The organism is Catenuloplanes japonicus, from assembly GCF_000717135.1.
GTDB classification, from domain to species: domain Bacteria; phylum Actinomycetota; class Actinomycetes; order Mycobacteriales; family Micromonosporaceae; genus Catenuloplanes; species Catenuloplanes japonicus.
Genome location: NZ_JNXY01000017.1, coordinates 57672 through 115342, shown reverse-complemented (window position 1 = coordinate 115342; position 57671 = coordinate 57672). Strand labels below are relative to the sequence as shown.

The following is a 57671-nucleotide window of genomic DNA, read 5'->3' as shown; positions in this document are numbered from 1 at the left end:
ACAACTGTCGACTCAGCCCGCCGTGCCCGGCCGCGAGCACGCTCACCCCGATCCCGCCGGAGCGGCGCAGCTCGGGCCAGGTGCGCGACGAACGCTGCACCGAGACCGCGATCAGCGGCGGCGCCAGCGACACGGACAGGAACGCGCTGACGGCCATCCCGGTCGGCTCGCCGTCCACCAGCGCGGACAGCGCGGTGACCCCGCTCGGAAAGCGCGCGAACGCCGCGCGCAGCACACCGGCGTCCATCGCGGTCAGACCGGCAGGTACTCGGCGAGGTTCGGCAGCGCGCCGGACACCTCGTACGCGCCGATGAACGCCATCTTCGCGTCCAGCGAGTCGTGCGAGGCGAACGTGCGGGCGTTGCGCCAGAACCGGTCGAACCGGTACCGGTTGGCGGTGCCGCGCGCGCCGGTCAGGTCGTGGATCCGCGCGGTCGCCCGCAGGCCCGCGGTCGTGCTCGCCACCTTCGACCGGAAGCCGCGGACGCCGGCCTCGACCGGGTCCGCGGACTGCGTCTCGATCTCGGTGGCGACGCTGGTCAGCAGCGCCCGCGCGGCGGCCAGGTCGCTGGACATCTCGCCGAGCTGCCGGTGGATCAGCGGGTCCTCCAGCACGCTGGCGAACTTCGGCATGCTGGACCGCGTGACCGTGCGCAGGTAGCCGATGGCGGCCTCGTGCGCACCCTCGCCGAGCCCTTGCAGCAGCGCGCCGTGGGTGAGCAGGACCGCGCTCATCAGGTACGGGTCGATGGCCAGCGGCGGCAGGTGCCAGCCGTCCGGCACGAACACGTCCGTGTACGTGATGGTCTGGCTGTCCGTGCCGCGCTGCCCCATGTTGTCCCAGTCGTGCGCGAGCGTCAGCCCGGGGTCGTCCAGCCGGACCAGCGCCTGGTAGGGCGCGCCGTCGAGCAGCAGCCGCACGTGCAGCAGGTCGCGCCCGCCGCCTCCGCTGTTGGAGTTGAACGCCTTGGTGCCGTTGACGACGATGCCGCCGGGCACCCGGCGCGCGGTGACCGGGCCGCGACCGCCGGCCTCGGAGGCGGAGGACACCAGCCGCCGGCTGTCGTGGATCAGCTCGTCGGCCAGCTGTTTCTTGGTGGCCTGCGGCAGGCCGGACAGGAACAGCTGGCGGGAGACCAGCGCGTTCGCGCTCCAGCACTGCCCGGTCGAGCCGTCGGCCGCGGACAGCGCGACGATGGTGTCGATGACCTCCCGGAGCCCGCCCCACGGGCCGCCGTCCCAGAGCCCGCCGAATTCCACCGGGACGTTCAGCCGGTTCAGCCCGGCCTCGCCGATCAGCCGCATGTTGTCCGCGACATCTGTGCCCTCGGTGTCGGCCCGGAGTCCGTTCTCCGACAGGTGAGGACGCAATGAGCGAAGCGTGGTCATCGAGCCTTTTTCAACGTGGTCCCGGCCCCCGCGCGCCCGTCCCGTCGACTCCGGCGAGGCGTCGACCCGCTCGTCAGGTTGAGAATTGCTCATGGTGTTCTCCAGAATCCGCAGAAAATCCGATGTGCGGCGCGCCGTGGAGAACGCTAACAGCGCAAGAACCGCCTGCTCAGGCCTCGCACGGAAGTGATGAACGAAGGCCCTGCGGTGCATCGGATCGTCAGACGAGCGGCAGCGGACCGGTCCGCGCGGAGAAGCTCTGCAGCATGTACTCGACCAGCCGCCGTGCCGCCGCCGGCGAGGTCGCGGCCACGCTGTCCCCGGCCTGGAGCAGCAGCGTCAGATCGCCCGGCTCGAAGTCGGCCCGCAGCGCGCCGGCCTCCTGCGCCCGCCGGGTCAGCTCCCGGAGGTTCCGCATCGCCGGCGAGTCCGTGTCGAAGCCCGGGATCGGCAGGTCATGGCCGCGCTGCCGCGGGTCGAAGACCCGGTCGACCATGCCGCGCAGGCCGTGCCACGGGTCCGGGTCGGCCAGCGCCTCCTCGGTCAGGCCGGTGCACAGGTCGATCTGCCGCCCGAGCGCGGCCTCGATCAGCGCCTCCCGGGTCGGGAAATGCCGGGAGAGCGTGGCAGTCCCGACCCCGGCCTGCCGGGCGACCGCGCGCAGCGTCACGTCGGTCCCCCTGGCAGCGAACAGCTTCCGGGCGGCATCGAGGATGTGGGCCCGGTTCCGGGCGGCGTCGACTCGCACGCGTCAAAACTACGCGGACGTCTTGGCCAGAGCCTTCTTGACCGCGGCGTCGACCCGGGCGTCCTCGCGGGCCCTGCGGCGCCGGCGCAGCCGCACGGCCAGCACGACCAGGCCGATCAAGACCACGATCAACAGCACGAGCAGCCACGGTACGGCCCAGGCCGTCGCCGTACCCTCGACGGCGTGGAGCATCGATCGGGATCCCGAGGGGTCGACGATCAGCGGCGTCAGCGAGACCGTGCCGGTGATCAGCACGGCGGCGGGCACGTCCGTGACCGGCACGCTCACCGCCCACGTCTCGCCCGGCAGCAGCTCCGGCGGGGCCTGGAGGTCGCCCGCGTCCGACCGCCACCAGCCGAACGGCCCGGCCACAGATGCGGCCTGCGTCGCGGACAGCGTGGTGTTGCCGGTGTTGTGGATCGTGTAGGAGACCGTGGACGCGCCGGGCGCGAACGGGTTGAGCGAGCCGTCGTAGGCCAGCCGCAGATCCTCGATCGCGAGCGACGGCGCGAGCTCGCCGCTGACGCGCAGCGTGATCCGGATGCCGAGCCGGCGCTCCACGTTGACCTGCTGCGTCTGGTCCGGCGAGGTCAGCGACGTGACGATGCCGCCCACGTAGTCGCCCGGCGTCGCGTTCGCCGGCACGGTCAGCGCGAACGGCACGTCCACACTCTTGCCCGGCTCCACGGTGACGGCCGGCGATGCGGCGGTGGTCCACGCGCCGATCCCGGTCTGTGCGACGTCACGATTGCGCAGGTCGAGCGCGCCCTCGCCGGTGGTGAAGCCGTCCGAGGCGTAGACGGTCAGCGTGACCGGCTGCGTGCCCCGGTTCGCGACCACCATGGTGTCCTCGACCGTGGCGCCCGCGTTCACGGCGTAGCTGTAGCTGGACCGGTCCGCGCCGAAGCTGTTCGAGGCGGTCCGCACCGTCCAGGTCACGTCGCCCTCCTCGGCCATGGCGGGCGTGGCCCAGAGGCCGGCCGCGGCGGCGGCCGTGAGCACGGCCAGGACGGTGTTCTTCCACTGCATCGCGAGCGTCCTTAAAGGAAGGTGGGGCAGGCACCGGGCCTGCCCCACCGGAAACGAAACGATCAGCTGCTCAGCGCGGTGATCGTCAGGGTGGTGCGGTACGAGCCCTTGTCGACCTCGCCCGGGATCTTCAGATCCAGGTCGGCGCCGACCTTCGCGGAGCCACGGTCGTGGCCCTGCTGCGCCGACGCCAGGCCGCGGGAGACGGACAGGCCGTCACCGCCGCCGGTGTAGGCGGACGGAGCCACCGGACCGGCGATCGCGCCGGCACCGGCGGTGATCACCTTCGGCGCCCAGCCGAGGTAGGAACCCGAGAACGACTTGTCGCCGTCCACGAAGTCACCCACGCTCGCCGACACCGACCACGGCGCGAGCGACCGGCGGGAGTCCGTCACGAGAATCGGGTTGATGGTGCCCGACGCCGCGAAGTACTCGCCGTTGACCTCCTGCGCCGTGCCGAGGTCCACCAGGCCGTTGTAGCCGTCGATCGTCCAGCCGAACTCGCCGGGCGCGCCGGTCGGCACGTTGACCTGGATCTGCTGGTCGTTGCCGTGGTACGGGTGCACCGTCACGGTGTCGACCAGCGAACCGACCGGAGCGTTCGCCGAGGCGCTGCTCCGCACGGTCTCGACGACCAGCTTGTCGTTGCGCACCTTCACCTTGGTGTAGTTGCGCACGTGCTCCTGGTTCTGCACGGAGTTGTACCAGTAGCTGCCCGGGTTCAGCGGGTCCGGGCCGTTGGTGCCGCCGGCGTCCGGCGTGGTGATGTCGTAGTACTTCGAGCCCGAGGCCGAGTTCGAGGTCACGTAGATGACACCGCCGGGGCCGGGGAACACCTCGGTCGCGCCGGGCTGCTCCGCCGGGTTCTCCTTGGCACCGTTCTTGATCGAGTAGCTGCGCGAGTACGCGTGGTCGTGGCCCTGGAGCACCAGGTCGACACCGAGGTTGGAGAAGGCGGTCGGGAAGTCGTTCCGCCGCACCTTGGCGTCGCCGTCCTTGGCGTGCGCCGCGGGGGAGTAGATGGCGTGGTGGTAGACCAGCACCGTCCACTTCGCCTTGGCACCCTGCTCCTTGATCACCTTGCTGACGTACGCGAGGTGGGCCTCGTCGCCACCGCCACCCTGCGAGGTGGCGTAGGAGTTGCTGTTCAGGTCGATGAACAGCGTGTCCTTGTGGAAGAACCAGTAGTCGCCACCGGAGGTGTTCGACGCCGGGTTCCCGTTCGCGTAGAGCGCGCCCGAGTAGTCCGTGTTCGGGGTGAACATGTGCTGCTCGTAGGCCTTGCTGCCGACATCGTGGTTACCGATGGTGGCCGCCCACGGGTACTGCCGCAGCTGGTCCGGCGTGAGGAACGCCGTCCACTGCGACTCGTTGCCGGCGGTCTCGACCTGGTCGCCGCCGGACACCAGAAGCTCGGCGTCCGGGTTGGCGGCCAGCGACACGTTGACCGTGTCGACCCAGCCCGCGGTGTCGTCGGCCAGGTTGCCGGACGCGCCGATCTGCGGGTCGCCGTAGAACAGGAAGTCGTAGTCGCCCTCGAAGTCCTGCGTCGTGAACGAGTACGTCGGGGACCAGCTCCCCGCCGCGCCGACCCGGTACGAGTACCCGGTCTCCTCGGCCAGGCCGGTGAGGGTCGCGTGCCGGTTGAAGCCGCCGCTGGCCGCGACGTTCGCTCCACCGATCGCCGCGATCGTCGCCGCGTCCGCCGGGAACTCGCCGTCCGTCAGCCGCGCGGTCGGCGCGAGCTGGATGGACTGCGAGGTGTCCGCGGACGAGTACCAGGTCACGATGCGCTGGGTCTCGTTCGCGCCCACCCCGAGGATGATGCCGCTCAGCGTGGCGCTGTCGGCCGCGAACGCGGGAGCCCCGAGTCCACTGCCGAACGCCGCTGCCATGCCCACGAACACCGAAAGTGACCCTGCGGCCGCCCGGCGCGTGGCATTGCTGTTTCTCATCGGCTTGTTCTTCCTCATTTCCAGATGAGATGTGCTGCGTAGAAAAGCGATGATCAACCTGGCGGTACGTGGTGAACCGTTCATGAACCGCACGGGGCGCAACGGTGGCGTACCACGGAAGAGCTAAAGGTCTGTGACGCGCTGCACGAGCCAGACCAGGCCCATCGCGGCCACGCCCGCGGAAATGACACCGGTCGACCACGCTCCGGCACGCGGGGATCGCTTGCGCAGCAGCGCGAGCACGGGGAAAAGGAGCGCGATCCCGGCCAGCTGCACCAGCTCGATACCCACGTTGAACACGAGCAGTGACCACAGCAGAGTCCAGGACCACGCCTCCTGGATGCCGAGCGCGCCCGCGAAACCCAGCCCGTGGATGAGCCCGAAGGCGAAGACGATCGCGATCCGCAGCCATCCGGCCCGGTCCAGGCCGCGCGATCCCGCCTCGAGATCGTCCGCGTGATCACGGCGCCGGGCCAGCCGCACCAGATGCCAGGCCGCGACCACCGCGATCGACGCCGCGATGATCGGCTCGACGATGCTCGCGGGCACGTGCACCAGGCCCAGCGCGGCCAGCAGGAACGTCACCGAGTGCGCCACCGTGAACGCGCTCGCGGCCAGCACGATCTCCCGGAGCCGCCGCGAACCGGCGATCAGCGCCAGCAGGAACAGGATGTGGTCCGGGCCGGACAGCAGATGCTCCGCGCCCAGCGTCAGGAACTCCCACGCCCGCTGCCACCACGCCTGCGCGGTCGAGAACTGCGGCGTCGCCGCGTCCAGCGCGGCGCTGCCGGTCCGGCCGTCCAGCGCGTACGTGACGATCGTCTTGGTGTCCCGGACGTACTCCTCGGACGCCGGGAACAGGCCGCTGCGCACCTCGTGGCTGCCCGCGTCCGGGCAATTCCAGATCAACGGCAGCAGGGTGTACGGCACGCCCTCCCGTTCGCCCATCGTCATCGGCCCGGCCACCGACGACTCGCACGGGCGGCCGTTCGCGGTCACGGCGAAGCGCTCCGTAACGTACCCCGTGATGGTCTGGATGTGGTGGTTGACCGCGGTCGCCTGGGCCGCCGTGTCCCCGGCCTGGAACGCCGCGTCCCCCTCCCGGAACAGGGGATCGTTCTTCAGGTAGTCGGCCGCGGACACGAAGAGCAGGTCGTACTCCAGCTCCAGGTTCGTGCGGACGCCGGCCCCGTCACCGGTCACGTCGACGTAGACGGTCGAGGTGAACCCGTGGGCCTGGGCCGGGGTGGCGCTCAGGACGGCGAACGCCGCGGCGAGGCCGATGGCGGCTGCGCGTTTCAACATCGTGCTCCTTAGGGTGGCCAGAGCACGCTGCACCGCGCAGATTAACAAGATCCAGATCGTGGGCGAACGCTTGACGACAACCCTTCAGTTACCTGCGCCACCGGGGTAGTAAGGAGCCCGCATCTCCGCCCCGCAGCTTTGAGGATCAACCCGTGCGCCTTCGGTTTCTCGCCCTGCTCGCCGTCCTGACGATCGCGGGCTGCGGCACCGGCGACTCCTGGGCGGCCGGACCCCACCCGTCACCGTCCGCGATCGGCGCACTCGGCCCCGGCTTCACCGACCCGTCCGCGCTCCCGACGCCCGGGGGCACGATCACGCCGGTGCCCGGTTCGTGGTCCTCGGTCCGGCCGTCGGCCGGCTACCGCGTCGTGCTGCTGACGGCCGGCTCGGACGAGGCGACCCGCGCGCTGACCGACGCCGTGAACGCGTGGGCCGACGCGGAATCCGTGGACCTGCGCCGGGTCACCGCGGACGAGCATCACGTGGACGGCATCGTCGAGGCGATCAACCTGCGACCCGACCTGATCGTCACGGCCGGGAACGCGCTGGTGGACGCGCTCGCGCTGGTCACGGCCAGCCACCTCGACCAGCAGTTCCTGGTCCTCGGCGCGGAACTCGCCGAACCCACCGGCAACGTCACCGCGGTCGACTGGACCGGGGCGTCGTTCAGGGGCACCGGCCTCGGCGCCGCCTCCCCGTTCGACCCGGCGTCGTTCACCGCGGCCCGGTGCGCCGCCGCGATCCGGGCAGGCGTCGCCGCCGTCCTCAGCGACGTGACGGGCATCGTGGTCTGGCTGGACCGCTTTTAGTTTGAATGTGTTTGACGCAATGATTGCGTCATTCTATGGTGCGAAGGTGCTCTTTCAGACCCCAACACTGACCCAGGCTGACCAGGCTGTCCTGGCCGATATCGAACGGATGCGCGACCGGCTCCGCCACCAGGTGCAGGCCCAGCCGGGCAAGTGGACTGCTGGTCTGCGTAAGTTTCTGACAGCCGACGCGGTGGCGGCTTCCAACACCATCGAAGGTTTCCACGTCAGCACCCAGGACGTGCAGGATCTGATGGACGGCGAGCACGACGTCGACGTCTCCGACGAGAACCGCGAGGAGACGCTCGCCTACCAGCAGATGATGACCTACGTGCAGTCACTGCACGATGTCGCGGATTTCGCCTACAGCAAGGGCCTGCTGAACGCGCTGCACTGGATGCTGCAAGGCCACCGCCACACGCGACGCAAGGTCGCCGGCCAGTGGCGTAGGGGACCGGTCTACGTCACCGCTCCCGGCGACCCGCAGATCGCCGCCTACACCGCCCCGGACGCCGACGAGGTCCCCGGTCTGATGGCCGAGCTGGTCGACTGGCTCAACACCGCCGACGGCACGCACCCGCTGATCCGTGCGGCCATGGCCCACCTGCATCTGGTGTCCATCCACCCCTGGCCGGACGGCAACGGCCGGATGTCCCGCTCGCTGCAGACGCTGATGATCGCTCGGGAGGGCGTGCTCGCGCCTGAGTTCTCGTCGATCGAGGCGTGGCTGGGGCGGCCGCTCAACACCTGGGAGTACTACCGGCAGCTTCAGCGCACCGGCGCCACCTACGAGCCGGAACGCGAGGTCTCCGACTGGATCAGGTTCAACCTGACCGCCTACCACGAGCAGGCGCAGGCGGTGCAGCATCGGCTGGACAGGTCCGCCGCCGTGTGGGAGCTGCTCGAGACGTTCGTCGGCGAGGCCGGGCTGGACGAGCGGGTCCTCACCGCGCTGCACGACGTCGCCGTGGCAGGCCGGGTCCGCCGCGCCCGGTACGAGCAGTCGGAGAACCTTACGCTCCAGCAGGCGCAGCGCGATCTGAAGGGCCTGGCCGCGGCCGGGCTGCTCGTCCCGGTCGGCCGCACGCGGGCCCGCTACTACACCGCGGGCCCGAGCTTTCCCGAGCCGGTGCTGGAACGGGCTCGCGTGCCGTTCACGCTGACCTCGCCGTACGACGGTGCCTAGCGCGTCAGACGCGCACGACCAGCGTCTTCGCGGCCATGTCGCCGAGACGGCGGCGGCGGTCGGAGTTGATGACGATGATGAGGGCCAGGAGGTAGCCGAAGAACGCGTCGATGATGCGCAGCACCGTGCGGATCAGCGCCTTGAGCAGGCCCGGAGCGGCACCGGTCTCCTCGGAGACGACGCGGATGCCGGTGACCATCTTGCCGATGGTGCGGCCGAGGATGCCCTCCAGAATCGTGTAGTAGAGGACCGCGACCACGAACAGCGCGAAGCTGCCGCCGGACGCGAGCGACGTCAGGTCCAGCTCCTTGCGGTCCGGCGAGAGGTTGAGGACCGAGGAGACCACGCCGCCGATGGCGCTCAGCACGAAGCTGTCGATGATGGTGGCGACGATGCGCCGGCCGGTGACCTTGACGTCGTAGTTCACGGTCGTCCTTTCCGAGGATCTTGGTGTCGCGGTGCACGATACCGACACACGGAGACGCCCGCCCGCGGTGAAGCGGGCGGGCGTTCACGACGAGGATCAGCGCAGCGGTACGCGCGCCCAGTCCGTGTCCGAGGCCAGGTAGAAGCCCGGGTAGGACGGCTGGTTGTACGTGGTCTGCTGCCGCGCCACCTCGGCCCGGTACTGCGGGTCGTGCATCAGCGTGTAGAGCTTGTGCCCGGTCACCGACGTGCTCAGACAGATCCGGATCGCGGTGCTGTCCGTGGTCCTGACCAGTAGTTCCTCGCGCCAGTCGCCGAAGATGTCCGCGATCAGGCTCGCGTTGCCCTTGGTGCCGTTGTTGGCGCGGGTGCCGTCCGCGGTGAGCAGCGTGCCACGGGTCCAGTCGTCGATCGTGGGCGTGGCGTCGCCGGCGCCGTTGAGGATCTGCGTGGTCAGGTCCGCGGACCAGCGGATGCTCTGGTTCGTGCCCGGGATCGCGCCGGGCGTGACCTGGCCGGCCGCGGTGTAGAGGCCGAGCGAGTCGGTGCCGCCGGGCAGGCTGGCCCATGCCTCCAGGCCGGGCGACGCGGGCAGCACGTCGCCGACCATGCCGCGCCCGGTGTCCCGGCCGGAGTAGACGCCGAACAGCACCTCGCCGGTCTTCGCGTCCCGCATCGCCATGCCGTAGGGCGCGGACGTGGCACCCTCGTGCACCGTGAAGATCTCCAGGCCGGGACGGTGCGGGTCGATGTCGGTGACGTGCATGGCGTCGCCGTGGCCGAGCCGTGCGACCGTGGTCCCGTCCGGCAGCGTGCCGAACGAGGAGTAGAGCAGGCTGCCGTCGTCGTCGATGGTCGCGGACCCGTAGACGATCTCCTGCCGGCCGTCGCCGTCCACGTCCGCCGCGGACAGCGAGTGGAAGCCCTGCGTGGTCAGCGTCCTGAACTCCGGATCCGTGCCGTCCCGTCCGTGCGGCGAGTCGTTGAACGGGTTCGTCATCGGCGTCCAGCCGCTGTCCACGAACCAGTCCTCGACGAGCTTCCGGCCGTCCCAGCGGTACGCCACGAGCGTGCTGCGCGTGTAGTAGCCGCGGGCGAAGACCGCGGACGGGCGCTTGCCGTCCAGGTAGGCGACGCCGGACAGGAAGCGGTCGACGCGGTTGCCCGGCTCGATCCGCGCCATCGCGTAGTCGCCCCACATGAGCCCGTCGTCGTGGCGCCCCGGCTTGTAGGGGATGGTCTGCAGCTCACGCCCGGTCGCACCCTCGAAGACGGTCAGGTATTCGGGCCCGTCCACGATGAAGCCGGCGAACGCGCGGAGGGCGTTGCGGGTGCTGCGCGCCGGTGCGTAGACGTCGATGAAGTAGTCGACGAGCGCTTCCGCGTCGGCTTGGCTCAGCGGGTACTGATACTGCGGCGCGATGCCGAACGCGGCTTCGAGGGTGGCGGGCCAGCGACCGGCGACCACCTCCGGGTGCGTGCTCCAGCCACGGAACATCGTGACCAGGTGCCGGTAGTAGTCCGCCGCGCTCATCCGGTAGTCGTCGCCGTTGGTGTATCCGGCCTTCACGTCCGCCTTGGGCAGCGTGACGTAGCGTTCCGAGACCACGCGCCCGTCCCGGCCGTACCGGGTGATCTTCGTGCCGGGCGCGGTCTTGAACATCATCTCGGAGCGGCCGTCGCCGTCGAAGTCGTAGACCAGGAACTGCGTGTAGTGCGCGCCGGCCCGGACGTTGACGCCCAGGTCGATGCGGTGCAGCAGGGTTCCGTCCAGTTCGTACGTGTCGACGTAGACGTTGCCGGTGTAGCCGACCTGCGACACGTCCTTCGAGTTCGACGGGTCCCACTTCACGACGTACTCGTACTGCCCGTCGCCGTCCACGTCGCCGACGCTCATGTCGTTCGCCGAGTAGGTGTAGGCCTCGCCCGAGGGTGTCACCCCGTCCGCCGGCTTGCGCAGCGGCAGGTCCAGGTGTCCGTCCGCCCACGCGGTCACGGCCGCGCTGCGGTCCCGCTCCCGGCCCTTGACCACGGCCGCGACCCGATATCTCGCGGTCGTGCTGCCGGTCCGGTCGACGAAGTTCGTGCTGTCGGTGACCGTGGCGATCTTCCGGTTGTCCCGGTAGACCGCGAAGTCGACGCCGGTCAGGCCGGTCGCGGAGTGGCCGGTGGCCTCGTCCTTGAGCAGTCGCCAGCTGAGGAAGACCCCGTCGCCGGTGGAGGCGGCGACCAGTCCCCGGTCGAGGTGTTCGAGTACGGGCCCCTGCCGGGATCCGGCTGAGGCGGGCACGGCGGTGAGGACGACGGCGGCCGCGCAGGCGGCGGCCAGCAGGGATCTACAGCGGGGTCTCATCAGGTCTCCTCGTCGAAGCGCGGGGGCCGGGCGGTTGATGAAACGATTTAATTGCGTGAAGGCTATGAATGGCCTATCGGCTTGTCAAGGTTTCGCCGATGTTTCGCGCCAGCAATGAGGGCAGATGGCTCCCTACCGGACGCGGATCGAGAACGCGACGATGAACGGCCAGATCGCCTGCGCCGCCGCGGCCGCCCGCTCCGCCAGCCCGAGCGCCCCGCCGCCCTGGAGTGTCACGCCGAACCAGCCGACGAGCCCGAGCAGGACGACACCGGCGACGATCGAGACCGGCGGTCGCAGCACGGCCGGCATGCCGTTCGCGTCGCCCGTCTCGGCGGTCGGCGCGACCGTCTCACCCGGCAGCCGGTGGGCATCGGCCCGGCCTGCCGACCGCGCGGACGGCGCAGGGGACCCGGCCCGTGCGGATGGCGTGCGGGATCCGGCCTGTGCGGATGGTGCGGGGGATCCGGCCTGTGCGGATGGCGTGCGGGAAGCGGCCCGTGGCCGGGCGATCAGCGGCCACGCGGCCAGCGCCAGGAACGCGATCGTGGCGACCGTGGTGTGCGCGGCGGAGCTGCCCTGCTCCGGCAGTGGGAACGCGGCCACCAGGATCGTCGCGAGCCCGCCGAGCGCGATCAGCAGCCGTCCGGGGCGGGCCGCGTCCGTGAGCCCGTAGGCGGTGACCAGGTGTGCCAGCCCGGTCCCGGCCAGCGCCACCGTCATGATCGCCCGGTCCGTCGCGCCGATCGCGGCCAGATCGCTGATCGCGTCGCGCATCGGGTCGAACGCGGCCGGCTGGCGGGACTCCGCCACCAGCCACCCGCCGATCAGCAACATCGGGGCGGCGGCGGAGGAGTACAGCGTGAAGGTGCGCATGGGGGTCCTTGCCGGGGCGGTCGCGCGCGCCGCGCGTACCCCTGGCTGATTTATCGGTTTTATGGGTTTATTGTCGTGTTTGTTGGTGGAAGGGGAGCGGGTGCGGTCACTGCTGCGGGCTGCCGGGGCGGTGGCGTTGTCGCTGTGCCTGGCCGCCAGTCAACCGGCCGCCGGCCCATCGTCTCTCCCCGCGGCGGCGCGGTGGGTCGCACCGGCGACCCGGCCCAACATCGTGTTCATCCTGGCCGATGACCTGTCGGTGGACCTGCTGCAGTTCATGCCGAATGTGCGGCGGCTGGCGGCGGACGGGACATCCTTCGCGAACTATGTCGTGACCGACACGCTGTGCTGCCCGTCGAGATCGTCCATCTTTACCGGGAAATTTCCGCACAACACGGGGGTGTTCACGAACTCGGCGCCGGACGGTGGGTGGGCGGTCTTCCGGAAGCGCGGCAACGAGAGTGACACGTTCGGCACCAGTTTGCGGCGTGCGGGGTATCGGACCGCGATGCTCGGCAAGTACATGAACGGCTACTCGCCCGCGTCGGGGCACGTGCCGCCGGGCTGGGACCAGTGGGCGGTCGGCGGCGATGCGTACCGGCAGTACGACTACACGCTCAACGAGAACGGCGTCGTCCGGAAATATGGGCAGGAATACCTCACCCACGTGCTGACCGGCAAGGCGACCGCGTTCATCGAGATGAGTGCGGGGGACCGGACACCGTTCTTCGTCGAGATCGCCACGTTCGCGCCGCACTCGCCGTTCACGCCCGCGCCGCAGGACACCGGCGCGTTCCCCGGGCTCAGGGCGCCGCGCGGCCCGGCCTTCGACCGCCTGCCGATCGACGCGCCGCCGTGGCTCGCGGACCGCCCGCCGCTCGGCCCGGACCAGCTCGCGCGGATCGACGACGCCTACCGCAGGCGCGCCCAGTCCGTGCTCTCGCTGGACCGGATGATCGGCACGTTGCGCGAGACGCTCACCCGGACCGGCACGGCGGACGACACCGTGCTCGTGTTCAGCTCCGACAACGGCTTCCACCTCGGCGAACACCGGCTGACCGTGGGCAAGCAGACCGCGTTCGAGACGGACGTGCGCGTGCCGCTGATCGTGGCAGGTCCGGGCGTGCGCGCCGGCGCCACCGTCACCGAGACGGCGGAGAACGTCGACCTGCGGCCGACCTTCGACGACCTCGTGGGTACGCCGTCGCCGCCGGATGTGGACGGCAGAAGCCTGGCGCCGCTGCTCCGCTCCGGTATGGTGGTGTCCGGAACTCCGGTGTCCGGCTGGAGGACCGCAGCCCTGGTCGAGCACCGTCGTCCGGAATTCCGGCCCGACGATCCGGACAGGCAGAAGGTGATTCCGGAGTCCTACGCGGCTCTCCGGACACCCGAGTGGACGTACGTGAGATATGCGTCCGGCGCGCTGGAGTTCTACGACCGGCGCACCGACCCGCATCAGCTCCGCAACGTCGCGCCGGCGCTGAGCCCGGCACGCAAGGCGGCGCTGGCGGCCGCGCTTGACGCTCTGGTCGCCTGCAAGGGCGCCGTGGCCTGCGAAAAGGCCGGCATCGTGCGGGCCTGAAAGCCATCGGTAAGCCGCCGGTAAGTCTCCCCTTCCTAGCTTCAGGTGAGCGTTCCACGCCCACCGAGCAACGGGGGACATCGATGAGACATCCCGCCCGACACGCCACCGCCGCCCTCGCCGCACTGCTGCTCGCGGCCGGCGGCCTCACCGTCACACCGTCACCGGCGCACGCGGCCGTGACCTCGTACCTCCGCGTCAACCAGGTCGGATATCCGGCCGCACAACAGAAGATCGCCTACCTGCTGGGTACGGCGGCGCAGGCCAGATCCACGTTCCGGATCGTGAACGCGGCCGGCACGACCGTCCACACCGGACAGGCGAGCGCGAACCGGGGGAGCTGGAACACGGCGTACACCGGCGTCGCGCAGATCGACTTCTCCGCGGTGACCACACCCGGCCGCTACACGATCCAGGTCACCGGCGTGACCACGTCGCCCGCGTTCGACATCAAGGGCCGATCGGAGCTGTACGCGCCGGTCGCGAGCACGATGACGACGTTCTTCCAGACGCAGCGTGACGGCACGAACGTCATGGCCGGCGCGCTGCACCGCCGGCCGGCCCACCTGGCCGACACGTCCGCGACCGTGTACCAGACGCCCGCGTTCGTCGACGGCGACACCATCGACGGCTACCTGACGCCGATCGCCAACACGCCGAAGGTGGACGTCTCCGGCGGCTGGTCCGACGCGGGCGACTACCTCAAGTTCACGCACACCACGGCGTACGCGGTCGGCGCGCTGCAGATCGCCGAGCGTTCCGGCAGCACCGACCCGGCCCGCGCGGCGGAGATCGACCACGCGATGGCCTGGCTGGACAAGATGTGGGACGAGGGCACCGGCGTGCTCTACGCCCAGGTCGGGCTCGGCGGCGGCAACGAGGACGAGACGTTCATCGGCGACCACGGCGACTGGCGGCTGCCGGAGGCGGACGACTCGATCCCGTCGACCCCGGTCGGGGAGGACAAGTACTACCTGCGATTCCGGCCGGTGCTGCGGGCGAACGCACCCGGCGCGCAGCTGAGCCCGAATCTGGCCGGCCGCGTGTCCGCCGCGTTCGCGCTCGCGGCCCAGCGCCACGCCACCAGCGACCCGGACCGGGCGCGGGACGAGCTGGCCACGGCCGCCGCGATCTACGGAAAGGCGAAGACCACCGGTGTCGGGGAGCTGGTCACGGCGTACCCGCACAGCTTCTACCCGGAGACGGTCTGGCAGGACGACCTGGCGTACGGCGCGACGGAACTGGCGCTGGCCGGCCGCGCGCTCGGCGACAGCCGTGCCCCGGCGTGGCTGACCCAGGCCGCGCAGTGGGCCGACACCTACCTGGGCGTGGCCGACCGCAGCACGCTCAACCTCTACGACGTGGGCGGCATCGCGCTGCCCGACCTGGCGGCCGCGATCACCGCCGCGGGCGCCACCGGGCTCGCGGTCACGCCGGCCGAGCTGCTGGCCGACCAGAAGGCGCAGCTCGACGCGGCCGTCGCCCGTGCGGACGCGGACCGGTTCCGGGCCGCCGCCGCGTACGACACCTACGACTCGACCTCGTTCACGCTCGGCCTGATCGCGCAGTCCGCCCGCTACGACGCGGTCTCCGGTACCAGCACGTTCGCGGCGTTCGCGCAGTCCCAGGCGAACTGGGCGCTGGGCGGCAACCCGTGGGGCCTGTCGCTGATCGTCGGCGTCGGCAGCACGTTCCCGAAGTGCCCGCACCACCAGGTCGCCAACATCAACGGCAGCCACAGCGGGTCCGGCGCGATCCTGACCGGTGCCGCGGTGAACGGGCCGAACGGCGTGGACGAGTTCGCCGGTCTCGAGCCCGGCGGCAACTGCCCGGGGGACGGCACCGACACGTACGCGGCGTTCACCGGCAACGGCGCCCGGTTCATGGACAACGTCGAGGCCTGGATGAGCGCGGAGCCGGCGATCGACTTCACCTCGACCGGTCTGCTCGCGTTCGCGCTGCTCGGCAAGGGGGCGAGCGTACCGCAGACGCCGGCGCAGATCGCGGCGGCGAACGGCTTCTACCCGGACCCGGACTCGAACGCGATGCAGTGGGTCGCGGCGAACCCGAACGACAACCGCACGGCCTCGATCCGGGACAACATCGCGAAGAACCCGGGCGCGCGCTGGTTCGGCGACTGGAGCGGGGACATCCAGACCGCGACGGACGCCTACGTCGACGCCGCGACCGCGGCCGGGAAGGTGCCGATCCTGGTCGCCTACAACATTCCGAAGCGTGACTGCAACGGTCAGTCGTCGGGCGGGGCGGCGAGCGCGGCCGCGTACCGCCAATGGATCACGAGCTTCGGCGCGGGCGTGGCGGGCCGGCCGGCGATCGTGATCCTGGAGCCGGACGCGGTCACCCAGCTGGACTGCCTCAGCCAGGCGCAGATCGACGAACGGTTCCTGCTGATCGAGCACGCGCTGAGCGCGTTCAGCGGCCAGGCCTGGACCTATGTCGACGCGGGCAACGCGGGCTGGGTCGCGGCGGACGTGATGGCCGAGCGGTTCAACAACATCGACCTCGGCCGGGCCCACGGCGTGTCGATCAACGTGTCCAACTTCTGGACCACGGCGGAGTCGGTGAGCTACGCGGAGGCGATGAAGACGGACATGGACGAGCCGAAGCCGTACGTGATCGACACCAGCCGCAACGGCAACGGTCACAAGGGCGACTGGTGCAACCCGGCCGGCGTCAAGCTCGGCGTGACCTCGCGGCTGCACACCTCGGGCGCGGAGATGCTGCTCTGGCTCAAGGTGCCGGGCGACTCGGACGGCGACTGCGGGCGGCTCACCGGCCTCCCGGCCGGCACGTTCGACCCGCGGCTGGCCACCTGGCTGATCAACGGGAACTGAGCAGGTAGTCCTGGCGGAGGACGCGGAGACGCGCCTCCGCCAGGTGCCGTCCCGGATCCACGCCCAGCTCGTCCGCGAGCTGCCGGGTCGTCCGGGTGATCACGTCCAGCGCCTCCGCCTGCAGCCCGCACGCGGCCAGCGTCAGCGCGTGCAGCGACTGGGCCAGCTCGTCCAGCGGCGCGGCCTCGGCCAGCCGCTCGACCAGCGGCAGCGACAGGTGCGGCGTGCCGTCGGCCAGGCAGCGCGTGGCCAGCTCCGTGGTCAGCTCGCGGCGGGTGCGGTCCAGCGTGCGGACCGCGTACCGCTGGCGGATGCCCTGCGGCGCGTCGACCGCGGCCGGCCCGCGCCACAGCTCCAGCGCCGCGACCAGCGTGTCCACGTCCGTCCGATCGGTGATCATCGCGCGGAACCGGCCCGCGTCCACGCTCTCGGCCGGCACGTCCAGCCGGTAGCCGGCCGGCGTCAGCTCCAGCCGGTGCCCGCCGTGCGCGGCCAGCCAGCGCCGCAGCCGGTGGACCGCCACGTGCACCGCGCCCGGCGCACCCCGGCCGCCGCACGCGTCCCCGGCCTGCGCGACCGGCACCGGGTCCGGCTCGGCGAGCAGCAGCGTGAGCAGCCCGCGCAGCCTGGGGGCGGTCAGCGTGGCGTCGGCGCCCGGCCGCCACAACCGCAGCGACCCCAGCACGCCGAACTCCAGCGGTGCGGTCATCCCGTGTCCCCCGATCGACGGCTGTGCACATGATATTCCGTCGATATACCCCCGGCCGCGCGGAAGACGACATCGCGCCGACCGTGAGTACCGCGCCCCGGTCTTGTTCTTTGCTCTGCGGGACCAACGGCGGAACCGGCTCCGACGCGAAGGGCAAAGCGGAGCGCCAGCGGAGTCTTTGCCCGCAGCGAGGTTTGCCCGCGGGAGCATGCGGACCGCCACCACGCTGGAAGCGGGAAGATGAATTTGATGCAGGTCGTTGGCAACCTCTCAGGTGGAGGGGGCCGTCTGTACCGGCGTGATGACATCCACATTGGATCGTGCACGGCGACATGTCGCCGCACTGACCGTGTTCACCGCGTTCGCGGCCCTGTTACCGGGCATCGCTCACGCCGAGCCCGCTCCTGAAAGGGCGACCCGGACCGTCACCCTGATCACCGGTGACCAGGTCACCCTCACCGAAGGAGGCGATGTCGCGCTGCGTCCCGGCGCGGGCCGCGACGGCGTGCTGTTCAGTGTGGACCGCGAGAACGGCCGCGTGCGCGTGGTGCCGGAGGACGCGCTGCGCCCGCTGCACGAGAACCGGATCGATCCGCGGCTGTTCGACGTGACGCTGCTGCTGGAGTTCGGCTACGTGGACCGGCTGCCGCTGATCGTGGACGGCCCGGCGGCGAACGCACGCGCCGCGACGCCGCTCCCGGACGGCCTGACCTCGATCGACGCGGATCCGCACGGCGGCACCTGGACCGCGCTGGCGGGCGCCGCCCACGCGCGGTCCGGCCTCGGCAAGATCTGGCTGGACGGCCTGATGCGCCCGGCGCTGGACGTGAGTGTGCCGCAGATCGGCGCGCCGGCCGCGTGGGAGCGCGGGCTGACCGGCACCGGCACGACGGTCGCGGTGCTGGACACCGGCATCGACGACACGCACGCCGATCTGGCCGGTCAGGTCACCGCGAAGCAGAACTTCGTGACCGGTGAGGACGGCCGGGACCTGGTCGGGCACGGCACGCACGTGGCCTCCACGATCGCGGGCACGGGCGCGGCCTCGGACGGGCGCTACCGCGGCGTCGCGCCCGGCGCGAAGCTGCTGGACGGCAAGGTCTGCGGCGTGGAGTACTGCCCGGAGTCGTCGATCCTGCGCGGCATGCGCTGGGCCGCGCAGCAGGGCGCGGACGTGGTCAACATGAGCCTCGGCGGGTACGACTCGCCCGGCGTCGACCCGCTCGAGGCCGCCGTGCAGTCGCTGACCGCGGAGTTCGGCACGCTGTTCGTGATCGCGGCCGGCAACGACGGCCAGGAGCGCGGCGTCGGCTCGCCCGCCACGGCGGACGCGGCGCTCGCGGTCGGCGCGGTCGACCGGGAGGACAACCTCGCCGGTTTCTCCAACCGTGGCCCGCGCCCGGAGGACTCCGTGCTCAAGCCGGAGATCACCGCGCCCGGCGTCGGCATCGTGGCCGCGAGGAGCGGGGACGGCGAGATCGGCGAGCCGGCGCCGCTGCCCGGGTACACCACGCTGTCGGGTACGTCGATGGCCACCCCGCACGTGGCCGGCGCCGCCGCGATCCTTGCCCAGCAGCACCCCGACTGGACGCCGGAGCGGCTCAAGGCGGGCCTGGTCGGGTCCGCGAAGCCGCACCCGCAGCTGCCGGTCACCGCGCAGGGCGGCGGCAGGGTGGACGTGGCCCGAGTGACCGCGCAGGCCGTGACCGCGACGCCGGCGACGCTGAGCTTCGGCTTCCAGCGGTGGCCGCACCAGGACGACGACGTGCGGTCCGCGACCGTGACCTACCGCAACGACGGCGCCGCGGACGTGCTGCTGGCGCTCTCGGCGGAGCTGGTCACGCTGTCCGCGCCGACGCTGACCGTGCCCGCGGGCGGGTCGGCCTCGGTGACCGTCAGCATCGACACCTCGGTCGGCGGCCTGCCGGACGGCTTCCTCGACGGTGCGGTCACGGCCACGGCCGGGGACCTGGTGGTGCGTACGCCGTTCGGCATCGAGCTGGAGCCGGAGAGCTACGACGTCGGCCTGGACCTGATCGGCCGGGACGGTGCCGCGGCCGCGGACTTCCACGTCACGTTCGTGAACAAGGATCTGCGGACCGGCTACCTCGCCTACCCCGGCTCCGGCATGCTCCGGCTGCCGAAGGGGAACTACGCGCTGTCCGCGCGGATCCGCACCGGCCAGGACATGACGTTCGCGGCCGGCGGCCGGCTGGTGGTCGACGGCGGCCACACGTCGTTCACGGTCGACGCGCGGGCCGCGCAGCCGGTCTCGGTGACCGTGCCGAAGGCCGGCGCGGAACCGTCGTCGATCTGGCTCGGCGCGAGCGGGCCCGGGTACTCCAACGGGATCGGCGGCCAGGACTTCTCCACGCTCTACACGCTGAACCTGGCGCCGGGTACCGCGGCGGCGGACTACCACTCGCACATCAAGGTGACGTTCGGGCAGCGGAACGCGCAGGGGACGTTCGACGGCACGCCGTACCAGTACTCCGCGTTCTACCTGACGCCCGGCACCATGTTCACCGGGTTCACGCACGCGGCCGCGCAGAGCGAGTTCGCCACCGTGGTCGCGGAGCACGGCGTGCAGGCGCAGGCCGACACGATCGGCAAGGGCGTGTTCGTCATGCACGACGCGCTCGGCGGCGACTCCTCCTGGTCGTACGAGTATCCGGCCGGCTCGTCGCGCACCGAGTACTACAACGCGGGTGACGGCGTGACCTGGGAGCCGTTCCTGCAGGAGCTGGAGCCGATCGACGGTTACCTGACGCCGATCTCCTCGCAGTTCGCGGCGAAGACCGCCTACCGGCCGGGCACCACGATCACCGAGACCTGGAACCGGGCCGTGTTCGGGCCGTCGTTCCCGGACGAGGGCTACCGCCCCCAGATCGGGCGCGTCGGGAACGTCATCTACGCGCTTCCGGCGCTGTTCGGCGACGGCGGGGGCCGCGAGGGCGAGTCCACGCTGACCGGCATGACGATCAAGCTCTACCGGGAGAACGTGCTGGTCGGCGCGGTCGCGGACGTCTACGGCGAGTTCACGGTGCCGGCCGCGGACGCGACCTACCGGCTCGAGGTGACGGCCGACCGCGGGGCGCCGCACCGGCTCTCCACCCACGTGGCCGCCGCCTGGACGTTCCGGTCTTCGGAAGACGCCGCGACCCTGCCACTACTCGCGGTGGTGGCCTCACCGAACGTGAGCGGCGCCGGTGTCGCGCCGAAGGGCCGGGCGTTCACGGTGCCGCTGCGGGTGGACCGGCAGGGCGGCGTGGCCCGGAACCCGCGGCTGACCGCGGAGGTGTCGTACGACGACGGCGCCACCTGGACCGCGGTCGACGTCCGGAGGGGCGTCGCGCACCTGTCGCACCCGGACGCGGCGGGCTGGGTGTCGCTGCGGACCACCGCGACCGATGCGGGTGGTAGCAGCGTCACCCAGACGGTGATCCGCGCCTACGGGATCAGCTGACCGTCACCGGATGCCGCACCTGGGCGCCGAACAGGTAGCCCAGCGTGTTGTGCGGCACCGTGACCGGCTGGGACGCGCCGGTCACGTCCGTCGCGCGCGCGATCAGCGTGTGCGCGCCGGGCGTGGCCGGTGACCAGTCGATCTGCCACCGCTGCCAGGCCAGGCCGGGGCCGGTGGTGCGCGCCCGGCGCCAGCTGACGCCGCCGTCCGTGCTCACGTCGACGCGCCGGATCGGGCCGTTCGCGGACCAGGACCGGCCGGTCAGCGTCTGGGCCGTCAGCGGCAGCGACGCGTTCCACGCCAGCTCGAACGCGCTCTTCACCACCTGCCTGTCGATCAGCGTGCCCTCGGCCGGGTAGGACTCGCCGAACAGCCGGTAGAACTGCGTGTTCCACGGCGAGAACAGTGGCTCCGCGGCGACCTCGATCGCGCCGACCCACTTGATCGACGAGATGCCGATCCAGGACGGCACGATCACGCGCAGCGGCGCGCCGTGGTCCGGCGGGAGCGGCTCACCGTTGAGCTCCCAGGCCAGCAGCACGTCGTCCAGCGCCTTCGCGACCGGCAGCGGGCGGCGGACCGGCCCGAGGTCGACGCCGCCGCTGACGAAGTTCGCATCCAGGCCCTGCGGCTGCACGTCCACCGCGTCCGCCCGCAGCCCCGCCGCGCGCAGCACGGTGCCGAGCCGGACGCCGGTCCACCGCCCGACGCCGATCGCGCCGAGCTTCCACGCGGTGCCGGACACGGTCTGCCCCTGCTGGCTGGTGAAGAGGCTGCGCCCGTTCCCGGCGCACTCGACGGCCGCGACCGTGGTGTGGTGCGGCAGGCATTGAAGCTGGTCGAGGCTGAATTCCTTCGGTCCGCGAAGGCCGGACCCGAAGAGCTTCAGCCGGTACGCCACCGGATCGATGATCGGCGTGCTGGTGTGGTTGCGGACGAAGAACCGGTCGACCGGCACCAGATGCCCGGTGTCCTTCAGCGCCTCCCACTTCGTCTCCGCATTCGTGCCGAACACGGTGAACAGCTCCGGCGGCAGCGGCTTCACGATCGGCCCGTCCGCCGCGCTCGCCGGCGCCGCCGTCCCCAGCGCACCGCCGACCCCGAGCGCCGCCGCCAGCCTCATCAGGTCCCGCCGGCTGAACCCGCGCCCGCTCGCCTGCCCGTAGCGCCACTGCTCCAGGCGCGTCCGGTCGTACGTCGTCTCCTCCATCGAGACAGCCAACCATATCTATCGGCCAAATAGGAATACCCGACGCGCCGGTGATCATGGTGCGCAGCCTGGCCACTCGGGAACTGATCGGTACCAGATGATCCGCCTGTGCGGCATCGGCTGAGGCGGTGGTGTGGAACACCGTTATCCGGACCTTAGGGGGCGAACGGTCAATTCTCGTCGCTCGATTTCAATCCGAACCGGGCTCGTGTAAGGCTGCGGATGATCCGTCCGGGATTCATTCACGGACGGTAATCGTACGGCAGCGAAAAGGCAACACAGGCGCGAGCGGGGTAAGCGGAATGGCGAGCATTGACATCGCATTGAAGGAAGCCATGACGATCGACGGCGCCATCGGCGTCGCGCTCGTCGACTACACCAGCGGGCTGACGCTCGGCGTCATGGGCGGCGGTGGCCTGGACATGACCGTCGCGGCGGCCGGCAACACCGACGTGGTGCGCGCCAAGCTGCGCACCCTCGAAATGCTCGGCCTTCCGGACGGCATCGAGGACCTGCTGATCACGCTGGACACCCAGTACCACCTGATCCGGCTCATGCAGCCGCGGCGCGCGGGTGAGGCGCTGCTGCTCTACATGGCGCTGGACCGCAGCCGGGCGAACCTCGGCCTGGCCCGCCTCCGCCTGCGCCGCATCGAGGCCGACCTCGAGATCTGACATCTGAACGGCGGGTGCACCGGGCGTGTACCCGCCGCTCCATGATGGACAGAATTGACAATCCGGCGGCCTGCATCGACCATGTCCTCGTTCACGGCCCCGCGCCGCGGGCGTGGGAACATGCGCTGGATGACGCCGGAGGCGTTCGGTGACCGGACCGGGTGTGGATCAATCGGAGCACGAGCCGGAGAGGTCCCGGCCGCCGCTCCAGCGCGCGATCCCGCTCCGCGGCCTGCCTCCCTACGCGCAGCCGGACCACCCCGACGATCCAGAAACCTCCGCGGGTACGGGAAAGCTGCCCTTCTGGCCGTCCACGCCGGTGCGCCCGGCGGCGCGGCCCGGGGGATCGCCGGCGGAGACGCCCGGCGCGACGGCGGTGACGCCGCCCGCCGCGGTGACGGCGCCGGGACGGCCGCACCCAGGGGCTCCCGTGGTGGCTGCTCCACACACTTCTGCCGCGCCCACGTCGCCGCAGCCTGCCCCTGCTCCTGCCGGCGCGGCTGACGCATCGCCGGCCGCGCTCTCCGTCCCCGCGACGGGACCGGCTCCCGTCGGCCCGCAGGCGCCGGCCCGGTCCGCTGCCACGCCCGACCGTGCACCGCTGGGCGGCGCGGTGTCGCCGCCCGGCCTCGCCGGCACGGCCGTCCCGGTGCCGGGACCAGGGCCTACGTCCGCGCCCGGACCGGTCCTGCCCTCCGGCGTGCTGCGGGTCAAGCCCGCGACGCCGTTCGCCACGTTCGCGGAGACGCCGACGTTCGCCGAGCCGGCCGCGGAGACCACCGTGGCCGCGACCGTCGCACCGGTGCGGGAGCCGCCCCGGCCGCCCGCGTGGCGGCTCTGGCTGGTGCCGCTGGTGCTGGTCGGCGCGATCGTGGTCACCACGGCCGCGCTGGTCAACCGGTCCGCCGAGGAGACCGGCGAGTCCGTGGCCGTGCCGCCGGTGTGGACGCTCGGCCCGCCTGCGACCGGCGCGGTCACGATCGTCCCGCCGTCGCCGGACGCGGGTTCGGCCACGCCGTCCGCCCCGGTCACCGCGTCGCCCTCCGCCACGCCGTCGCCGTCCGCGTCGAAGAGCCTCGCGCCCACGCCGAGCAGGGCCGCTGCGGCGGCGCCGGTGGCGACCACGGGCGGTCCGGCGCAGAGCGGCCCGATCACCGGCGCGACCGCCTGTTCCTCCGGCGGCACCGCGATCTTCTCGGCCGCGTTCACGGTGGCGTTCGAGTGGCATCACGCGTTCATCGACGTGGACGGCAACGCCTCCACCGGCTACGCGGTGCCGGACGTGGGCACGCGGGTCGGCGCGGACTACATGGTGGAGAACGACTCGGTCTGGCGGTCGGCGGACTCGGAGTGGGCGTGGGACGAGGTCGGCCGCAGCGGCCTGCAGTTCACGCAGAACGGCAGCACGTTCCGCTGGCAGGTCCCGGCGTCCGCGATCGGCTCACCGGGCGGCAGCCTGCGCGTGGTCTTCAACGGCGCCGGCGGCAGCCCGGACGCGAACAGCGCGGTCCTCACCACCGGCTCCTGCTGACTCCGTACCCCCGCGGCTTCTGTGGTGTTGCCTTTCAGACGGCGAGGGTGAGCGCCGGCGCGATCCCGGCCACGGCGGTCAGCACGCACGGGCCGGCTTCGACGCCGATCAGACCGGGCCGAGGACCGCAGGTCGGCGCCGCGCCACAGCGTCAGCCGAGCGTGTCCGCGACCGGGCGCCGGGCCGAGGCCAGCGCCGGGACCGCGGTGAGGGCGGCGACGGTGAGCAGCATGGTCAGCCCGGCCGTGAGCAGCCAGGACGTGGGCGCGTGCCGCGCGGGCTCGCCCTCGAAGAACAGGTAGAGGTTGATGCCGAACGGGAGGCCGAGCAGCACGCCGGGTACGGCCGGCAGGATCTGCGCCACCGAGAGCCCGAGCCCGGCCTGCACCGGCGTGGCGCCGATCGCGCGTGCGACCGCGAGCGGGTGCCGGCTGTCCAGGACCGCGGCCCAGGTGCTGACGATCGCGTTGAACAGCGCGAGGACGCAGACCGCGCCGCCGATCAGGTACATGGCCTGCAGCGTGCGGGCCACGCGGACGTCCGGCAGTTCGGAGTAGCCGAGGTCGACCGGGTCGAAGTCCTGCACGCGGAACGTGAGCACCGCGCCGATCGCGGCCGCGGTGATGAACGCGTTCAGCGTGACCAGCCGGGCCCGGCGCGGGCGGCGCGCGTTGATCCGCACGCCGATCAGCAGCGGGGCCGGCAGTCGCCGGGACAGGCCGATGGTCCAGCCTCGGCGGCGCGGGGGAGCGGCGGTGTCGGCCAGCGCCTGGCCGGTGCCGGTGGTGGCCGCGTCGATGACCGGCCCGAGCGTCGCCGCGGCCGCGATCACCAGCGCGAGCACGGCGGCCGAGATCGCCATCCGCAGCGGCGGTGGCTGCGCGCCGGCGACGCCGAGCAGGCCGGACGCGGAGCCGAACAGCGCGGGCGCGGTGAACCAGCCGAGCGCCAGGCCGAGGCCGGCCGAGACGAGCGCGATCACCAGGTACTCGGCCAGGTGGACGGCGGCGATCATCGCGGGCCCGGCGCCGACGGCCTTGAGCAGCCCGACCCGGCGGCGCTGGCCGATCACCCGCCCGGCGACGATCCCGGCGACGCCCGCGATGGCGAGCCCGGTGACCAGCCAGCTGCCGACGACCAGCGTGTCCCGGGCCGGGGCGTTCAGCCGCGCGTGCCCGTCGGCCAGCTCCGCCCCGGTGCGGAAGTGCCAGCCCCGGAACTGCGGGTTCTTGTACGCGGGATCGGTGAGCCGCCGCTGGTCGACCGCGCTGATGCCCTGCTCCGGGTGTTCCAGGGCCAGCATCAGCACGTACGACGGCGGCTGGGTCCCGGCGAGCGCGGGAATGTCCTCCCGGGCGACCCAGATCAGCCCGCCGCCCTCCATCTCGATCGTGCTCGGGATGCGCCAGCCGGCGTGCGGGTAGGCGGTCCGGGCCGCCGTGACCGCGGTCCCGGACACCGGCAGCGCGCGCCCGTCGATCGTGACCGTGTCGCCGGGGCCGATGCCGAGCGCGTCCGCGAACGCGCGCTCGACGACCACGCCGCCGGGCGTGACCCACCGCCCGGCGGTGACCACCGGCCGGTCCACCGCGGACGGCGCCTCGTCCCGCCCCTCGACGACGACGCGCGCGGTGATGCCGTTCGCGGTGAGCTTCGTGAAGAGCAGCGGGAACGGTCCGCTGCGGGCCGTGATGCCGGGCAGGTCCGCCAGCGGCGTGAGCGCGGCCAGCGCCTCCGGCCCGTTGCCGCCCGGCTCGACGGTCAGGTCCGGGCCGGCGGTGGCGGCCTTGGTCTGCGCGTACTGGAACGAGACCAGCGTGTTGAGCGCGAGCCCGAGCGTCAGCGACGTGGTCGCCAGCGTGATCGCGAGCATCAGCAGCAGCGTCTCGGTCCGGCGTCGCCGCAGGTCACGGACCAGTAACCGGCCGACCAGCAGCAGACGTCCGATCATGCGCGATGTCCCTCCTCGGTGTGGCCGCTATTAGATAACGGTTAGCTATGCCGCTGTCAAATCCGTGCCCCGTAGGATCGAGCGCGTGGACGTGGACGAGATCGCCGCCCGGCTCGGCGTACCGGTCGAGGACGTGCAACGGCTGGCCGGTGACCTGCCCTCCGCGCCGATGCCCGCGAAGGCGGACGCGCCCGCGCTCCTGGACCGGCTCGGCGTGCTGCCGGACGACGCCGCCGAGATCCTGGCGGGCTGGCCCTCCGACGAGTGGCCGCCCGAGCTGCGCTGGCTGCGCGACCGGGTGACCGCGCTGGTCCGGGCGGACCTCGGCGGCCACGAGTGGCTCGTGCCCGGCCCGGAGCTGGACCGCGACCGCGGCCCCGCCTGGCGGCATCTCTACGTCTACGCCTACCTCGCGCTGGTCGACACCGTCCTGGCCTACCACCGCGACCACGGCGTGCCCGGGGACGTGTCCTGGGCGACGCTGGCGGACCTGGGCCGCAACCTCGCGATCGACCGCCGGATGCACCGTGAGGGCTGGCCGGTCATGCGGGCCTGGCTGACGCTGCACGTGCGCGGCGGGCTCTACCAGCTCGGCCGGCTCCAGCACCACCGTGGCGACGGGACCGCGATCAGCCTGCACATCCCCGAGTCCGGCCCGCTGAGCCCGGCGGCGATCACGGACTCGCTCGACCGCGCCCGCGCGTTCTTCCCGCGGCACTTTCCCGGCGAGCCGTACACCGAATTCGCCTGTGGCTCGTGGCTCCTCGACCCGCAACTGCGTGAATATCTGCCGGAGGACTCGAACATCGTCCGGTTCCAGCGCCGGTTCGCGCTGGAACCCTACGTGGAGCCGGAAGGGCTGGACGCGGACACCGAGGTGCTCCGCTTCGTGTTCCGCTCGCTGACCACGCCGCTCGACCGGCTGCCGCGCGACACCGTGCTCCAGCGCGCCGTCATCGACCACCTCCGGGCCGGCAGGCATTGGCGCTGGTGCCGGGGCCGCTTCCCGATGTAGTCCGCTCCACGTCGCGGCGAGGACAACCTGACCGTCCGGGGTCGGCGTCTATACCGTGTCGGCGAACCGGTGCCGGCACAGTTCGGAGGTCGGCAGAGTTGAGCGCATCCATCCGCATCGCGATGCTCGGGCCGGTCCGCGTGTGGCGGGACGGTGGGCTACAGCCCGCCGGCTCGCCCCAGCAGCAGGCGGTGCCGGCCGCGCTGCTGCTCCGGGACGGGCACCCGGCCTCGCTGGTGAGCGCCGCATGAGGCTCCTCCGCCGGGTGCGCGCCGGTGCCGGGCCGCTCGCGCTGCTGGCCGCGCTCTGCCTGCTCGCCACGTTCCTGATGACCGGCCTGGTCCGGACCGTCGACGACCGCACCGACGCCGGCCTCCGCCAGGACCTCGCCGCGCTCCCGCCGATCGTCCGCGACCTGCGCTTCGTCCACGAACGCGGCCCGACCGAGGGCGTCCACGTCAGCGCGGCCCGGGACCGGCTCGCCCCGATCCGCGCGTCACTGCCCGCGCCGCTGCGGGACGCGGTGGGGGAGGGCTGGTCCGGCGCACAGGCCGGCCCGGACGAGATGACCATGCCGGTCGGGAGCGGCGACTGCACCCCACCGGTGACGCTGCGCCAGCAGACCGGCACGACAAACGCGATCCGGGGGTACGAGGGGCGCGCGCCCGCCTCCGCCGGCCGCGACGTGGAGGTGGCGCTGTCCCGGGAGGCCGCCGCCGCGGTCGGTGTGCGGGTCGGGCACTCGTTCACGCTGGCCGGTGCCGTGGAGGCGCGGCTGGTCGGCATCTACGACCCGGTCGACCCGGCAGCCGCGGTCTGGGACGACTTCCGGGTGACCACCGTGCCGTGCGCGGACGCGGGCACGTTCACCCACCGGATCACGCTGCTGACCGATGTTCCCGGCATCGCCGGGGCCGCGCAGGCGACCGGCGCGTGGCGCTACGACTGGCGGTACCCGGTGAGCTCCGGGCTCGCCGGCGCGGACGTGCCCGCCGTGATCAAGGCCGTGGTGGAGGCCCGGCGGATGCCACCGGCCGGGACGCGCCTGACCACCGGGCTGGACACCGTGCTCAGCGCGTTCGCGGCCCGGCTGCGGGCGGTGTCCGCGCTGCTGGCCGTGGTGCTGGCCGGGCTCGGCGCCACACTGACCGGTCTGATCCTGCTCACCGCCGGGCTGATCGTGCGGCGTCGGCGGGACGAGTTCGCGCTGATCCGGGCACGCGGCGGATCCGGCGTGACGGTCGCGGCGCGGTGCCTGGCCGAGGCACTGCCGGTGATCCCGGTCGCGGTGGCGGCCGGGTGGTTCGCCGGGGCGCGGTTGCCGGGGCGGGCGGCCGGATGGGAGACCGCGGCCGTGGTGGCGGTCGCCGTGGCCGGGGTGCTGGTGGTGCCGGTGCTGGCCGCGCCGGTGCGGCGGATCCGAGGACGGCGGATCGTGCTGGACGTGCTGGTGGTGCTGCTGGCCGTGCTCGGGGTGCTGCTGCTGCGCCGGCGGGGGCTGGTGCAGGCGTCCGGGATCGACCCGTACCTGGTCGCGGTCCCGGTGCTGCTGGCCGCGGCCGCCGCGCTGGTGGTGGCGCGGGTGATGCCGTGGGCGCTGCGGGTGGCGGGGCGAGGCGCGGGGCGTACCCGTGGAGTGGTGGTGTTCCTCGGTCTGGGAAGGGCCGCACGGGGCCTGGCGATCGCGGGCGGGCCACTGGCCGTGCTGGTCGTGGCGGCCGCGACCGGCATCTTCACCGCCGCCGTGGCCACCTCGGTGGAACAGGCCCGGGACCGGCACACCGGCCTGCTGGTGGGCGGCGACGCGACGGTGAGCGGGCTGGCCTTCGAGGAGTCCACATCGGAGTCCCTGCGCGCGGTGCCCGGGGTGGACGCGGTCGCGGCGGCGTCCCTGGAGTCCGGAGCCCGGCTGCGCATCGACACCGGGACCGGGACGCGGGAACTGGCCCAGGCACAGCAGATGGTGCTGGACGGGGTGGCCGCCGCGGAGATCCTCCGGCAGTCCGGTGTGGACTATCGCCTGCCGGATCTCCTGACGCATCCCACGCTCGCCGGTGCTGCCGCCGTTCCGGCCGTCGTCTCACCCGCGATCGCCGAGGCCGTCGGTGAGGGTGCGCTGACCGAGATCCGCGGCCGTCGCTTCCCGTTCCGCGTCGCCGCCGTCGCGGACACGTTCCCCGGCATCGCGCCCGGCACCCGCGAGTTCATCGTGCTGCCCTGGCAGTCCGTGCCCCGGACGCCGATCCCCAACCACTACCTGATCGCCGGCCCCGCCGCGGACCCGGCCGCGCTGCGCACCGCCGGCGACAACGGCCAGATCGCCGCGCTCGCCGCCGAACTCGGCCGCACACTCACCCCCGCCGGACTCCCCGTCGCCACCCGCGTCACCGTCGCGTCCCAGGAACGCGCCGCGCTCGGCCGCGGCGGCGTCAACGGCGTGCTCACCGTCGTCCTCGCATCCGGCGCGATCGGCGGCCTCCTGCTGGTGCTGCTCGCCGTCGCGATCACCGTCACCGCCGACGCGCCCGCCCGCGGCCGGTCGCTGTCCCGCCTGCGCACCATGGGCCTGTCCACCGCCCAGAGCCGCGGCCTGCTCCTGATCGAACTCCTGCCACTGGTCGCCGCCGCCGTCCTCACCGGTACCGCCGTCGGCGTCATCCTCCCCTGGCTGATCGCCCCCGCACTCGGCCTGACCGCGTTCACCGAGGGCCTCCCTGCCCCCGTCCGCCTCGACCCCGTCCTGGCCGCCGCCCTCCCGCCGGCCACCCTCCTCATCCTCCTCACCGCCCTCCTCGCCGAGGACCGCGCCAACCGCACCCTCCACCTAGGCGCCCTCCTCCGCCTCGGCGACAACTGAAACCTGACAGGCTTTCACGCCGCGACCGTCCAACAGGTACGGTCACCCGGTGGAGAGGGCGGGATGTCGAACATTCAGTTGATCGTGGCGGCGTTGGCGGCGGGGGCGAGCGTCGGGGTCACGAACACGGCGGCGACCGTGGTGCAGGATGCGTATGCGGGGCTGAAGAGCCTGCTGCGGCCGTGGGTGCGCGGGGACGCGCGGGCGGCGCTGGAGGCCGACGAGACCGAGGCGGAGGCGTGGCAGGACCGGCTCGGTGAGGAGCTGCAGGCGTCCGGTGCGGCCGAGGACGAGCACATTCTGGAGGCGGCCCGGCAACTGCTGGCCGCGGCGGACCCGGCGAGAGCCAGCACGTTCCACATCGAGGTCGGCACGAACCACGGCGCGATCGGCGGCGAGTTCTCCGGGCCGGTGACCTTCCATCAAGGGCCACCGAACCACCCTCCGCAGCCGGCGACGGAGTAGGGTCTCCCGTCCCCGGCACCCCCGCCGACCCGATTCTGCACGCCGGCACCAACCACGGCGTGATGGCCGCCTCGATCGGCATCCTCAACATCGACGGCCGGCCGCCGGTCAGCTGGCCGCACCGCGTCGGCGTCGTGCCGGCGGTCGCGGACGGGCGGCAGCACCGTGCCGTCGACGACCTGCTGGCCGCCGCGGAGACGGCGCACGGATGCCAGGTGCTGACGGGGCTCGGCGGCGTCGGCAAGACGCAGCTCGCCGCCGGGCTCGCCCACCGCTGCTGGCAGGACCGCACGATCGACCTGCTGATCTGGGTGTCCGCGACCTCCCGGGAGAACGTCGTCTCCGTCTACGCACAGGCGGCGGCGGACGTCACCGGTACGGACGACGACGACCCGGAGCAGGCGGCCGCCCGGCTGCTGGCCTGGCTCGCGGGCACCGCGCGCCCGTGGCTGATCGTGCTCGACGACGTCGCCGACCCCGCGGACCTGCGCGGCCTCTGGCCGCCGGCCACAGCCACGGTCACCGGCCGCACGGTCGTCACCACCCGCCGCCGTGACGCCGGTCTGCTCGCCGGACGGCAGGCCGTGGACGTCGGCCTGTTCAGCCCGGAGGAGTCCGAGGCCTACCTGCACCGCAAGCTCGCCGACCGGCCCGACCTGTCGGAGGGCGCCGCCGCGCTGGCCACGGACCTCGGGCATCTGCCGATCGGGCTGGCGCAGGCTGCGGCGTACCTGCTGGATCGCGATCTGTCCTGTGAGGACTATCGGCGAAGACTGGCCGACCGCCGGCGCCGCCTCGCCGACGTGCTCCCCGACTCGGGTGGCCTGCCGGACGAGCATCAGGACACGGTCGCGGCCACGTGGTCTCTGTCGATCGGCACCGCGGACCGCCTTCCGCCGGACAGCCTGGCCCTGCCGGTGCTGCGGATCGCCGCGCTGCTCGACCCGAACGGCATCCCCGCGGATCTGTTCCGCACCGACGCCGTGCGCGCGTATCTGACCGGGCAGCGTGACGCGGCGGTGGAGGACACCGACGTGCACGACGCCCTGCACCTGCTGCACCGGTTCAGCCTCGCCACGCTGAACGCCGACCGGTTGCGCGTGCACGCGCTGGTCCAGCGCGCGGTCCGGGAACACACGCCGGACGACCGGCGTGCCGCCCTGGCCACCACCGCGGCCGACGCGCTGCTGGCCCGCTGGCCGGAGGTCGAGCGCGACCAGTCCTACGCCCAGGCCCTCCGCGCGAACACCGCCGCGCTGAGCACCCACGCCACTCCCCACGATGCGGACGGCGACGTGCACGAGGTGCTGTTCCGCGCCGGCCAGAGCCTCGGCGAGACCGGCCAGGCCGACGCCGCCGTCGCCTATTTCACGAGGCTGGGCGACGCCGCCAAGCACCACCTGGCCTTCTGGCGTGGCGAGGCCGGGGACGCGGAAGGCGCCGCCGCCGCTTTCGCCGAGCTGCTGGCCGACCACGTCCGCACGCTCGGCCCGGACCACCCGGACACGCTGTCGGCGCGCGGCAACGCCGCCTTCTGGCAGGGCCAGGCCGGAGACCCGGCCGCCGCTGCCGCCGCGTTCGCGGATCTGCTGGCCGACCACGTCCGGGTACTCGGCCCGGACGACGCCGGCACGCTGATCACCCGCGCGAACCTGGCGCACTGGCGGGGCGAGGCCGGCGACGCGGACGGCGCGGCGGCCGCCTACGCACAGCTGTTCGCCGACCACCTCCGGGTGTCCGGCCCGGACGACCCGCAGACGCTGATCGTCCGCAACAACCTCGCCCGCTGGCAGGGCCTGACCGTGGGCCCGGCCGAGGCCGCCGCCGCGCTGGAGCAGCTGGTGGCCGACCAGACGCGGGTGATCGGCGCCGACCACCCCGACACGCTGATCACCCGCGCGAACCTGGCGCACTGGCGTGGCGAGGCCGGGGACCCGGCCGGTGCGGCGGACGCGTTCGCGCAGCTGCTGACCGACCAGCTCCGGATCCTCGGCCCGGACCACCCGGAAACGCTGATCACCCGCGAGAACCTGGCCGCCTGGCGGGATTAGGCCCCGCGCCGTCCAGCGCGTTGTTGACCAGCGCGACCGCGTACGCCTCGTCGAGCGGCGCGTCCGGGATCAGCAACCGGTTGTAACAGGCGCCCCAGAGTTGATCGACCAGGATGCCGAGGTCGATGTCGTCGCGCAGCTGTCCGCGTTCCCGGGCCTTCTCGAACGCGGCCAGCGCCAGCGCGCGCCTCGGCGCCGAATAGTGCTTCGAGAACGCCGCGGACAGCTCAGGGTCGGTCTGCGCGTTGCCGATCAGCCCGGCGATCACCGCGCCCGTGCCGTCGCGGTTCAGCAGCCGCACGAACGCGCGCAGCTGTGACGTGAGGTCCGCGCGGATGTCGCCGGTGTCCGGGAACTCCAGCTGCTGCGCGCTGTGCGCGAAGAACGCCTCCGCCGCCAGCGCGCCCGCGGACGGCCACCACTTGTAGAGCGTCATCTTGCTGCTCCCGGCCGCGGTGGCGACCCGGTCGAACGTGACGGCTCGGATGCCGCTGTTCAGCAGCAGGCCGGCGGCGGCGCGCAGCACGGAGGCGCGTACCTCCGCGGCCGGCCTGCGCCCGCGTCCGCGCCGTGCCGGTGCTTCGTCGTGTGACATGTCCTCCAGATTAGTGGACAGGTTGTCTTTATCGGGCTACCTTCATATGGACACCTAGTCCATATAACCGAGGGGTACCCATGTCTGACACCCGGATCGCGATCGTCACCGGCGGCTCGGGCGGCATCGGCCGCGCCGTCGCCGAGCGGCTCGCCACGAACGGCGTCGCCGTGGTCGTGCACTACAGCGGCAACCAGGCCAGGGCGGACGAGACCGTGGCCTCGATCGTCGCGGCCGGCGGGCAGGCCACCGCGTGCGGCGGCGACGTCGCCGACCCCGACGCGATGGCAGCGCTCTTCCAGCACGCCACCGACGTGTTCGGCGGCGTCGACGTGCTGGCACACACGGCCGGCATCATGCCGCTCGCGCCGATCGCGCAGATGGACCTGGACACGTTCGACCTGATCCAGCGCACCAACGTCCGCGGCACGTTCGTCCTCAACCAGCTCGCCGCGCGCCGGCTGCGGTCCGGCGGCGCGATCATCAACTTCTCGTCGTCGCTGTCCCGCCTGCAGATGCCGACCTACGGCCCGTACGCCGCCTCCAAGGGCGCGGTCGAGGCGATGGCGCTGATCCTCGCCCGCGAACTGCGCGGTCGCGACATCACGGTCAACGTGATCGCGCCCGGCCCCACCGCCACGCCGCTCTTCTTCGAGGGCAAGTCCGAGCAGGTCATCAACCACATCGCCAGCCTCAACCCGATGGAACGCCTCGGCACCCCCGCCGACATCGCCGAGGTCGCCGCGTTCCTCGCCGGCCCCGCCCGCTGGATCAACGGCCAGGTCCTCTACACCAACGGCGGCGCCGCCTAGCAGCGGATTCGCAAGATCAAATTCAAGTTCATCGTCCCGCTTCCGGCGTGGTCCGGCAGCGTTGCTCCCGCGGGCAAACCTCGCCGTGCGCCAAGACTCCGCTGGCGCTCCGCTTGCCTCCCGGCGTCGGAGCCGGTTTCGCCGTGGCCGGGGAAGAGCACGCGAGTCCCGCCGTGCTCGCGTCGGCCGAGGCGTCGCTCGCACCGCCGCCGGTGGTCCCCGCTGCGGCATCCCCTCGGTGATCAGGGCGTCCCTCGTGCCGCTCCAGCCACTACAGGGACGCCCTGATCGCGGGAAGGGTGCCCGGAGCTGTGCGGGCGGGCGGGTTTTGGGTGAAGCCGGTGTGGCGCGGAAGTGGAAGGGAGGAGCGCCAGCGACGACCGGTGCCCGCGGGAGCGTGCGGACCGCCACCACCGCGAAGTGGGAATATCCGCTTTTAGGGTTTTTACTGCTTTTTGTCTATTAGTGACGTTGGGAAAGGTTGTGGCAATGTCTGTTGTACTTATCACCGGTTCCAGCACCGGCATCGGGCGTCTCGCGGCGCTCACGCTCGCCAGGGCCGGGCACAGCGTGTATGCCAGCATGCGCGGCATCGACGCCCGCAATGCCGCCACCACGGCCGAGTTCGAGAGGATCGCGGCGGCGGAGGGGCTCGATCTGCGGGCGGTCGAGCTGGACGTCACCTCGCAGGAATCCGCGGACCAGGCGGTCCGGAGCGTGGTGGCGCATGCGGGGCGCCTCGACGTCGTGATCAACAACGCGGGGCACCTGTACGTCGGCTATGTCGAGGCGTTCACCGACGACGATCTCACGCATCTGATCGACATCAACGCGGTCGGCGCGCACCGGGTCAACCGGGCGGCGCTGCCCTATCTGCGGGCGCAGCGCTCCGGCACGCTGCTCTACGTCGGCAGCACGATCATCGTGACCACGCCGCCGTTCCTCGGGCCGTACGTCGCGTCGAAGGCGGCGTTCGACGCGCTGGCGGTGGTCACCTCCTACGAGGCGTCGCAGTTCGGGATCGAGACCAGCATCGTCATGCCGGGCGCGATCACCCAGGGCACCTCGCACTTCCCGAACGCCAGCCGGGCGACGGACGACGCGGTCACGGCCGCCTACGCCGTGCTGGATCCGCTGGTCGCGCGCAACGAGGAGGCGACCGCGAGCCTGGTCCGGCCCGGGATCGACCCGGATCCGCAGGTGGTCGCGGACGAGATAGCCCGGATTCTGGACCTGCCGCGGGGTGAGAAGCCGTTCCGGTCGGTCGTCGACTTCACCGAGGCCGGCGTGGACCACGTGATGGCGTTCGCGGACCTCACACGTGAGGCCTTCGTCGAGCGCCTCGGCTTCGGCGAGACGCTGCGGCTGGGGGCCTGATGACCGGCATGACCGGCGTGACCCGCAGGTCTGGTCGTCGTCGACTGCCGATGGCGAGCCTGGCAGCGGCCTTCGTTCTGGCCGCCTGCAGCGCCGACCCGGCAGAAAGCCCGGCGGGGAGCCCGGCAGCACGCCCGAATCCTGCTGCCGGCGGCCCGATCGCCACGCTCGGCGAACCCGCGGAGCTGACCACCGGGCTGGCCGCGCCCTGGGGACTCACGTTCCTGCCGGACGCGTCCGCGCTGGTCTCCGAGCGGATCACCGGCGAGATCAAGCGCATCCCGGCCGAGGGCGGCGCCGCGACGACCGTGGGCGTGGTCCCGGACGTGGTGGCGAGCGCGGAGGGTGGCCTGCTCGGCATCGTCGCCTCGCCGGACTTCGCCACGGACCGGACCGTCTACGCCGCAGTCTCCGGCGCCACCGAGAACCAGATCGTGGCGCTGCGGATCGGCGCGGACTTCCGGTCGCTGACCCGCGAGCGGGTGCTGCTCGGCGGCATCACCACCGCGGATCGGCACCACGGAGGCCGGCTCGCGATCGGCCCGGACGGGCACCTGTGGATCGGCACCGGCGACGCGTTCGCGCCGGAGAACGCGGCCGACGACACCTCGCTCAACGGCAAGATCCTGCGCCTCCGTACGGACGGCACGGTCCCGGACGACAATCCGACGCCCGGCTCGCCGATCTTCTCCTCCGGGCACCGCAACGTCCAGGGGATCACGTTCGGGCCGGACGGCACCGCGTACGCCTCCGAGCTCGGCCACCGCACCTGGGACGAGGTCAACGTGCTGCGCGCCGGCCGGGACTACGGCTGGCCGGAGACCGAGGGCGTGCAGGGCGACACCGGCGAGAAGCCGATCTGGACCGTGCACCCGGACGACGCGTCACCGTCCGGCATGGCCTACGCCGCGGGTTCACTGTGGATCGGCGCGCTCGGCGGTCAGCGTCTGTGGCAGCTCCCGGTGGGCGGGGACGCGGAGGCGGTCCCGCACTACCGGGACACCTACGGCCGCATCCGCACGGTCGAGGTGGCTCCGGACGGCGCGCTGTGGCTGATCACCTCGAACACCGACCGGGCCACCTGGGGCGGCACCGGCCCGCGGCCCGGCGACGACCGGATCCTGCGGGTGGAGGTGCGCGATCAGTCCAGCACCCAGCCGAGATCGTCGCCGGCGTAGTCGCGGGAGGACGTGAGCCGGCAGCCCATCGCGGGCGCGGCGCGCTGGGCGGCCTCACGCACGGCGTCGAGATCCTCGGGCGGGAAGGCGAAGCGGATCTGGTGCCGGTAGGCGGTCTCGTACATGACCCGCCAGCGGCAGTCCGCGGTGGCGAGCTTGTCCTGCCGGGACGCCTCCGGGCCGGCCCGCATCAGCAGCCGCGCCGGGGCCAGCGCTTCCAGCAGCGCGGCCAGCCGCACGTCGTAGGGCGGCAGGTTGCTGCGGGACAGGCCCACGGTCGCGTACGCCAGCTCCCGGGCCGGGTCGAACCACTGCGCGGTCGCGGTGAACTCGGCCGGGAAGACCTCGGGGATCCGTCCGGACAGCCAGCCGTCCAGGAACTCGGCTACTCCGGTGGGGTAGAGCTGCCACTCGGCACCGCGCGGCTGCCAGACGACCACGGGCCAGGCGTCGGGTTCGCCCTCGGTCAGCCAGCACATCCGGTCACCGTTGCTGGTGGCGCCCCAGATCAGAATGCCGCCCGGCTCGGGGTGCAGCAGATAGGGGTAGTCCTCCGGGTCGTCGTCGCGGTAGTCGCGCTCCTCGTCGAGGATGTCCCGGTTCTGCGCGATGAGCACGTCCGGCGTGAGCAGGGAGACCAGATCGCAGAACTCGCCGGCACCGTACCGCCGGATCAGTTCTTTGAAGTCAGCCGGGAGCGGCGTGCCGAGCGCCGCCTCGATGGAGCCCCAATCGGCACCCACATGAATCGGTGCGGCGGGTGGCCTCACCCGCCGCACCAACTCGTCGATGATCGTCACACCTGAGGACCCTAGGGGATGGGCCCTCGGCGATCAGCTCATCGTGGCATCACGCACCGCCGTGGACATCCCGCAGTACGGCTTCAGGACCCGCGTCTTGCGGCTTTTGAGCCACGGGCCGGTAACGGCTTCCGATCGTGATCAACGGTCCGTCAATGTTCCGTGCTCGGGCACCATGAGATGACATATCCGGCATCGGCCGCCGGATCCTGGCGCAGCGGCCACCCGAGCCTCGCCGCTCAAGCGCTCGTCGCGAATGGGCCACGGAGTCGGGAGCAGCACTGCCGGACCGCGCCGGAAGCGGGAAGATCGTGGTCGGGGTTGTCTTCCGGCTGACGCGAATACCGGCGGCGAGGTGCGGAGTGGACCATCGCGTGCGCGGGCTCGGGGTCTGGGGGCGTTCCCAGGTGGGCTCAAGCGCCCGCGGGGAGCAGCTGCTGCCGGACCGCGCCGGAGGCGGATCGTGGTTTCCTGTCACGGCTCTGCCTCTTGCTGACGGGCTGAGCCGGGGTGGATTCTCTCCGTGGCGGGCGGGTTCTCCGAGAAACTTCGGGAGCCGACCCATCCGGATGGCGACGGGTTCCGAATCGGTTCTGCGCCGTCGGGGGGAGGAGTCGGGACCTTGGTCCCGGAAACTAGGGGCCATAGGCCTCTTGTTTTCTTCTCGGCGAGGTGATCCCTACGCGGATCCTGTGCGTACTCATACCCAGCGAGTGCCGATGTCGAGGAGGAACCCGTGTTGTGGTGGCGGCGTGTATGGGCCCCGTTGATCGTTTCGGCCGGCCTGGTGCTCGTGCAGTCGGCTGCGGCCCAGGCGGCCGAGCCCGGCGTTCCGGTGCCGCCCGGGGAGTTGATACCGGACACGGCGACGGGCGATCTGACCGACGCGGACATCGACCTGGTGGTCAAGGTGCGTCTGGCGGGGCTGTGGGAGATTCCGGCCGGCGAGATGGCGCAGGAGAAATCGGACAATCCGAAGATCCAGGAGATCGGCGCGGACATCGCGGCGCAGCACGAGGAGCTGGACAAACTCGCGCGCGCTGCGGCGAAGAAGCTTGACATCAAGCTGCCGAACGAGCCGAACAAGGACCAGCAGGGCTGGCTCGACGAGATGGACGCGGCCGAGGGTGAGGAGTTCGACCAGATCTACATCGACCGGCTCCGTGCGGCCCACGGCAAGATCTTCCCGGCGATCGCGACGATCCGGGCCAGCACCCGCAACGACACCGTGCGGCGGCTCGCGCAGCAGGCCAACCAGTTCGTGGCCACGCACATGACGCTGCTGGAGTCGAGTGACATCGTCGACTTCGAGGCGCTGCCGACCGCGCCGAACCCGTCGGCCGCCGCGTCGAAGGCCCCTGGCCAGTCGCAGTCGCTCAACAACGTCGCCGACACGCAGACGCTGCAGAGCAGCCGGAACCTGACGATCGCCGTGGTCGCGATCCTGCTGGCCGGCGGCGCCTTCCTGGTCTGGCGGACCATGGGCGCGCAGTCCCGCCGATCCCGGCGCCGCTCCCGCTTCTGACCCGGACGGCGGCGTAGGTCCGCCATCGACGGAGATCACGGAGTGCCGCGAAAGCCACTTTCGCGGCACTCCGTCGTTGTGGCGGGGGGAGTGCCGACGGGCGTGAGGCGTCGCACTGTCGGCTCATTTTTTACCAAACGTTTGGTAATTTTAGAGCCGTTTCGACTGTGGGGGTGGATCATCATGTCGGTCTTCCACTGGGGAGAGCTGGAGGCCCAGGCCAGGGCCGGGTTCGGTGAGCGGGCGTCGGCCGTGTCCCGGCTGGTCCGGCCGTGGCTGCCGCACGGCGCCGACGACTTCCTGTCGCACCAGAACCTGCTGGTCGTCGGCGCGCAGGACGACGACGGCCGGCTCTGGGCGTCGCTGTTCACCGGGCCTCGGGGGTTCGTCAGCGCGCCCGACGACGAGTCCGTGCACGTCCGCGCGCTGCTCGACGCCGACGATCCGGCCGCGCCGCTGACCCGCCGCGAGGGCAGGCTCGGGCTGCTGGCCATCGACCTGGAGACGCGCCTCCGTCTGCGGGTGAACGGCGCGGCCACGCCGGCGCCGGACGGTCTCCGGCTCGCCGTCGCGCAGGCCTTCCCGAACTGCCCGAAGTACATCCAGAAGCGTCACGTGGTCGAGACGGGGGATTCGGTGCCGGGCGTGAGCGTGCGGACGCCCGCGCTGACCGCAGAGATGAGCGACCTGGTCACGGACGCGGACACGTTCTTCGTCGCCTCCGCGTCCGACACCGGAGACCCCGACGTGTCGCACCGCGGCGGGAACCCCGGGTTTGTCGAGCTGCTGTCGCCGGCGAGGCTGCGCTGGGCCGACTACGCGGGCAACAGCATGCTGATGACGCTGGGCAACATCATCGAGAACCCGCGCACCGGGCTGCTCCTCGTCGATTGGGCGACCGGGACGACGCTTCAGCTGACCGGCCGCGCCCAGGTCCGCTGGCCCGAGGGTGAGACCGGCCCGCGTGCGGTCGAGTTCGAGATCGACGAGGCGGTGTATCGACCACGGTCCCTGCCGGCGCACTGGTCCGCGCCCACGCCGTCGCGGTTCAACCCGTGAGCGTCCCCGGCAGTGCGTCCAGGGCCAGCTGAAACTCCGCCGGATCGTCCAGCACCCTGGCCACGACCAGCGAACCCTCGATGTGGACCAGCGCGGCCCGCGCCCGGCGTGCGGCCTCCGGCGCGGAGGCCCCGGCACGCCGGGCGACGTCGGCCATCGCGGTCAGCCAGGTGGTCGCCAGGCGCGCGGCCCGGTCCCGGACCTCGTCCGGCGCGCCGCGCAGCGTCATCGTGTCCAGCACGCAGGCGAGCCGCCCGTCCGCGTAGAACGTGCCGACCCGGCGGGCCATCTCCGCCACCGCGACCGACGGCGCGTCCTCCGAGGTCAGCGGCGCGAGGATGGTGCCGAACGCCTGCTCCACGGACTCCAGCACGGCCATCGCCATGCCGGGCTTCCCGCTGGGGAACCGGTGGTAGAGGCTCGCCCGGTGCAGCCCCGACGCCGTGGACAATGCGGTCAGCGAGGCGCCCTCGTAGCCGAAGTGCCGGAAGACCTCGCCGAGATGCCGCAGCAGGACCTCGTCGTCGATGCTCGGTGTGCGACCCACCCCCGAAGATTACCGAACATCCGGTAAAGAACCGTCAGGCCGGCGTCAGGCGGTAGATCAGGCCGGCGGCGTCGTCGGAGACGTAGAGCGCGCCGTCCGGTCCCGGGACCGCGTCCACGCTGCGGCCCCACCGGGTGCCGTCCGCGTTCTGGAAGCCGGTGACCAGCGGCTGCGGCGTGGTGAGCGTGCGCCGGTGCTGGTCCCACGGGCTGTAGACGACGGACGGCTCACGAGGCGGCGTACGGTTCCACGACCCGTGCGACGTGATCAGCGCGCCCGGCGGCAGCACGACCCCGCCGGTGAACGCGAACCCGAGCGGCGCGCTGTGCGCGGGCAGGCCGAGCGCGGTCCGGCTGACCGTGCCGCAGTCGAGCGCCGCGCCGTCCGGGTTGTGCACCGGCTGGTTCACGTAGCCGACACCGCCGGCCCTGGTGTCCGGCAGGCAGTAGGGCCAGCCCAGCTCCGCGCCCGGCGTGATCCGGGCGACCTGGTCGACCGGGTTCTCGTTGATGTACGCCGGAACCTGCTGACCGTATTGCCCGGTGTCGTCCCGGTACGGGTACGGCTGGTTGTCCGACTGGTTCACCGCGGTCCACAGTGTGCCGTCCGGCGCGAACGCCAGGCCCGAGCCGTTGCGTACGCCGGTGGCGATCGTCCGGTTACCGGTGCCGTCCAGCCCGGCCTGGGCGATCGTGGCGCGCTCCGGCGTACCCGTGCGATCTATGGGGTCGTCGTTCGTCCGCGAACCGAGGTTGTAGAAGACCTGGTCGCCGCGCACCACCACGGTGATGCGGTCGTGCCCGCCGGACGGCAGCCCGTCGACGATCACCCGCTGACCCGACACCGCGCCGGCCGCATAGTCCCACGCGAGGATGCGCGTGCGGTCGCCCACCAGGAGGATGTGCCGGCCGCGCCGGGTGGCGACCGTGACGCCCTGCGTGTGCTGGAGGCCGCCGACCAGCGTCGTCACGGCCGGTCCCTGACCACCGGACGCGGGCGTGAGCAGCGCGATCGTGCCGGCCGCACCGGTCGAGACCAGCAGGCGGCCGTCCGGCGTCCAGGCCAGGCGGCGGGCACCGGGCACGTTGGCCCAGACCTCGGCGGACCAGCCGGCGCGCAGATTCAGCGACCGGCCGGCGGCGGCACCGGGGTCGACACCACCGGCCACCGTCAGTGCGACCGGCGACAGCGCGCCGGGACGCTCCGAGGTGAACGCGCCGAGCGTCAGGACCAGCCCGAGCGACAGCACGGCCGCGGCGCCGGACCGGAGGGGCGTGAACGAGTGCGACATCGCCGCATTATATCGACGTCTATCGACTTTTTGCGATGCGGTCGAGAATTCGGTGCGCACGGACGGCGTCGCGGAACGTCGGCGCGTTGTCCAGGTCGGCATACAGATAGGCCAGGTCGCGGACGATCTGATCACGGGGGAGACCGTCCAGTTGCCCCGGCACCGGCAATTCGCGCACAGCGTCCCGAACGGTGTTGTCGTCGCGCGGGAACGTCCGGTCGTTGGTCAGGCGCAGCACGCCGCGTGTGCCGGTGATCTCGATCTGCAGGCCGGTCGGCGCGGCCTGGCCGCCCTCGATCTGCACCTGGAACAGGCCGCCACGCTCGAGCGCGCCCATCACCATGATCTCGTCGAGGTTGCCGTTGGTCACGGTGGCGCCGGTGTCCTCGAGGTGGATGGTGCCGAACCGGTTCCGCCCGATCGCGGTGAACTCATCGGGCGGGCCGGCGAGGTGGAACAGCATGTCGAGGAAGTGGCCGCCGTAGATCGCCAGCAGGTGAGTGAAGTTGCCCGGATCGAGCGTCCACTCGGCCGCGCTGGACCGGACCGGCCCGAAATCGTCGGTGCCGACCACCATTCGCGCGCTCCGGACCGTACCCACGTGGCCTTGATCGATGAGGTCGCGGGCGTGGCGGACGCTCGGCGACATCCGCCGTTGCAGGCCGACGACGTGGCGCACGCCGCGGGCCTCGGCCAGCGCCAGCAACGCCTCGGAATCGGCCGTGGTCGTGGTCAGCGGCCACTCGGCGAACACGTCCTTGCCCGCCTCGACGGCCGCGCGCACCAGCGGCGCGTGCGCGGGCGCCCGGCTCAGCACCGCGACCAGGTCCACGTCCGGATCGTCGGTCAACCGCTCCGCCGTCTCCCGCACCCCGGCCTCGCTGCGCCCCGCGACCGCCACGATCTCGAACCCCGGCAACGCCCGCAGCGCCGGGATGTGCGCAAACCTCGTCCAGAATCCCCGCCCGATGATCCCGACACGGATCGGTTGCTCAGCCCTGCTCACGGCCGTCGGCGCCCCGGAACGCTGACCGTGCGGGCGGGCACCCCCGTGAGTGCCCGCCCGCGCGGTCGTCGTGGTCAGGAGCAGAGCGGGACCACGTCGGACGGGAGCTGGTTGTCCCACCACTCGAAGAAGATGTTGGGCATGTAGCCGCCGACCTCGGGGAGGTAGGTCCACCAGTCGTTGACCAGTCCGTCGATGTCGACCAGCTCGCCCTGGACCTGGCAGGCGACGCGGACCTCCTGCCAGCTCGGCACCGTGCCGGTCTGCGGGGACGACAGCGACGTGGTGGCGTAGACGGCCACGTCGTCGCCCCAGGTGCCGAAGAACGTGCCGGACTCGGGCTGCGGCAGCGGCGGCGCGAGGCGGGCGCCGTGGACGGGCAGGCCGCGGACCAGGTTCGTCAGGGCGTAGCCGGCCTGCGCGTAGCTGGTGCCGGGGCGGTGCGTGCTCAGCGCCACCACGATGGTGCGGTGCCCGGCGCCGACCGTGCCGGTGGTGTGCAGCGCGCCGCTGGTGTAGTCGACCTCCTGCTCGTGCGTGCCGCCCGCGGTCCGTGCCGCGGCCGCGTCCACGCAGGTGTCGCGCGGTGCGCTGCCGAACAGGACCCAGCCCTGCTTGACCGCGGTCGGGTTGGTGAACGCGGACCGGATGCCGAACGACTGGTCGAACCCGTCGGTGCCGCACGTGGTGGCCTGCGACAGGTTGCCCATGACCAGGCTGCGGACCCGGGCCGGCGCGTCGTCGAGGACGTAGCGGTAGACGCGCACCAGATCCTCGGCGCTGACGCCGGTCGAGCCCCAGCCGTAGTCCTCCGGCGGCGGCGTGGTGTTGCGCAGGTCGAGCCGGGCCACCATCCGGTCGACGATGAGCTCGCCGCCGTTGCGGTCCCAGAACTCCGAGGCCGCGGCGTCGTCGCTGCTGCGCAGCATCGAGTCCACCAGCGCACGGTCCTCATCGGACGGTTGCCGGTCCCAGGTGAGGTCCAGTGCGATCAGGAGCTTGACGAGCGACGCGGACCGGAACTGCTTCGTCGCCTGCGACCGGTGGGTGAACCGGCCGGTGGTCCGGTCGAAGACGGCGACGCCGGCGTCCATCGTGGAGGTGGAGGCGGCGGCCGGCGCGGGGACCTGCATGATCCCGACCGTCGTCAACGCGAGCGTGGCGGCGGACAGGGCCAGCCGTCGCCACGGGGTCATTCCCGTACTCATCGAGCAACTCCAGATCGTCGGTGGGGACTTCCGGTACCAACACGTCCTCACCACCCCCACCCGTTGCACTGAAGTCGAGAAAATTTCGGATGACTGTCCTCAGTAGACTCGCGAAAGCCCGGTCACGTCCCGCACGACCTCCCGGGTACGCTCGCCGGCCACGTGGCCGGCGAACAGCGGGCGGGGTCAGTGCTTCTGCCGGCCCTTCGCGCTGGCCGCGTAGACCGCGCGGCGGGCGCGGTTCAGGTTGCCCAGCGGCCGGAACTCGGCCGGGGCGTGCCACGGGCTGAACGCGAGCCCGTCGACATGATCGCCCGCGGATGCGGAGAGCGCGGGGATGGTCAGCGTGGCGACCGGGGTCCACGGGCCGGTCCACTCCACGGCGCCGTCCTCGATCGGGGTCGCCTCCTCCGAGACGAAACGCTGCACGTCCAGCGAGAATCGCACCGGCCCGCGCGCCAGCCGGGCCTCGAAGTCGCGCGTCAACCGGTCCGGTGCGTCGGCCGGGACCGGGGCCGCCGGGGCCGGCGGGTCGAGCGGGCTCAGCCGGAACCGGACCGGTCCGGCGTCGCCCCACAGGATCGCGCCCCGGCTCCAGTACGACTCCAGCGCCAGGCTCTCGCACCGGCGGCCGGCCCTGCGGAGGTTGCCGAGGATCCGCAGCGTCTCGGCCGGCCCGAACGCGGCCAGCATCCGCGGCACCGCCAGCACCCGCGGGCCGGCCCCGATCGCGGCGACGGTCACGAACTGCGCCGCGTTCCGCACGTGCGAGACCGGATAGCTCGTCGCCAGCAGGTCGTGCTCGCCGCCGCCGGGCAGCGCGATCTTCAGCGCGGCCCCGCGCAGGTCGGCCGCGGTGTCCGGGCGGGCTACCCCGGCTGCGTTCGACAACCGGACCGTGGCCGTCAGACGCGCGCCGGCCCGGAAGGCGCCCACGTGCAACTCGGCGGGCAGGTCGTCGGCGAACACCAGTTCCGCGCCGGTCGCCCCGGCCACGGTCTTGGCGTGCAGCGTCCGGTGCGTCACGGCCGACCCGGACGACCGGGTGTGGGCCGTCTGCACCGCGACCATCCTCCGCGCGTACTCCTGGAACCGCAGCTCCTCGGCCTCCACCGAGCCGCCGTCGTAGATCTCACGCCAAGGCTTCATAACCGCTGATCATGCAACCACCGGTCGCACGGCGGGACGGCGGCCCTCACGGCTCGCGGTCGCGCCGGATGCCGTCCTCGATGAGGGCCTGGGACATGGCCGCGAACGGGGCACCGGATGAGCGCGCCGCGGACGATCGCGGGGATCGCGATGAACACCTGCGACCCGCGCCCGCCCGATTCAGGACCCGCCATGCCGACACGGTACGCACCGCGCGCCCCCGACCGGGTACCGCGCGGCGTCACCATACCCGATAATCCACCGTGGTGGATGTCGCACGGCCGGGGGGAGAGCCATGGGTGACAACGGCGAGGATCTGCGGACGGATGTGCCGCACACGGCGCGGATCTGGAACTACTGGCTCGGCGGCAAGGACAACTTCGCCGCGGACCGGCAGGTCGGCGACACCGTGCGGGAGATCTTCCCGGTCGTGATCGAGCTGGCCCGCGCGGACCGGGAGTTCCTCGGCCGGGCCGCGCGTTACCTGACCGCGGAGGCCGGGATACGGCAGTTCCTCGACATCGGCACCGGTCTGCCGACGCAGGACAACACGCACGAGGTGGCGCAGCGGGTCGCGCCGGAGACCCGGGTCGTCTACGTCGACAACGACCCGCTGGTGCTGGCGCACGCGCGGGCGCTGCTGTCCAGCTCGCCGGAGGGCTCCACCGACTATCTGCACGCGGACCTGCGCGACCCGGAGACGATCCTGGCGCGGGCCGCCGAGACGCTCGACCTGACGCAGCCGGTCGCGATCATGCTGCTGGGGATCATGCATTTCATCGCGGACGACGACGAGCTGCAGCGCATCATCGACCGGCTGCTGGCGGCCGTACCCTCGGGAAGCTTCATCGCGGTGGCGAACACGACCACGGCGGTCAACGGTGCTACCACGGCCGAGGCCGTGCGGGTCTGGAACCTCGACGCCCAGCCGAAGCTGAAGCTGCGCACGCCGGAGCGGATCGCCGCGTTCTTCGCCGGGCTTGAGGTGGTGGAGCCGGGCTGGGTCTCCTGCTCGCGCTGGCGGCCCGAGCCGCTCCCGGACGGCAGCCTGCCGATCGAGGTCGACCAGTGGTGCGGCGTGCTCCGCAAACCCTGAGGGGCATACTCGGAGGGTGACGACCGGGTCCTTCGTGTTCGACGGCGCGCGTGCGCCGGTGGCCGAGTTCGGGCGGCAGTGGGACGACAAGGTCGGGTCACGGTTCGCGATGCCGCACTTCAGCGACGCGACGCTGGCCGACTTCCGGTTCCGGTTCCGGGTGACGCGCGTGCAGGACACGGTGTCGGTGCGGATCAACGGGACCACGCCGGCGCGGACCGCGGGGCCGCCGTGCCGGGACGAGGAGTTCGTCCGGCTGTGGGTGGTGCGCCATGGCGCGCTCGCGCTCGGCGGGGCGCGGGAGGACAACCTGCACACCGTACCCGCGGGAGGATTTCTGATCCGGCACGCGGAGCCGCTGGCACACTTCCGGACGCCGCCCGGCACCACGGCCGACGTGGTCATCCTGCCGGCCGCGGCGCTGTTGCCGCTGCTCGGCGGGCGGGTGGTCACCGGCCCGGCCAGGACGGCGGAGGTGCGGCTGCTGGCCACGCACGCGGAGATGGTCCGCCGCACGCTCGACGACCTCACCCCGGCCGGCGCGGAGACCGCGCGGAACATGCTGATCGAGCTGGCCAGGGCCGTGGTGCGCGGCGGTCTCGACCTCGCCGACGGGCGGCTCGCGGGCACGCTGGTCCAGGCCGCGAAGGACGCGGCGCGGCGGCTGCTGACCGATCCCGGGCTCACGCCCGCGGTGCTGGCCCGGGAGCTCAACGTCTCGCTGCGCACGCTGCAGCGCGCGTTCGCCGCCACCGGCGAGTCGATCATGGGGTACGTGCGGGACCAGCGCCTGGCCGAGGCCCGCGACGCGCTGATCGCCGCGCCCGGCCGGCTCGGCGTGGCGGAGGTGGCGGCACGCTGGCAGTTCACCGACGGCAGCCACTTCACCAAGAGCTTCAAGCGGCGGTACGGCCAGACGCCCGCCGAGGCCGTCCGTGCGGCTCGGCGGGCGCCGGGCTGACCAGGCGCCTCGGGCGTCTCAGGCGTTGATGCCGTACCGATAGGGGTTCTCGATCAGCGCGATGTCCGGCTGGTCCGGCGTGATCCCGGCCTTCCACGCCGCCTCGTCCATGCTGGCGCGCAGGTGGTCGACGCTCTCCTGCACCACGCGGCGCGCCTCGGCCAGCTGCGCGTCCAGCAGCAGCACGCCGTCGCGTTTGACGATCGTGCCGTCGACCACCACCGTGTGCACGTCGCCGGCGCCCGCCTGCTGCACCACGTGCCCGGCCGGGTGGATGATCGGGAACATGGCCGGGTTCCGGTCGTTCTTGATCAGGACCAGGTCCGCGCGCCTGCCCACGGTGATGCTGCCGATCCGGTCGTCCTGCCCGATCGCCTCCGCGCCGCCGCGCGTGGCGAACCGGAGCACGTCGTCCGCGCGCAGCTCGTTGTCGGTGACGGTCGCGCCGGCCGCGTGCGCCTCGAGGTGGCCGAGCGCGCGGTCCGCGCCGAGCGTGGCGCGCATCGCGTGGAACATGTCGCCGCTGACCAGCACGCTGCTGTCCGTGGACAGCGACGTGGAGATGCCGTGCCGGCGCAGCCTGCGGGTCGGCGAGTAGCCCTGCCCGGCCGCGGACTCGCTCTCGGTGGCGACGGAGACGTGCCCGCCGGTGGCCGCGATGCGCTGGTAGGAGTCCTCGGACAGCGACCCGGTGTGCACGTAGATCACCCTGTCGCTGAGCACGCCGTGGTCGGCCATCCGGCGCAGCCCGGCGTCGTCGGAGCCGCCCCACACGCCCGCGTGCGTGTTGACGCGCACGTCCAGCTCCCGGGCCACGTCGAACGCGGCCTGCTCCGGGAACGCCGGGTCGGTGCTCATGTCGAACGCGATCTGGAAGCTCAGCAGGTCGTTGCCGGTGATCCGCCGGTCGACGAAGTCCCGGAACTCCTTGGTGCCGGACCACTCCCACGGCCCCTGCGCGTAGTTGCCGTACGCGAGCACGAACCGGCCCGGCACCCGGGTGAGCGCGTCCACGGCCGCGTCCGCGTACGCGGTGGTGCGCAGCCCGTGCGACCAGTCGACCGTGGTGGTCACGCCCGCGTTCATCGACTCCAGCGCGGCCAGCAGGTTGCCCGCGTAGACGTCCTCCGGCCGGAACCGGTGCACGTGGTTGATGTAGTAGAAGTAGAAGTAGTTGGTCAGCGTCCAGTCGGCGCCGTACCCGCGCTGCGCGGTCTGCCACATGTGACGGTGCGTGTCGATCATGCCAGGGATCAGGATGCCGCCCGCGGCGTCGATCTCCACGGCCGAGGCCGGCGCGTCGAGCCCGGCACCGATCGCGGCGATGCGTCCGTCCTGGACGAGCACGTCGGTGTCGTGCAGCGCGTCCCGGCCCGGCTCCATGGTGAGCACGATCGCGCGACGGAAGACGACGGATTTCTGCTGGTAGATTGTCACGCACCGTAGCCTATGAAGGCCTCGTCCTCGTGGGCGTGGACCTGCGCGCCAACCGCCGGTATCTCCGCGACGTCAGGTGCAGAACAGCCGTGCCGCACCCCAGTCCGCATGATCCGCGCCGTTGCCGTCCCCGGCATCCGTCACCCGCAGCTCCAGTGTGGACGCGCCGGTCAGGTCCGCGGTGATCAGTTGCGGCCCGTTGTTGCCGGTCAGCACGCCGGTCGCCGCCCGCCGGACCCCGTCCGCCCACACCTCGAACACCACCGACCCGGACCCGCCCATCTCGTCGTCGACGCCCACGTCCGCGCGGAACGACGTGCACGCGCCACCCAGGTCGAGCGTGAGCCGGGAGAGCGCGTGCGCGCCGACCCCCTTCGCGTAGACCGTGCCGCCGACCGTGAGCGGCCCGCCGTCGGACGCGCCCTGCTCGCCGTTGCTGCGGTCCCGCTCGATCGGCCCCCACCCGTTCGTGACCTCGGTGAACGCCAGGTCGCTGAACCAGCGTGCGCCCGGCGGCAACGGCGTGACGACCCGGGCGGTCGCGGTCGTGGTGGAGACGAACCCGCCGGCCGACGTCGAGGTGACGGTCGCGGACAGATCAAATTCGCCGACGTCGGTACGCTCCGGCGCGGTCACCGTGAACGTCTTCGCCCCGGTCGGCGTGACGGTCCAGCCCTCCGGTGCGGTGAGCGTGACGCCCACGTCCGTGACCGGGGTGGCGCACCGGTCCGTGACCCGCACCTCGACCGGCTCCGGCGTGCCCGGCAGGACCGTCCCGTCGGCCACGATCGTCACGTCCGGCGGGCAGGGCGCGGCCACGGTCGAGTCGATCACGCCGGTCCGCGCCTCCCGGCCGGTGAGCGGCCGCAGCACCAGCTCGTAGGCGTGCCGGGCGGTGGGGGAGACCCGGTACGGCGTGAGCACCGAGTTCGGCGTCTCGCCCATGCCGGTCTCGCCGGCCTCGGCGTGCAACGTCACCCAGCCCCGGTTGCGGACCAGCGGCAGCTGATGGTCGTACTCGGCCCGGTCCAGGTCGTCGTAGGGCGTCACGGACACGTCCAGGTCACCGCCGACGAGCAGCCCGGCCGTGCCGTCGCTGAGCGTGGCCCAGCGCGTGCCGGTGTGGTTGCCGTACGCCTGCGGCCGCGAGTACTTCACGTACTCGTCGTCCACGGTGGACTTCCACACGCCGGTCCGCGTCCCGTTGTGGCGGTCGTTGTAGCTCTCCTCCGGGCCCTCGCCGTAGTAGCTGAACCGCTGCATGCGGTCCGGCAGCCGCAGTTGCACGCCGACCCGCGGCAGGTAGGGCAGCGCCGACACGCGCGACCCGGACGCCCGCACGTCGTGGGCGAGCGTGATCGTGCCGCGCGCGTCGATCTCGTACCGCATGGTCTGGTCGAATCGCAGCAGCCCCGGCACGCCGGTCGCGGTGCCGGCGAACGAGACGACCGCCTGCGCGCCCTCGGTGGTGACGGTGGTGCCGGTGACGGCCGTGGTCAGCCGGTCCAGGCCGAGGTCGTGCCAGACCTCGCGGTCGGCCGTGCCCCAGCCGTAGGTCTCGTTGCTGGTCGGCGGCCGGTAGACGTCCAGCGCCGGGCCGGACGTCAGCAGCTCACGCCCGCCGACGCTCATCGATGTGAGCGTTCCGCCCTCGAAGCGGTAGCGCCAGCCGTCCCCGGAGACGGTGATCCTGTCGCCGTCGCGGGTGACCTCCGGGCTACCGGTCGCCACCCCGGGCAGCACGCCGGGCACGACCCGTCCGCCGACGGAGAACTGGTCGCGGCCGAGCACCCATCCGGCCTTCGCCCAGGGCAGATCGGTCACGCTCTCCGCGGTCAGCGTGAGGTGCCGCTCCCGGTCGGCAGGGTTGCCCACCGAAGGAATCGACAGTTCGGTGGTCGCCCCGGGCGCGAGACGCACCCGCCGGTCGCCCTCGCGCAACGTCCGGTCGATCTCCGCCAGCGTCCACCGCAGCCGCAGGTCGAGCGCGCCCGCGGTCTGCTCGTTCGTCACCCGGTAACGGCCGCCGCCCAGGTCGGTGAACCGGACCGGCGCCTGCGCCCACGCCATCTCCACGGTCTCCGGCTGCACGTACCGGTCCGAGCCGACCAGGCCGTCCGTGCCGGAGATGCTCACGCCGAGCGACAGGAAGTCGCCGCGCCGGTCGAACCGGTCGAAGTCCAGCGCCAGGACCAGGTCGTCTCCGCTGTGGATGCGCACGTCGTCGATCAGCGCCCGGCCGAGCCGCGTGGGCGCGCCGTCCTGCTGCGTCTCCGCGTTCCGGCCGATGTTCACCTCGTAGAGGCCGGGGTCGACCGCGCCGGACCGGGCCGCGCTCGCCACCTCGGCGCCGTCGATGAGCAGGCGCTGCGTGCTGCCGTCGTAGACGCCGGTGACGTGGTGCCACGACCCCGCCCATCCCGCGGGTACGTCCGCGGCCACCGTTTTCCAGCCGGCCACGTCCAGACCGAATTCGAGCGTGTCCGCGTCGCGCATCTGCAGCGCGTACCCGTTGCCCTTGGTGACGATCGGCAGGCTGCCCGCCCACTCGCCCGGCTTGACCCACGCGTCCAGCGTCAGCGGCCCGGTCAGGTCCAGCCGCCGGTCCCGGAACACGTCCACGAAGTCGTCCAGACCGGACAGAACCAGCGCCTGGCCGCGATGCCCGGGTGCCAGACCGGGCTTCCCGACCGCGAACGCCTGGATCCCGGTCGGCGACGGCGTGGTGAGCAGCGGCTGGCGCAGGTTCTGCTCGGCCCAGTCCCAGATGAAGCCGCCCTGGATGTTCGGCACCCGCCGGGCCAGCGCCCAGAAGTCGGCGAAGTTGCCCAGGCCGTTGCCCATCGCGTGCGCGTACTCGCCCATCACGATCGGCTTGTCCGTGCTCGCGGCCCGCTGCTCCAGCCGGGCCGGCGTCGGGTAGCGCGGGCCGGCCACGTCCGCGTACGGTGCGTCACCGTCCGGGCTGTTCGACTGGTGGTAGAGCACGCGCGTCGGGTCGTTGGCCGTGGCCCAGTCCGCCATCGCCTGGTGTGCCGCGCCCAGGCCGGCCTCGTTGCCGGTGTCCCACATGATCACGCTGGGGTGGTTGCGGTCGCGGGCGACCATCGCCTGGAAGCGGTCCGCGAACGCGGCCTGCCACTCCGGCCGGTCGGCGAGGCAGTCGGACGGGCACGACTCGTGCGCGTGCGTCTCCGCCTCCATCTCGTCGTCGACCCACAGGCCGTAGCGGTCCGCGAGCCCGTACAGGTACGGGTCCGACGGGTAGTGCGAGGTCCGGACCGCGTTCAGGTGCAGGCTCTTCATCAGGAACACGTCGTCGCGCTGCCGCTGGCGCGTGTTGTAGCGGCCGGTGTCCGGATCGGTCTCGGCCCGGTTCGTACCCTTGATGAGGATTCTGTGGCCGTTGACCAATAGCTGCCGGTCACGGACCTCGACCTCCCGGAAGCCCACCGGCTGCGACGTCACGTGCAGTCGTCGCCCGGCAGCGTCGAGCAACTCCAGGACCAGTGCATACAGGTGCGGATCGTCGGCACTCCACAGATCGGGAGCGGTGACCGGCATACTGATGTCGGTGCCTTCGGCGACGCCCCTGGTCCGGCCCCGATCGTCCTTGAGCGTGGCCCGCACCCGCGAGGCCGTGCCGTCCACCTCGACGTGCGCTTTCAGGACCGCGTTTTTGTATGAAGCGTCCAGATCCGTGGTGATGTGCGCGTCGCGCAGCCGGGAGGTCTCGGTGCGGTACATCCACACGTCGCGGAAGATGCCGCTGAACCGCCACTGGTCGTAGTCCTCCAGGTAGGACCCGGCGCCCCACCGGTGCACCTGCACCGCGATCGTGTTCCGCCCCGGCCGCAGCAGCGCCGTCACGTCGAACTCGGCCGGCGTGTAGCCGCCCTGGTCATAGCCCGCGTAGCCGCCGTTGACCCACAGGAACCAGCCGCTGGTCACGCCCTCGAACCGGAGGAAGACGCGCCCGCCGTCCCAGGTCGCCGGCAGGTCGACGGTGCGCAGGTAGGCGGCGGTCGGGTTCACGTCCCGCGGCACACGCGGCGGGTCGTCCGGCCAGATCTCCTCCGGGATGTTCCGGAACATCGGGTGGTCGATGAAGTCCGACTGCAGAGTGTGCGGCACGCTGACCGCGGGCCAGCCGCGCGCGTCGTAACCCGCGGTGCGGAACGCGGCGGGCACGTCGCCGGGCTTGTCGAACAGCCGCATCCGCCACTCACCGTTGAGCGGCGTGACGAACGGGGACGTCGCGGCCCGCTCGCTGACGTCGGTCGCGGCCGTGGTGGCGTCGCCGTAGGGGCGCAGGTCCACGTGCGGCGCCTGCTGCCCCTCGCCGATCCGCCCGGGGTCGTCGAGGTAGGCGTAGACGTCGTCGGCGCTCTTCGGCCCGCCGGCCGGGTCGACCGGCGCGGTGATCACCGGTGTGACGGCCGCGGCCGGCAACGCCTCCGGGATCACGCCGAGGCCGGCGAAGAGCACCACGACCATCGCGTGCACGGCGAACGACCTCGGACGCACGGCGCCTCCCCTGTGAACCACGGCTCGGCGAGCCTCGGCCAGAGAAGACTATGAATCTCGTGATATCGATGTCAATGAAAGTAGCTCGCGGCCGGCGCAATCGGTCACGCCGGCCGCGGCACCCGGATCAGCCCGCGCACGCCCAGGCGATCGGCTCCTTCTTGTCCGGAACGCCCAGGTAGTAATGCGTGTAGCCGACGATCAGCCCGTTGTCCGAGACGTCCGTCGGCGTGCCGGTCCACAGGTCCCTGTACGGCAGCTCCTCCACCACCCCGTCCCGGCTCACCACGTTCTGCGAGATCACCCAGCCGCGCCCGTTCACCGCGTTCGCCGGGAACGGCAGCGCCAGATCGGAGACCTCCCCGGTCCGCCGGTTCCACAGTGCACCGATCCCGGACGGCGACAACCGCCCCGCCACCCAGTCACCACGCGCCGCGAACAGCGACTCGACCGCCTGTCCGTCCGGCGCCACCACGGTCCGCACCCCGTCGGCCGCGCTCCAGGACAGCGCGTCCGCGGTCGACAGATCCGCCGCGTAGACGATGCCGAAGACCGTGCCGTCGTCCGTGAACGCGTGCATCGAGAACCGGTCCGGCATCGGCAGCCGGACCGGCGTCACCGCGCCCGCCTTCCACAACAGCGTGCCCTGCTCCGCCGTCGCCACGATGTCGCCGCGCGCGTTGATGCGCGGCATCGGCTGGAACGTCCAGGTCCCGTCCGGCACGGCGAGCACGGTGGGCACGCCGCCGTCGTACCGCAGCACCGTCGTCCACGTCTGGTCACCGGCGACACCGACCGCGGTCCCGGCCGCGTTCACGCCGGTCAGCCACGTCGCGCGGCCGTACGTCGGCAGCACCGCCGGGACGCCGTCCGTCCACAGCACCGGCGCGGAGTCCGGCATCACGCCGGTCTCGTCACCGGTGATGTGGTTCCCCGCGACGTACCGCCCCTCCGGGTCCACCGCCTGCGGCACCACGTTCGTCAGGCCGTCCGGTGCCGGCAGCGGCGTGACCGTGCACGACGGCGCGGCCGACGACGACGGCGACGCGGCCGGTGGCGCCGACCGCGGCAGCCCCGGCCCGAACAGCAGCGACGGCACCGCGGCCAGCACCCCGACCAGCGCCGCGGCCCGCACGGTCCGCCGTTGCCGCGCGCGGCGCCCGGCCCGCACCAGGCCCGCCGCGGTCAGTGCCGACGGCGGCGCCGGCAACTCCTCCGCCCGTACCCTCAGCTGCTCCTCCCAGTTCATCAACGGCCCCCCGATCCGATCGTGTCCCACTCGTGCAGCAGCTCACGCAGCGCCGACAGGCCGCGCGAGCATTGACTTTTGACGTTGCCGGTCGAGCAGCCGAGCATGTCCGCGGTCTCCTCGACGGACAGTCCCTCGATGTAACGCAGCACGATCGCGGCCCGCCGGCCCTTCGGTAACGTCTGCAGCGCGGCCGTCAGCTCGTCGCGCTCGCCCAGCCGGTGATCCGCCGCCACCGCGGTCGCCGCCCGCTCCGGCACGTCGCCGAGCCGCACCCGTGACCAGCGCAGCCGCCGTTCGCTCAGGTAGCGGCGGACGAGCGCGCGGTGCACGTACGCGTCGATGTTGTCGGCCCGGACCGCCCGTTTCCAGTTCAGGTACACCGACGTGAGCGTGGCCTGCACGATGTCGTCGGCGCGGTGCCAGTCACCGCACAGCAGAAACGCCGACCGGCGCAACCCGGTCAGCCGTCCCTCCACGAACTCCACGTACTTCCGTTCCAACTCCGCTTGCATCTCACTCCGTCCGTGGACGCCCTCACCCCCATCGAAGGCGCGCCCCGGATAAAGGTTGCTTCACGGCGCATCTTTTGTTTATCGGAGCCTTACGGCCGCGTCCGTACGGTCCGATCCCATGCAGACAGCACGAATCGCCGGCCTGCTCGCGCTGTGTCTCGCGCTGACCGCGTGCGGCTCCTCCACGGTGCCGGAGTCCGGCAGCGGCGAGTTCGCCACCGCGGACGGTTCACCGGACGTGATCGGCGACGGCGAGAAACTGATCACCTACCTGGTCGAGGTCGAGACCGGCGTCGACTGGGGCGACGTGCCGCGGGTGACGCCGGACGCGTTCGCCGACGAGATCACCGGCATCTGGTCGGACCCGCGCAGCTGGACCGGCTCGGCCGCCCACCCGATCACCGCCCCGGAACACGACCTGTTCGCCGCGTCGTGGCGCTTCCAGCGCGTCTCCGGCCCCGACCGCGACGTGCGCATCCGGCTGGCGACCCCGGACACGGTCGACGCCCACTGCGCCGCGACCGGCCTGGACACCGAGGGAAAATACTCCTGCCGCTTCGGCGACACCATCATGATCAACCTGCGGCGCTGGCTGGAGGGCTCCCCGATCTCGCCGTCGATCAGCGACTACCACGCCGGCGTGATCAACCACGAGATGGGCCACTTCCTCGGCTTCGGCCACCAGGGCTGCGCCACGCCCGGCAGCCTCGCCCCGGTCATGATGCAGCAGTCCATCGCCCTCGACGGCTGCGAACCCAACGTCTGGCCCTTCACCCCCGACGGCGACTTCGTCTCCGGCCCGTCCCAGATCTAGTTCCGGTTCCCGTTTCCGGTTCCCGTTTCCGGTTCCCGTTTCCGGTTCCCGTTTCCGGTTCCCGCCCGCGGTCGCTTGAGTTTGTCTGGGGGCGCCCCAGACCCCGAGCTCGCCGGCGCGATGGTCCAGCCCGTGCTTCGCCGCCGGTCTTCGCGCCGGCCCGGGAGGAGGCAACCCCAGATCAAGATCTAATGCATTTCCCGCTTCCGGCGTGGTGCGGCAGCGTTGCTCCCGCGGGCAAACCTCGCGTCGGGCTCCGCTGGCGCTCCGCACGACGCGAGGAGCCGGTGCCGTCGCTGGTCACCGAAGACCGATCAGGACGTCGACGCCACGGCACCGGTCAGCATGCCGCCAGCCGGCCCCGCGCGTCGAAGACCGCGATCGGGCACATCTACTGACCGCTGTTCAGGCCGGCCCTGTCCTGCGTCGCGGCCCAGGCTGCCAGCAGTCGCAGCCCGTCCCCGGACGGCGTGCCCGGCTCGGCCGAGTAGGTGACGACGGTCAGCACCTCGTCGCCCGGCAGCTCCAGGCCCTCGTAGGCGAGCTCCAGCTCACCCACGGCCGGATGGTGGAAGCGCTTGACGCCGTGCCGGTGCACGAACACGTCCTGCGCCGCCCACCAGCCGCGGAACGCGTCGCTGCGCATGGACAGCTCGCCGATCAGGTTCATCAGCTGCCGGTCGTGCGGGTGCGCGGCCGCCGCGATGCGCAGCGCGCCGACGGCGGACCGGGCGGTCTTCGCCCAGTCGGGGTAGAACGCCTGCGCGTGCGGGTCCAGGAACGTGAAACGCATCGAGTTGACCGGCTGAACCGATTGCGCGTCGAACATCGGTGCGTACAGCGCGCGGCCCAGCGCGTTCGTGGCCAGGGTGTCGAACCGGTGGTTCCGTACGAACGCGGGCACGCCGTCCAGCGAGTCCAGCAGCCGGCGGATCGCGGGCCGGATCTCCGGCGTGGTGCGCGGGTGCGTCCGTGCCCGCACGGTCTGCGGCCCGGCCGCGCGTGCCAGCCGGTGCAGGTGCGCGGTCTCGAGGTCGTCCAGCTGCAGCGCGCCGGCGAGCGCGTCCAGCACGCTGTCCGAGGCCCCGGCGAGGTTCCCGCGCTCCAGCCGCGTGTAGTACTCGACGCTCACGCCGGCCAGCGCGGCCACCTCGCCCCGGCGCAGCCCGGCCACGCGCCGGCTGCCGTACCCCGGGATCCCGGCCTGTTCCGGGCTGATCTTCGCCCGGCGCGAGGTGAGGAACGCGCGGATCTCGTCCCGGTTGTCGATTCCCATATCCCCAGGTTAGGGACGCCGCCCGAGGTGAGGGGGTCCCTGTCAGGAACTCCCTCGCGCCGGGCCGGCGGCGTTCGCTGAAAGCATTCGTCCATCGGAGGAGACACCATGCGTACCGCGCAGCTCGGCACACTCGAGGTCGCCCGGATCGGGCTCGGCGCGATGGGAATGTCGCACGGCTACACCGGCGCCGGCAGCGACGACGCGGAGTCGATCCGCACCATCCACCGCGCGCTCGACCTCGGCGTCACGCTCATCGACACCGCGGAGATCTACGGCCCGTACATCAACGAGGAACTCGTCGGCCGCGCCTTACGAGGACGCCGCGAGCGGGTGGTGCTGGCCACCAAGTTCGGCCTGATCGCGCACGACGGCCGCGGCCCGTGGACCCGCGACGGCAGCCCCGCCAACATTCGCATCGCGGTCGAGGGCTCGCTGCGGCGCCTCGGCACCGACCACATCGACCTCTACTACCAGCACCGTGCCGACCCCGGTACGCCGATCGAGGAGACCATGGGCGCGCTCGCCGCGCTGGTCCAGGAGGGGAAAATCGGTCACGTCGGGCTGTCCGAGGTCTGGGCCGGCACCATCCGCCGTGCGCATGCGGTGCACCCGGTCGCGGCGGTGCAGTCGGAGTACTCGCTGTGGACCCGTGACCAGGACGAGATCCTGCCGCTCCTGCGCGAGCTCGGCATCGGCCTGGTCGCGTACTCCCCGCTCGGCAAGGGGTTCCTGACCGGCGCGCTGCGGACGCCGGCCGACATCGCGGCGCTCGACGACTCGGACTTCCGGAAGACCAGCCCGCGC

General features: G+C 72.2%; 45 protein-coding genes (2 of these 45 cut by a window edge). 21 read left to right on the top strand and 24 right to left on the bottom strand.

Annotation, left to right across the window (positions count from 1 at the left end; all coding sequences use genetic code 11):
- The 6 genes from OP04_RS23930 to OP04_RS23905 all read right to left on the bottom strand — a co-directional run.
- Positions 1-247, bottom strand: partial view of a flavin reductase family protein gene (locus OP04_RS23930; protein ID WP_033342048.1) — the 5' portion only. Its footprint begins 221 nt before the window's first position; only the first 247 of its 468 coding nucleotides appear in the window; its start codon is at positions 245-247; its stop codon lies off the left edge, out of view.
- A gap of 5 nt (positions 248-252) precedes the next feature.
- Positions 253-1389 (bottom strand): acyl-CoA dehydrogenase family protein, encoded by a 1137-nt coding sequence (locus OP04_RS23925; RefSeq protein WP_033342047.1) that lies wholly within the window; start codon positions 1387-1389, stop codon positions 253-255.
- A gap of 220 nt (positions 1390-1609) precedes the next feature.
- A complete protein-coding gene (locus OP04_RS23920) occupies positions 1610-2137 on the bottom strand; it encodes a TetR/AcrR family transcriptional regulator (RefSeq protein WP_033342046.1) in 528 nt (175 codons plus the stop codon).
- 9 nt (positions 2138-2146) lie between these two features.
- Positions 2147-3166, bottom strand: a complete 1020-nt coding sequence (locus OP04_RS23915; protein ID WP_033342045.1) for a WxL protein peptidoglycan domain-containing protein — start codon at positions 3164-3166, stop codon at positions 2147-2149.
- A 62-nt stretch (positions 3167-3228) separates the two neighbouring features.
- Positions 3229-5121: a purple acid phosphatase family protein gene (locus tag OP04_RS23910; RefSeq protein WP_157240246.1), complete on the bottom strand. Its 1893-nt coding sequence runs from the start codon at positions 5119-5121 to the stop codon at positions 3229-3231.
- 123 nt (positions 5122-5244) lie between these two features.
- Positions 5245-6426, bottom strand: coding sequence for a HupE/UreJ family protein (locus OP04_RS23905; protein ID WP_033342043.1), 1182 nt, complete (start codon positions 6424-6426; stop codon positions 5245-5247).
- Between the two features lie 152 nt (positions 6427-6578).
- Here OP04_RS23905 and OP04_RS23900 point away from each other — a divergent pair, with 152 nt between their 5' ends.
- Positions 6579-7235 (top strand): type 1 periplasmic-binding domain-containing protein, encoded by a 657-nt coding sequence (locus OP04_RS23900; protein WP_033342042.1) that lies wholly within the window; start codon positions 6579-6581, stop codon positions 7233-7235.
- A gap of 46 nt (positions 7236-7281) precedes the next feature.
- The gene (locus tag OP04_RS23895; RefSeq protein WP_033342041.1) at positions 7282-8421 is read left to right on the top strand and encodes a Fic family protein; all 1140 of its coding nucleotides are present in this window, start codon (positions 7282-7284) and stop codon (positions 8419-8421) included.
- Positions 8422-8425: 4 nt separating this feature from the next.
- On the opposite strand, the gene OP04_RS23890 is transcribed toward OP04_RS23895, so the two are convergent.
- The 3 genes from OP04_RS23890 to OP04_RS50030 form a co-directional block, all read right to left on the bottom strand.
- Positions 8426-8848 (bottom strand): RDD family protein, encoded by a 423-nt coding sequence (locus OP04_RS23890; protein WP_033342040.1) that lies wholly within the window; start codon positions 8846-8848, stop codon positions 8426-8428.
- Between the two features lie 96 nt (positions 8849-8944).
- The gene (locus OP04_RS23885; protein WP_033342039.1) at positions 8945-11200 is read right to left on the bottom strand and encodes a rhamnogalacturonan lyase; all 2256 of its coding nucleotides are present in this window, start codon (positions 11198-11200) and stop codon (positions 8945-8947) included.
- A gap of 132 nt (positions 11201-11332) precedes the next feature.
- Positions 11333-12076: a DUF998 domain-containing protein gene (locus OP04_RS50030; protein ID WP_051798815.1), complete on the bottom strand. Its 744-nt coding sequence runs from the start codon at positions 12074-12076 to the stop codon at positions 11333-11335.
- Positions 12077-12176: 100 nt separating this feature from the next.
- Here OP04_RS50030 and OP04_RS23875 point away from each other — a divergent pair, with 100 nt between their 5' ends.
- Together OP04_RS23875 and OP04_RS23870 are read left to right on the top strand one after the other, a co-directional pair.
- The gene (locus OP04_RS23875; RefSeq protein WP_232323712.1) at positions 12177-13658 is read left to right on the top strand and encodes a sulfatase family protein; all 1482 of its coding nucleotides are present in this window, start codon (positions 12177-12179) and stop codon (positions 13656-13658) included.
- Positions 13659-13741: 83 nt separating this feature from the next.
- A complete protein-coding gene (locus OP04_RS23870; RefSeq protein WP_051798813.1) occupies positions 13742-16513 on the top strand; it encodes a glycoside hydrolase family 9 protein in 2772 nt (923 codons plus the stop codon).
- Here the strand turns inward: OP04_RS23870 and OP04_RS23865 are convergent.
- Positions 16500-17222 carry an AfsR/SARP family transcriptional regulator gene (locus OP04_RS23865; protein ID WP_033342038.1) on the bottom strand — a complete coding sequence of 241 codons (723 nt, stop codon included), beginning with the start codon at positions 17220-17222 and terminating at the stop codon, positions 16500-16502. The two genes, OP04_RS23870 and OP04_RS23865, sit on opposite strands and share 14 nt — an antisense overlap.
- 301 nt (positions 17223-17523) lie before the next feature.
- Between OP04_RS23865 and OP04_RS23860 the strand changes: the two genes are divergently transcribed.
- Positions 17524-20688, top strand: coding sequence for a S8 family serine peptidase (locus tag OP04_RS23860; RefSeq protein ID WP_157240241.1), 3165 nt, complete (start codon positions 17524-17526; stop codon positions 20686-20688).
- On the opposite strand, the gene OP04_RS23855 is transcribed toward OP04_RS23860, so the two are convergent.
- Positions 20681-21898 (bottom strand): sulfite oxidase, encoded by a 1218-nt coding sequence (locus OP04_RS23855; RefSeq protein ID WP_033342037.1) that lies wholly within the window; start codon positions 21896-21898, stop codon positions 20681-20683. The genes OP04_RS23860 and OP04_RS23855 overlap by 8 nt on opposite strands.
- A 302-nt stretch (positions 21899-22200) precedes the next feature.
- Between OP04_RS23855 and OP04_RS23850 the strand changes: the two genes are divergently transcribed.
- Positions 22201-22572: a hypothetical protein gene (locus OP04_RS23850; RefSeq protein ID WP_033342036.1), complete on the top strand. Its 372-nt coding sequence runs from the start codon at positions 22201-22203 to the stop codon at positions 22570-22572.
- Between the two features lie 433 nt (positions 22573-23005).
- A complete protein-coding gene (locus OP04_RS50025) occupies positions 23006-24103 on the top strand; it encodes a hypothetical protein (protein ID WP_157240239.1) in 1098 nt (365 codons plus the stop codon).
- Between the two features lie 151 nt (positions 24104-24254).
- Here OP04_RS50025 and OP04_RS23835 read toward each other — a convergent pair whose 3' ends face one another.
- Positions 24255-26054 (bottom strand): FtsX-like permease family protein, encoded by a 1800-nt coding sequence (locus OP04_RS23835; RefSeq protein WP_033342033.1) that lies wholly within the window; start codon positions 26052-26054, stop codon positions 24255-24257.
- An 85-nt stretch (positions 26055-26139) separates the two neighbouring features.
- On the opposite strand from OP04_RS23835, the gene OP04_RS23830 reads away from it, so the two are divergent.
- From OP04_RS23830 to OP04_RS23815, 5 genes are all read left to right on the top strand, one after another.
- Positions 26140-27069: an acyltransferase domain-containing protein gene (locus tag OP04_RS23830; RefSeq protein ID WP_033342032.1), complete on the top strand. Its 930-nt coding sequence runs from the start codon at positions 26140-26142 to the stop codon at positions 27067-27069.
- 98 nt (positions 27070-27167) lie between these two features.
- On the top strand, positions 27168-27320 hold the full coding sequence (locus OP04_RS53565) for a hypothetical protein (RefSeq protein ID WP_157240236.1): 153 nt from the start codon (positions 27168-27170) through the stop codon (positions 27318-27320).
- On the top strand, positions 27317-29926 hold the full coding sequence (locus OP04_RS23825; protein ID WP_033342031.1) for an FtsX-like permease family protein: 2610 nt from the start codon (positions 27317-27319) through the stop codon (positions 29924-29926). Before OP04_RS53565 ends, OP04_RS23825 begins: the two co-directional genes overlap by 4 nt.
- A 63-nt stretch (positions 29927-29989) precedes the next feature.
- The gene (locus tag OP04_RS23820) at positions 29990-30391 is read left to right on the top strand and encodes a hypothetical protein (RefSeq protein WP_051798805.1); all 402 of its coding nucleotides are present in this window, start codon (positions 29990-29992) and stop codon (positions 30389-30391) included.
- A 62-nt stretch (positions 30392-30453) separates the two neighbouring features.
- A complete protein-coding gene (locus tag OP04_RS23815; protein ID WP_157240234.1) occupies positions 30454-32442 on the top strand; it encodes a tetratricopeptide repeat protein in 1989 nt (662 codons plus the stop codon).
- On the opposite strand, the gene OP04_RS23810 is transcribed toward OP04_RS23815, so the two are convergent.
- Complete coding sequence (locus OP04_RS23810; RefSeq protein ID WP_033342030.1) at positions 32408-33037, bottom strand: TetR/AcrR family transcriptional regulator; 630 nt, start codon at positions 33035-33037, stop codon at positions 32408-32410. The two genes, OP04_RS23815 and OP04_RS23810, sit on opposite strands and share 35 nt — an antisense overlap.
- Positions 33038-33117: 80 nt before the next feature.
- On the opposite strand from OP04_RS23810, the gene OP04_RS23805 reads away from it, so the two are divergent.
- The 3 genes from OP04_RS23805 to OP04_RS23795 all read left to right on the top strand — a co-directional run bounded on the left by OP04_RS23805 (position 33118) and on the right by OP04_RS23795 (position 36404).
- The gene (locus tag OP04_RS23805) at positions 33118-33849 is read left to right on the top strand and encodes an SDR family oxidoreductase (RefSeq protein ID WP_033342029.1); all 732 of its coding nucleotides are present in this window, start codon (positions 33118-33120) and stop codon (positions 33847-33849) included.
- 489 nt (positions 33850-34338) lie between these two features.
- Positions 34339-35226 (top strand): SDR family NAD(P)-dependent oxidoreductase, encoded by an 888-nt coding sequence (locus tag OP04_RS23800; protein WP_033342028.1) that lies wholly within the window; start codon positions 34339-34341, stop codon positions 35224-35226.
- Positions 35226-36404 (top strand): PQQ-dependent sugar dehydrogenase, encoded by a 1179-nt coding sequence (locus OP04_RS23795; protein WP_157240232.1) that lies wholly within the window; start codon positions 35226-35228, stop codon positions 36402-36404. The genes OP04_RS23800 and OP04_RS23795 overlap by 1 nt, the downstream gene beginning before the upstream one ends.
- Here the strand turns inward: OP04_RS23795 and OP04_RS23790 are convergent.
- Positions 36368-37204 (bottom strand): SMI1/KNR4 family protein, encoded by an 837-nt coding sequence (locus OP04_RS23790; protein ID WP_051798803.1) that lies wholly within the window; start codon positions 37202-37204, stop codon positions 36368-36370. The genes OP04_RS23795 and OP04_RS23790 overlap by 37 nt on opposite strands.
- Positions 37205-37940: 736 nt before the next feature.
- Between OP04_RS23790 and OP04_RS23785 the strand changes: the two genes are divergently transcribed.
- Positions 37941-38729, top strand: a complete 789-nt coding sequence (locus OP04_RS23785) for a DUF4142 domain-containing protein (RefSeq protein ID WP_232323711.1) — start codon at positions 37941-37943, stop codon at positions 38727-38729.
- A 183-nt stretch (positions 38730-38912) separates the two neighbouring features.
- The gene (locus OP04_RS23780; protein ID WP_033342027.1) at positions 38913-39788 is read left to right on the top strand and encodes a pyridoxamine 5'-phosphate oxidase family protein; all 876 of its coding nucleotides are present in this window, start codon (positions 38913-38915) and stop codon (positions 39786-39788) included.
- Here the strand turns inward: OP04_RS23780 and OP04_RS23775 are convergent.
- The 5 genes from OP04_RS23775 to OP04_RS23755 form a co-directional block, all read right to left on the bottom strand.
- Complete coding sequence (locus OP04_RS23775; protein ID WP_051798801.1) at positions 39778-40335, bottom strand: TetR/AcrR family transcriptional regulator; 558 nt, start codon at positions 40333-40335, stop codon at positions 39778-39780. The genes OP04_RS23780 and OP04_RS23775 overlap by 11 nt on opposite strands.
- Positions 40336-40369: 34 nt before the next feature.
- Entirely contained in the window at positions 40370-41626 is a 1257-nt protein-coding gene (locus OP04_RS23770; protein WP_033342026.1) for a PQQ-dependent sugar dehydrogenase, read from the bottom strand.
- 19 nt (positions 41627-41645) lie between these two features.
- The gene (locus OP04_RS23765) at positions 41646-42632 is read right to left on the bottom strand and encodes a Gfo/Idh/MocA family protein (protein WP_033342025.1); all 987 of its coding nucleotides are present in this window, start codon (positions 42630-42632) and stop codon (positions 41646-41648) included.
- 74 nt (positions 42633-42706) lie between these two features.
- Entirely contained in the window at positions 42707-43840 is a 1134-nt protein-coding gene (locus OP04_RS23760) for a hypothetical protein (RefSeq protein ID WP_232323710.1), read from the bottom strand.
- Positions 43841-44026: 186 nt separating this feature from the next.
- Positions 44027-44989 (bottom strand): catalase, encoded by a 963-nt coding sequence (locus tag OP04_RS23755; RefSeq protein ID WP_033342023.1) that lies wholly within the window; start codon positions 44987-44989, stop codon positions 44027-44029.
- Positions 44990-45284: 295 nt separating this feature from the next.
- On the opposite strand from OP04_RS23755, the gene OP04_RS23750 reads away from it, so the two are divergent.
- Complete coding sequence (locus OP04_RS23750) at positions 45285-46085, top strand: SAM-dependent methyltransferase (protein WP_033342022.1); 801 nt, start codon at positions 45285-45287, stop codon at positions 46083-46085.
- 16 nt (positions 46086-46101) lie between these two features.
- Positions 46102-47046 (top strand): helix-turn-helix domain-containing protein, encoded by a 945-nt coding sequence (locus tag OP04_RS54770; RefSeq protein ID WP_033342021.1) that lies wholly within the window; start codon positions 46102-46104, stop codon positions 47044-47046.
- Positions 47047-47064: 18 nt separating this feature from the next.
- Here the strand turns inward: OP04_RS54770 and OP04_RS23740 are convergent, their stop codons facing one another.
- The 4 genes from OP04_RS23740 to OP04_RS23725 all read right to left on the bottom strand — a co-directional run bounded on the left by OP04_RS23740 (position 47065) and on the right by OP04_RS23725 (position 54774).
- Positions 47065-48483 carry an amidohydrolase family protein gene (locus tag OP04_RS23740; protein ID WP_033342020.1) on the bottom strand — a complete coding sequence of 473 codons (1419 nt, stop codon included), beginning with the start codon at positions 48481-48483 and terminating at the stop codon, positions 47065-47067.
- A 72-nt stretch (positions 48484-48555) separates the two neighbouring features.
- Positions 48556-53010 (bottom strand): glycoside hydrolase family 2 TIM barrel-domain containing protein, encoded by a 4455-nt coding sequence (locus OP04_RS23735; RefSeq protein WP_232323709.1) that lies wholly within the window; start codon positions 53008-53010, stop codon positions 48556-48558.
- Between the two features lie 127 nt (positions 53011-53137).
- On the bottom strand, positions 53138-54259 hold the full coding sequence (locus tag OP04_RS23730; RefSeq protein WP_033342018.1) for a hypothetical protein: 1122 nt from the start codon (positions 54257-54259) through the stop codon (positions 53138-53140).
- Positions 54259-54774, bottom strand: coding sequence for a SigE family RNA polymerase sigma factor (locus tag OP04_RS23725; RefSeq protein WP_033342017.1), 516 nt, complete (start codon positions 54772-54774; stop codon positions 54259-54261). The genes OP04_RS23730 and OP04_RS23725 overlap by 1 nt, the downstream gene beginning before the upstream one ends.
- A 118-nt stretch (positions 54775-54892) precedes the next feature.
- Between OP04_RS23725 and OP04_RS23720 the strand changes: the two genes are divergently transcribed.
- On the top strand, positions 54893-55588 hold the full coding sequence (locus tag OP04_RS23720) for a DUF3152 domain-containing protein (RefSeq protein ID WP_051798797.1): 696 nt from the start codon (positions 54893-54895) through the stop codon (positions 55586-55588).
- A gap of 391 nt (positions 55589-55979) precedes the next feature.
- Here the strand turns inward: OP04_RS23720 and OP04_RS23715 are convergent, their stop codons facing one another.
- Positions 55980-56864, bottom strand: a complete 885-nt coding sequence (locus OP04_RS23715) for a helix-turn-helix transcriptional regulator (protein ID WP_332309676.1) — start codon at positions 56862-56864, stop codon at positions 55980-55982.
- A 108-nt stretch (positions 56865-56972) separates the two neighbouring features.
- Here OP04_RS23715 and OP04_RS23710 point away from each other — a divergent pair, with 108 nt between their 5' ends.
- Positions 56973-57671: the 5' portion of an aldo/keto reductase gene (locus OP04_RS23710; protein WP_033342016.1), read on the top strand. It continues 285 nt past the right edge of the window; only the first 699 of its 984 coding nucleotides appear in the window; it begins with the start codon at positions 56973-56975; the stop codon falls past the right edge of the window.

Excerpts from the sequence above, each read along its gene's own strand:
- OP04_RS23925 (WP_033342047.1), bottom strand. The coding sequence starts at position 1,389 with ATGACCACGCTTCGCTCATTGCGTCCTCACCTGTCGGAGAACGGACTC.
- OP04_RS23915 (WP_033342045.1), bottom strand. The coding sequence starts at position 3,166 with ATGCAGTGGAAGAACACCGTCCTGGCCGTGCTCACGGCCGCCGCCGCG.
- OP04_RS23910 (WP_157240246.1), bottom strand. The coding sequence starts at position 5,121 with ATGAGAAACAGCAATGCCACGCGCCGGGCGGCCGCAGGGTCACTTTCG.
- OP04_RS23905 (WP_033342043.1), bottom strand. The coding sequence starts at position 6,426 with ATGTTGAAACGCGCAGCCGCCATCGGCCTCGCCGCGGCGTTCGCCGTC.
- OP04_RS23885 (WP_033342039.1), bottom strand. The coding sequence starts at position 11,200 with ATGAGACCCCGCTGTAGATCCCTGCTGGCCGCCGCCTGCGCGGCCGCC.
- OP04_RS50030 (WP_051798815.1), bottom strand. The coding sequence starts at position 12,076 with ATGCGCACCTTCACGCTGTACTCCTCCGCCGCCGCCCCGATGTTGCTG.
- OP04_RS23870 (WP_051798813.1), top strand. The coding sequence starts at position 13,742 with ATGAGACATCCCGCCCGACACGCCACCGCCGCCCTCGCCGCACTGCTG.
- OP04_RS23865 (WP_033342038.1), bottom strand. The coding sequence starts at position 17,222 with ATGACCGCACCGCTGGAGTTCGGCGTGCTGGGGTCGCTGCGGTTGTGG.
- OP04_RS23860 (WP_157240241.1), top strand. The coding sequence starts at position 17,524 with ATGACATCCACATTGGATCGTGCACGGCGACATGTCGCCGCACTGACC.
- OP04_RS23855 (WP_033342037.1), bottom strand. The coding sequence starts at position 21,898 with ATGGAGGAGACGACGTACGACCGGACGCGCCTGGAGCAGTGGCGCTAC.
- OP04_RS23850 (WP_033342036.1), top strand. The coding sequence starts at position 22,201 with ATGGCGAGCATTGACATCGCATTGAAGGAAGCCATGACGATCGACGGC.
- OP04_RS23835 (WP_033342033.1), bottom strand. The coding sequence starts at position 26,054 with ATGATCGGACGTCTGCTGCTGGTCGGCCGGTTACTGGTCCGTGACCTG.
- OP04_RS23825 (WP_033342031.1), top strand. The coding sequence starts at position 27,317 with ATGAGGCTCCTCCGCCGGGTGCGCGCCGGTGCCGGGCCGCTCGCGCTG.
- OP04_RS23820 (WP_051798805.1), top strand. The coding sequence starts at position 29,990 with ATGTCGAACATTCAGTTGATCGTGGCGGCGTTGGCGGCGGGGGCGAGC.
- OP04_RS23815 (WP_157240234.1), top strand. The coding sequence starts at position 30,454 with ATGGCCGCCTCGATCGGCATCCTCAACATCGACGGCCGGCCGCCGGTC.
- OP04_RS23810 (WP_033342030.1), bottom strand. The coding sequence starts at position 33,037 with ATGTCACACGACGAAGCACCGGCACGGCGCGGACGCGGGCGCAGGCCG.
- OP04_RS23805 (WP_033342029.1), top strand. The coding sequence starts at position 33,118 with ATGTCTGACACCCGGATCGCGATCGTCACCGGCGGCTCGGGCGGCATC.
- OP04_RS23800 (WP_033342028.1), top strand. The coding sequence starts at position 34,339 with ATGTCTGTTGTACTTATCACCGGTTCCAGCACCGGCATCGGGCGTCTC.
- OP04_RS23795 (WP_157240232.1), top strand. The coding sequence starts at position 35,226 with ATGACCGGCATGACCGGCGTGACCCGCAGGTCTGGTCGTCGTCGACTG.
- OP04_RS23780 (WP_033342027.1), top strand. The coding sequence starts at position 38,913 with ATGTCGGTCTTCCACTGGGGAGAGCTGGAGGCCCAGGCCAGGGCCGGG.
- OP04_RS23770 (WP_033342026.1), bottom strand. The coding sequence starts at position 41,626 with ATGTCGCACTCGTTCACGCCCCTCCGGTCCGGCGCCGCGGCCGTGCTG.
- OP04_RS23760 (WP_232323710.1), bottom strand. The coding sequence starts at position 43,840 with ATGAGTACGGGAATGACCCCGTGGCGACGGCTGGCCCTGTCCGCCGCC.
- OP04_RS23755 (WP_033342023.1), bottom strand. The coding sequence starts at position 44,989 with ATGAAGCCTTGGCGTGAGATCTACGACGGCGGCTCGGTGGAGGCCGAG.
- OP04_RS23750 (WP_033342022.1), top strand. The coding sequence starts at position 45,285 with ATGGGTGACAACGGCGAGGATCTGCGGACGGATGTGCCGCACACGGCG.
- OP04_RS23730 (WP_033342018.1), bottom strand. The coding sequence starts at position 54,259 with ATGAACTGGGAGGAGCAGCTGAGGGTACGGGCGGAGGAGTTGCCGGCG.
- OP04_RS23725 (WP_033342017.1), bottom strand. The coding sequence starts at position 54,774 with ATGCAAGCGGAGTTGGAACGGAAGTACGTGGAGTTCGTGGAGGGACGG.
- OP04_RS23720 (WP_051798797.1), top strand. The coding sequence starts at position 54,893 with ATGCAGACAGCACGAATCGCCGGCCTGCTCGCGCTGTGTCTCGCGCTG.
- OP04_RS23715 (WP_332309676.1), bottom strand. The coding sequence starts at position 56,864 with ATGGGAATCGACAACCGGGACGAGATCCGCGCGTTCCTCACCTCGCGC.